Source organism: Pseudoalteromonas sp. AS71, assembly GCF_038900275.1.
In the GTDB taxonomy this organism is placed as follows: Bacteria; Pseudomonadota; Gammaproteobacteria; order Enterobacterales; family Alteromonadaceae; genus Pseudoalteromonas.
Genome location: NZ_JBBMQZ010000005.1, coordinates 57,672 through 115,342 on the forward strand (window position 1 = coordinate 57,672; position 57,671 = coordinate 115,342).

Sequence of the window (57,671 nt, forward strand, 5' to 3'; positions counted from 1 at the left end):
ATATACAAGACTTAAGCCCTTCAGTCCGTATCGCATCAAATGCAATAAAGCAGTTACTCATTCAACAAACTTTTGATCTCCGTAAAGTTAATGCTTTAAAAGGATTCTTAGATGAATTTGGATTTAGTAGTGTATTAAAAATAAAGTTAACTTCAACTATAACAGAGCAAGACCTCCTCATAATTTCCTCCGGAGATATAAAGAATCAAAAAATATCTTTAGAAGCACAATTAAAGCTTCAAACAGCAGCCTACCACTTTGAAGAAACTGATCTTTTAAATCTGCTTTCAAAACTCGAAGCTATTTATACTTCACCCGAGGTTTTATTAAGCCTTAGTAATCAATCTTTAAAGTTAATACCGTCAAGTTCTCAGCATGATATTGAATTTGACAAAAGAGAGTTATCTGATTTACTACGTTCTGGTTTAGCTGTTGTAGCAGATATTGAAACACTCAAAGATCAGCCTTTAAGAGCAAGTTACTTATCACCAAATGCCAAAGTAAGATCTTTATCAGCTCGAAGCTCAGGTGAGCAATGTCTTTTTTTACTATTTCTAGGAATTGTCGCTTCAATTGAAGATAACTCTCTAGTGTTAATTGATGAGCCAGAAATAAGTTTGCACCCTTCTTGGCAAGAACGGTTTGTAGATATTTTAAACCAATCCCTAAATACTTACTCGGGTTGTCATTTTATTATTGCTACGCACTCACCACTTATAGTTTCGAATATATCGACAACGAACTGTGAAATTTTAAATATTCAACAAAATAGTTTATTAGATGCATCAGAGCATTATTTACGCTCCTCAGACTATCAGCTTGTAAATGTTTTTGAATCACCAGGCCACAGCAATGAATATCTTCTTAAAATTTCTATGCATATTTATTCAAAAGTCAAAACATACAAATTTTTTGACGAACTCGATATTAAACAACTAGAAATGCTTAATCGTATGAAACAAAAAATAAGTAACGATGATCCTATATTGGAACTCATTGACTCTTTAAATGAGGTATTTAAAGTTTATGGTTATTGAGTTAAGAGCTGTAGAATACACTAAGGAGCAAAAAGCCCTTATAAAAGGTGTAACAGGGGCTCCAGAATTTAATCATACTGACTGGTCTAGTGATCGTTTAGAGAGCTTAAGATCAAGCATAAGAAGCCATTATCGTGAAGAGCAAAATTTCCTTTGTTGCTACTGTAAAAACTCGATAAGCTTAAGGAATGCGGCAAACTGTCAAGTTGAACACATCGCACCAAAGTCTAAATATAAACACTTTATTTTTAATCCAAAGAACCTTTGTGTGGTTTGCGTTGACTGCAATAATGCCAAACGAGATATTGATGTAGTTAAACCTTTACCATTAAAAAAAGAGAGAACTAAATACCCCCCATCATCTCAATTCTTAATTATTCATCCTCATTTTGATAATTATGATGAGCACTTAAAAAAATTTGGAGAGAGGATTTATTTTCCACTAACCGAAAAGGGAAGATCTACTTATTCTGTATGTAAATTAGATAAGGGATTAGCAGACATGGGATATTTTGACTCAGAAGAGATACTTAGCGACATAGAACTAATGGCCCAGATAATGGATGCAAAAGTCAGGAAAGATACTAAAAAGCTAACAATATTAAAAAAGTTACTGATTGAGTCTATATAATACAGCGATACTGAAATTAACTTTTTACAGTCTCCTCGACCGTATGCACATTTACAACTTGGTTCAAACTTCCCTGAATAACTACCGTGGCTGATATCTTATCTTGAATAGCTTGTCTGTTTGGATCCCAATATATCTGTAAAAACCCCAATAACCCGGTGGCAAAGCCTGCACCGTAGCCGCCGTAGCGACCAAAACAATCTAATAAACCTAATGGCTCGCCGCTTAAGGCGACAACACGGATATTACAAACCTTTTTACCCGGTGTTTGCCCGCGCCAAAGTAAGGAGAACAACGTAAAGTAAACAGCAGCCCAACCAAAACCTAAGCCTAAGTCTTGAATAATACCCTTGCTCCACTGCAAAATACTATTTGTGGTTGTTTGTGCAGGTTTTTCTTCTATTAACTGTGCAGGCTTTATTTCGTTATTTTCACTGAACACCAATAGCTGTAAAAGTACGGTAGCAAGTTGTGGGTTTTGTAGGTCGTCCATTTCTGCTAATTTAGGAACTTCCCCTATTAAATTATCAAGCGCGTTTTGTTGGCAAGGTTGATCACAGCTGTCATCGGCTGTTTGCGCTAAATAAGTGTTTACGTGTGGTTTTTCTGTGGGAGTAAGCTGAATTTCATCTTGTATTTTTACCCCCTGAACAGCCAAACTTTGATCTGCGTTATCGTCTTCTAGATAATCTATGCCAATTGAAAGCACAATAAGTGCGCTTACAAATAAAATACTTGCTGCCGTTACTTTTAAGATTCTTCTCCACACACTCGACATTTTTGGAAGGTATTGCTGAGCCGTACCTTTATAAAAAGCCATTGCAGCGACAAATGCAATTAAAGCCGCACTGAGCTTGGCTGCTAAAAATATCAGTGCAACATCAATAATAATCGCTAATGCACGTCTACTTGGTGTAGCCAAAGGCAAGCCTAGTAAAGCACTGTCAATTTTAAAGGCGTAGGGTGTAATAACTTCTCGGGTTTCAGAATTTGATAATTCTAATTGTTCTATCTCTTTGGCTTTCATTTATATTCTTGTTGTTAAAATAGGTAACCCGGTTAACTTACGCGTTTTTTATTTTTTGCTCAAGATTAACTCTGCTTTATTTTGAAGAAAATCGACCTCACAAATACTAAAAGTTACAACTGTTTACAAATATAAAGTTAACATAATTTACAAAAGTAACTATTGAACATATATTGATGCTGAAACTGCTTTCACACTAAAAATTAAATATATGGAGTATATTTTGAAGTTATTAACTAACATGTTTTTCTTGTTTTCGGTTCTTATTTTGAGTGGCTGTGCTCACCAGATAAGTTTAAATCCAGACACTGAAAAACTTCAGGTTACAGAAAATAAATCAGCATCAGTTGTAGGTTATTATATTTCTGAAGATGATATAAAAAAACAAGTAAAAACACCTGGCGGTGGTGGCGATAATGTTAGTTACAAACCTTATAAAGACACAGAAGCAGCGCTGTATACTGTGCTTTCTAATAAATTTGAAAACGTCTATAAGCTTGAATCATTAACTGATAGTACATTTTTAAAAGATAAGAAAATTGAGTATGTATTCATACCGACAATAACCACGCAATCTAGCTCAGATAGCTTATTCACATGGCCTCCTACAGAATTTACCTTCACGCTAAACTGTAAAACTTTAAATAATAATGGTGATATAGCATGGAATAGTGAAGTTAAAGGTTTTGGCAACGCTGAATTTGATGAGTTTAAAAATGATTTTTCTTTATCTGCAAAACGTGCAACGGAAGAAGCATTTAACAAACTAGTTGTAGAACTTGATCAATCAAATTTATAAATAAGGACAGAAATAAAATGAAGTATAAAAGTTCACTAGGTTTAATCGCGGCTTTATTTTTAAGTGCATGTACCATTCAAGTTCCACCTTATAGTGCAGATATCAGCAACGTTTCTAAACTAAAAGAAGAGTCTAATACACCCGTCTCAGTCGGAACAATTGAATCTGAAAAAAAATTAAATAAGATATCACTTCGAGGCTCTCCTCTTGTTTCATCTGTAGGCAACAGTTATGGAGCATATATTGAGAGCGCTTTAATACAAGAATTAAAACTGGCTAAACTTTGGTCTGGCGTTGCTAAAAAGCAAGTGACTGGCAAGGTTATTGATCAAGATATTGATGTAACAGGGTTCTCAGAGGGGAAATCATTTATAAAAGTAAATTTTGTTGTTTCAGAAGACGATGCAATTTTATTTGAGAAAGTAATTTCAGCTGAACATAATTTCGACTCTTCATTTATTGGAGCAATTGCAATCCCAAATGGTCAACGAAGCTATGTAGAGCTTGTTCAAAAATTACTTAAGAACTTGTATTCTGACGAAGAGTTTATTACTGCAATTAAGTAAGTACTCTCTGTGCAATTAAAACAAATAAGGAGCTGTATATTACAGCTCCTTATTTATATAAATTTAATTTGTAACTGGATAATCGGTATAGCCTTGCTCTGCACCACCAAACAAAGTGTCGGGGTTGTGGCTGTTAAGAGGCTTGCCTTGCTTTAAGCGTGCTGGTAAGTCTGGGTTTGATACAAATGGGCGACCAAAACCAATCATGTCGGCCCAGCCTTGGCTAAGTGCTTTGTCTGCGCGCTCTTTTGTGTACTTGCCTGCGTAAATTAATACACCGCTGTAGGCTTTACGAATGGCGTGTTTAAACTCAACACTCATTAAAGGTGCATCATCCCAATCGGCTTCAGCTATATGCATGTAACCTACACCGGCTTTATTTAATGCCTCAGAAACCGCTAAGTAAGTTTCCTCAGGGTTTTCGTCTACTGTGCCATTAAGGGTTGTTAACGGGGCAAGTCTTACGCCTACTTTGCTGCTACCAATTTCGTCGCTAACAGCATTTACCACTTCAATTAAAAAGCGTATACGGTTTTGCACGCTGCCACCATATTCATCGGTGCGTGCATTTGACTCTGAGTCTAAAAATTGGTTAATAAGGTAACCATTTGCAGCATGAAGCTCTATGCCATCAAATCCTGCATTAACTGCATTTTTAGCAGCTTGACGAAATTCGCCTATGACTTGCGTAATATCTTGTTTGCTCATTTCGCGTGGTAACTGAGTATCTACAAAACCCGGTGTGCCGTTTGTATCTACAAATACTTTTACGTCTTTTGCAGCAATGCCCGAGGCTGAAATAGGCTGCACGCCACCGGTGTTGTCACTATGAGTTACGCGGCCAACATGCCAAAGCTGAGCAAACATCACGCCACCAGCGCTATGTACTGCGCTTGTTACTTTACTCCAGCCTGCAACTTGCTCATTTGAATAAATACCCGGAGTCCAAGCGTAACCTTTACCAAGCTCACTAATTTGCGTGCCTTCGCTTACAATTAGCCCGGCACTTGCGCGCTGTGCGTAATATGTTGCCATTAAGTCGTTAGCTATATCGCCAGGCTGTGTTGAACGCGAGCGGGTCATTGGGGGCATAACAATACGGTTTTTTAATGTTTTACCTGCAAGTTCTATTGGTTCAAAAAGTAATGTCATAATGCCTCCTAAGTTTGATTGCGCTCATAATAACGTAACCAAGCACCTGCAAAAACAACAGAAACTGCAAAATAGTTTTGCTGTATCTGCAATAAAGCCACAAAGTAAAACACATTAACTTTAGGTGAACTAAATGTATTTTATTGACTCATAACAGCACTATTATGTTGAGGGTTTGATGTGAATAAAGGGAATGCATGGCCGTGGATTATCTCGTTTTGTATACACGCTATTGTGTTGTACTTTTTGTTTTCGCAATCTATTAAAGTTGCGCCGCCAAAGGAAAAGGAAAGCGCAATAATACAGGCCTATGTTACGGTTAATTTAGCTAGCCTACCTAGGCCAAGCTCAGTTGTTACAACAACCAATGCGCCCGATATAAAACCTGTAAATACTAAAACTGATGCACCAAATGCAGCGACCTCTAACACTACACCTATAAAAAAAGATTCTACAAAAGCCAAAACCACCACGTTACAAAAGGCACAAACTGAGCTTAAAAAAGACCCTGTAAAATCTCTTGAACCCCAGTCAGCTGCGCCTTCAGAGCCTCCAAAAAGAGCTTCTCAAACATTTAAAAAGCTAAATCCATATGCGCCGCTATTTGGCTCACCTGTAAATAATATGACTCATAAAAAAATGGTCTCCTTTGGTGAAGACAATGGCTCTGCAAGTGATGAGATAAACAATAAGCCGACTATTAAAACGCCAGTAAAATCTGACAACTCAGAAGTTATTAGCCAAAATACAACAGGCACACGACGATTAGAAAAATTTAACGGTAAATGCTATTTAATTGATACTTCAACCGTATTTGGTAGTAATGGCATGCCTCAAGGTAGCGGTAAACCCTGTCCTGAGGATAAAACTGATAAAGAAATTATGTTTGAAAAAATCATGAAAAAATGGAGCCGTAAAAATAATTAGCTTTAAATAAGTGAACAAATAATATGTTTATCCGTACTGATAAGCTTAAAGTATTTAGGAGTAAGCCATGATCACCAAACAACTATCATCACTTTTTGTATTTAATTTATTAGTTGCAAGTGCACAAGCGAATGCAAACCAGCGCTGGTACGTTGTTAACGACTCAGTAATGGGTGGGGTATCAAATAGCCAAGTAAACCAAACTGCTAAAAGTTTAATATTTGAAGGGAATGTATCGCTTGAAAACAACGGTGGTTTTGCATCAATACGTACCGAACTTAACGCGCAAGGTCAAAACTCTAAAGCGATAGCGCTGCGTGTTAAAGGCGATGGACAAACCTATCAGCTTAGGCTCAGAACTACCAATTACCTTGATGGCGCAGCGTACACCCACTCATTTAAAACAGTAAAAAATGAATGGGTAGATATAAACTTTGCTCCGAGTGATTTTATTTTAACGTATCGCGGTCGCGTGCTTGAGCAGCAGGTTATTATTGATCTTGACGATATAAAACAGCTAGGCTTTATGATTGCAGGCAAACAAGAAGGTAAGTTTAAACTTGAAGTGGGTAAAATTGAGTTTAAAAGCTAACCCACCAGCATGTTGGTGGCGCTAAATAGTATAGTCGTCGCCTCGCCTTTTCATTTCACTAATAACCAGCTCAACCATTTGTTGTTTTATTGCTGCTTGTTCTGACTTTAGCTCCCCTAATTGCAGCTCTAACATATCTATTTGATCTTGCTGTTGCGTGTTTTTATATTTTTTTGCACCTAGGTGCTCTGCATCTAAAGTTAAATTGGCATCACTTTTATTTAGCTCATTGGCGCTACTATCTATGGTTAAACTACGTTGAACTGGACTTTGTTTAAGTTTGTTAATTTGTTCTTGCAGCGCAATAACTCGTCCAGTGAAGTGTTTATATACTTTTTCAAGGTTTTTATATTGATTGCTAAACGTAGCGTTATCTTCACTGTATTCTTGCGCTTTGGTATCTAGAAACTTTGATAACACATACTTTGGCTCTTCCTCATTTTCTTCCTCGCTCTTTTCTTCACTCGCTTTTTCAACAGCTAGTTTATCTGATTGCGCTAAAGGTTGAGTATTTGAGCTGTGTACTTGGTATGGAATGGGAGCCGCTGAAACCTTCATTATTTTGTCCCTAAAATAGCTTTGCCTCTTTTATAGGTATCGACCTCGTATTAAAATCCTTGAGTAAATTTTATTGTTAGCTAAAAGCAAAAAGCCCCACTTTATTAAAGTAGGGCTTATACCAATTTATTAAACTAACTCGTTGCTTACTTAGTGCTTTGGTTATCTTGTGAGAGCGCAATAAGTGCAAGTGCCGCATTTAGGCGGATATTTAAATTATTATAAATAGTCATGCCAAACACACCAATAATACAAACTATTAAACCCATTTGTAAGTTAACGCTCATCTCTAGTAAAAAAACAGCTGCAACGAGTAAGCACAGCGCTAATGCATAAATAATAGATTGAAAGGTAAAGTTAATATCACCCTTGGCTATTTTAAGTAATTCGTCTTTATTCATAACTTACTTCCTTGTTATTTAATTTAATCACTCAGACTCAATTGCCAGTAACTCTACTTCAAAAATAAGTACTGAGGCAGGAGGAATACTCCCTACACGCTTTTCGCCGTACGCTAATTGGTGCGGTACATATAACGTGTATTTATCGCCCGGGCTCATAAGTTGTAAACCCTCAGTCCAGCCTTTAATAACTTGATGTAAACCAAAGCTAATCGGTGTTTTACGCTCTACTGAGCTGTCAAACACAGTACCGTCGATTAGTGTGCCGTGGTAATGCACGTTAACTATACTTGTTGGGCTCGGTGTGTTCTCACTCTCACCTTTATGCACTATTTTGTACTGTAAGCCTGATGTGGTTTCGACTACACCCTCTACCTTTGCGTTAGCGGCTAAATAGTCTGCACCTATTTGTGCATTTATGCCTGCTTGTTGTTTTGCTTTTTTACTACTTTGAAATATTAAAAAACAAAAAATGGCGATAACTACCGCCAAAATTATATTAATCATCATTAACCTTTTTCGTTGTTTAGCTTTTCATTATCTGGCTCTTCGTCTTTTTCGTCATCATCGCCGTTTACTATGTCGGCAATCTCTTTAAGACGAGCAAGCGCAATACCGTTTACTGAGTTTTCTGGATACTGGTCATCAATAATATCGCCAGCTTCTATATCCATTAATAAGTTAAGCGCTTGGTCTACGGTTTCAACTGCGTAAATATTAAATTTACCCGCATCAACCGCATTAAGTATTTCATCATCAAGCACTAAGTTAACTTGGTTTGATTTAGGAATGATAACGCCTTGCGAACCTGTTAAACCACGCATTTTACACAGTTTAAAAAAGCCTTCTATTTTTTCGTTTACGCCGCCAATGGCTTGTACATCACCATGTTGGTTAATAGAGCCTGTAAGCGCAATTGATTGGCTAATAGGTAGGCTTGTAATAGACGAAATAAGCGCACACAACTCTGCTAAAGATGCGCTATCACCATCTATGTAGCCATAGCTTTGCTCAATAGCAATATTAGCGCTAAGCGTTAAACTAAAGTGCTGCGCGTATTTATTTCCTAAATAACCGGTAAGCAACATAACGCCTTTTGAGTGAATTGCTTTACCAAGCTCAGCTTCGCGTTCAACATCTATTACGCCATCGGCGCCCGCATAAACCGTTGCGGTAATACGTGCAGGTGTACCAAACGAGGTATCGCCAATGTGCAGTACCGTTAGGCCATTCACTTTGCCAATGGCTTGACCGCTAGTAGCAATAAGTGTGTGGCCTTCTTTTATATCACTGAGCATATTTTCGCTAATTTGGCCGGTACGGTATTGTTTACCTTCAATGGCCTCGTCAATATGGTGCGCGTCAATAACGGCTAATTTGTCTTGTTTTGCGTAGTAACTGGCTTCTGCAATAAGTTCAAGCACATCAGCAAAACGCGCTGATAATTTATTTTGATGCTCAGCTTGGCGGTAACTAAATTTAAGTAAACGCACCATAGCAGCCTGCGTTGCAGTGCACTTTAATGTTTGCTCGCAATACTCGGTTACTTTAGTAATAAACTGATATTGCAATTTATCGCTACTTGGCAAGTAATAATCAAAGTCGGCCAAGACTCTAAATAGCTCTGCAAATTCTTCATCGTATTCACCTATGGTGTAGTACAACTCACGCGAACCTAATAAAATAATTTTAACGTCAAGCGGTATAAGCTGCGGGCGAAGTGTAAAGCTCGTCCCTACTGTGCTGTCTTGATACGGTAAATCGTTTTTAATTTGATGTGTTTTTAACGCAAGTTTTAAACCATCCCACACTTGTGGGTTTGCCATGATTTTTTCAGCGTCCATAATTAAATAACCGCCATTAGCACGGTGCAATGCACCGGCCTGAATTGAGCGATAACAGGTAATTAAAGAGCCTTGCGAAGTTGAGTACTCAATTTTGCCAAATATATTGCCAAATGTTGGGTTAGGCTCGTACACAACCGGTGCGGCGTCGTCCTCTTTAAACTCAACTAAAATATTAGGTGCAAAAAAGTCGGTAAGCATGCCTTTGCGATCAAAGTCTTCTTTGCTTTCTTCACTTTCATCTTCGTCATCGAGCCATTCAAGTACCGCGTCTATAATTTCAACGCGTATATCTTTTAAATAACGCAGTACGCCAATGTGAGTTGCGTATTTATGTTCTAAGTCTTTTAAAAGTGGTTTAGTGGCTTGCTCTGCAGTCGACTTTTTAAGATTGCGTTGTTTTTCTTTTGATTCTCGTTTCCAACGTGGCAGCTCTATTAACGCTTCTATTAATGCATCTTCGAGTTTTTCTATTTTTTCAAAAAATTCTTCACGCAATGTTTCTTCAAGTTCGCCAAATTCACTGTCGCTTAACTGTTTACCATCAACAAGTGGTGCAAACCCTACAGAATTTTTTTCTTCGACTAACGCAACGCTTTGTTCAAGTGCGGCAATTTCTACTGCGGTAATAGCACTGTCGTAGGCGTCATTAAACTCACGGTCGATTGATTTTTTCTTACGCTGATACGCTGGGTTATCAAATGCCGCAGGAAAGGTGTCGAGTACTTCATCTAAAAATGAATCTATGTCGTCACTAAGTTGCTTACTTTGGCCCGGTTGCATAAACAGCGCAATAGGTTCTCTGTGGTCATCGTAATTATTTACGTATAACCATTCGTTTGGCGTTGAGCGGTCTTTTGCGTGTTGTTTAAGTTTGTCTTTAACAAGCGTAAAGCGCCCGTGAGCGGCCTCGCCCATTACATAAACGTTGTAACCCGGCAGTTCCATCCCTAATGAAAAGTCTAAAGCACTTTGGGCGCGTTGTTGCCCTATAAACGTAAGTTGCTCTGGGTATGGATTGCTCATACACGTGTTTACGTGATTAGTAGAAATACTCGGTGCGAGCTTTGAAACAGATAGTGGCAGCAATTTTTTCGTCATTCTAACTTCTTTTTTTACCAGCATATTCGCTGGCCTTTGGGCGTATTAAGTGGCCCGCAGCCACTTAATACTTATATTTAAGGGTGCAGTGCCTTACGACTAAAATAGATTCCATCACACTCAATACACGGTGTAATTTGTGTAGCGTGATAAACATCGTAACTATGGGTGCAATTCTTACATACTAATGTGCCCATGGCTATCCATTCGCCTGCGTGATACACACCATTGTGCTTAAAATCTTGACTAAGAGATTGCCACTCAAGTTGAGTTTTATCTTCTATGTGCGAAAGTTCAAACCAAAGAGACTCTTTAAGCTCTTGCCATGCAAGCGAATTATAGTGTGATTCGTTTTCTTGGACATGTTCTATATCGCGCTGTAAGTAACTTTTGTATAACCCGTACTTTTCTTGTCCTAAATCTTTAAGTGCCTGCTCAGATTCAACAAACCGAGTAACTGTATCTTTTACTTCGTGATCTTTTACATCTTTTAGCCAGTTGGTTAAATCGCTGAGCCATGCTTTATAATCTGCCATTTTATACTCCTTCAAAATTGCTGTTAAATCACCCTATAACTTAGATAAGTATAGGTTAACCTGAACTGAAGGTTATAATTTATCAAAACCGCGTTTTTGACGCTGTGAATAGCACTTTATTTGGGGTATCCTAATGGCAATTTTTTATTAGTTTGCAAGAAGTCTGGAACCATAGATGCAAGAGCAATATAACCCGCAAGATATAGAGTCAAAAGTACAAAGCTACTGGGAAGAAAACCAGGTATTTAAAGTCACTGAAGATGAGAGCAAAGAAAAGTATTACTGCCTTTCTATGTTCCCTTATCCGAGTGGTCGACTGCATATGGGTCATGTGCGTAACTACACCATTGGTGATGTTGTTTCTCGTTTCCAGCGCCTGCAAGGCAAAAACGTAATGCAACCTATGGGTTGGGATGCGTTTGGTTTACCTGCAGAAAACGCTGCTATTAAAAACAAAACAGCACCAGCTAAGTGGACATACGAAAATATTGATTACATGCGTACCCAACTTAAGCAATTAGGTTTTGGTTATGACTGGGATCGCGAAATTGCGACATGTCATCCAGAATACTACAAGTGGGAGCAGTGGTTTTTCACTAAGCTTTACGAAAAAGGCCTAGTGTATAAAAAAATGTCGACAGTTAACTGGGATCCAGTAGATCAAACTGTACTCGCTAACGAGCAAGTTATTGACGGTCGCGGTTGGCGTTCAGGCGCTGTGGTTGAGCAAAAAGAAATTCCACAGTGGTTTATTAAAATTACCGACTACGCACAAGAGCTACTTGACGATTTAGACAAGTTAGAAGATTGGCCAGAGCAAGTTAAAACAATGCAGCGCAACTGGATTGGCCGCTCTGAAGGGTGTGATATTGAATTTAAACGCACCGATAACGACGAAACATTTAGCGTATACACAACACGTCCAGATACCTTTATGGGTGTTACGTATGTTGCTGTTGCTGGTGGTCACCCTATTGCGCAAGAAGCCGCTAAAAATAGCGATGCTATTGCAATGTTTGTTGAAGAATGCAAAAACACCAAAGTTGCCGAAGCAGACATGGCAACAATGGAGAAAAAAGGCATTGCAACAGGCTTTTACGCCACTCACCCATTAACGGGCGAGCAAGTACCAATTTGGGTTGCTAACTTTGTATTAATGCATTACGGCTCAGGCGCAGTAATGGCAGTACCTGCACACGACCAACGCGACTTTGAGTTTGCAACGGCGTACGGCTTAGATATAAAACAAGTTATTGCGCCTGCTGAAGGTTCAGATCTTGAAGTAAACCTAAAAGAATCAGCATTTACCGATAAAGGCGTACTTGTAAACTCGGGTGAATTTAACGGTCTAGATTTTGAAGCTGGTTTTAAAGCAATTGCCGATAAATTAGAAGCACTAGGCGTTGGTGAGCGTAAAGTAAACTTCCGCCTGCGTGACTGGGGTGTGAGCCGTCAGCGCTATTGGGGTTCTCCAATTCCAATGCTTAGCGATGAAGATGGTAAAGAACTTGCCGCAACAGAAGATATGCTACCAGTTCGCTTACCAGAAGATGTGGTAATGAACGGTGTAACGTCACCACTTAAAGCAGACCCAGAGTGGGCTAAAACAACAGTAAATGGCGCACCTGCGTTTCACGAGACTGATACGTTTGACACCTTTATGGAATCGTCTTGGTACTACGCACGCTACTGTAGCCCTCGCTACGACGAAGGCATGCTAGACCCAGCTGCTGCTAACTATTGGTTACCAGTAAACCAATACATTGGTGGTATTGAGCACGCTATTTTACATTTATTGTACTCGCGCTTTTTCCATAAATTATTACGTGACTTTGGTTTAGTAAACTCAGACGAGCCGTTTGACCGCTTACTTTGCCAAGGTATGGTACTTGCTGAAACATTTTATCGTAAAGATGAAAAAGGCGGCGACATTTGGATTTCGCCAAGCGATGTAAACACCGAAACCGACGATAAAGGCCGCGTAACTAAAGCATGGCATAAGGAAGACGGCGAGCCGGTATTCTCATCAGGCATGAGCAAAATGTCTAAGTCTAAAAATAACGGTATAGACCCACAACATGTAATTGCCCAGTATGGTGCAGATACAGTGCGTTTATTCATGATGTTTACAGCACCACCAGAGCAAACGCTTGAATGGTCAGACTCGGGTGTTGAAGGCGCGCATCGTTTCTTAAAACGTGTATGGAAATACGCGGTAGACGTTAAAACAGTAGGTTACCAAGCACTTGATAAATCAACGCTAACTAACCCGCAAAAAGTACTACGTCGCGACTTACACAAAGCCATTGCTAAAGTGACTGACGATGTTGAACGTCGTCAAACCTTTAACACCGCTATTGCCGCTATTATGGAGCTTTCTAATAAGTTATTAAAAGCACCACTGAGCGACAAGCAAGATGTAGCCATTGCCAACGAAGCACTTGAAGCATTAGTTATTATGCTTGCACCTATTACTCCGCATTTATCGCATGAGCTTTGGAAAGAGCTTGATAAAGAAGGTGAAATTTTAGATGCGCCATGGCCAAAAGTTGACGAGTCGGCTCTTGTTGAAGATGAAAAATTAATCATCGTGCAAGTAAACGGCAAGCTTCGCGCTAAGTTAACAGTGGCAGCTGATGCAACTCAAGAGCAAGTAGAAGCCCTTGCGTTTGCAGAATCTAACGTAACTAAATTTACTGATGGCTCAACCATTCGTAAAATCATTTACGTACCAGGCAAGCTACTTAACGTGGTAGCTAACTAATATGGCTGCATTTAACGCCATTAAAAATGGACTAGCCTTAGTGCTAGTCTGTTTTTTGTTATCAAGCTGTGGCTTTCATTTAAAAAAAGCCTCTAGCCTGCCTGATAACTTAAAACAGCTAACACTTGTAGGCGATGACGAAAAATCGACTTTATTCACTGAGCTTAAAAAAGAGCTTAAAGCGAGTAACGTAGAATTAGTATCGTCAGCTAAAGATAAAGCCCAATTGTATTTACGTAAAGAAAGCATTGAACGCCAAACACTTTCGCTGTTCCAAAACGGCCAGGTTGCTGAATACGAGCTCGCATATGGCGTATCGTATGTAGTTAAACGCCCAGGTGAAAAAGCGATAGAAAAACGTTTTGAGCTTTATCGTAATTACCAAGACGATCCGGATCATGCATTAGCAAAAGCAAAAGAGCTTGAATTACTTATTAGCGAAATTCGTGAGCAGGCCAGTCGTCGTATTGTTAGAGAGCTGTCGCAACTATAATGCGCTGCTACGCTAATCAACTACCGAGTGAATTAAATAAAGGGCTAAAGCCCTTTTATTTAGTATTTGGAGAAGAGCCTTTTCAAGAAGCACAGTGCGTACAACAAATTCGCGACAGTGCTAAGCAACAAGGTTTTGATGAAGTAATTAAGTTTACTTTAATGCAAGGATTCGATTGGCAAGAAATCATAGCCCAGTACCAAAGCATGTCGTTGTTTAGCGCGCGTACTATTATTGAGCTTGATTTAAACCAACAAAAGCCAGGCGTTATTGGCAGCAATACCTTTAAAAAAGTGGTTGAACTCGTTAACCCCGATACTATTTTAATTGTTAAAGGCGCTAAAGCTAGCCAAGAAGTACAACGTGGAGCATGGTTTAAAGCCCTTGATAAGCAAGGCGTATTTGTTCCTTGTTACCCGCTTACAGGCACGCATGTAAAACGATGGCTTGACGATCAATGCCAACGTTTATCGCTTAATGTACAAAACGACGCCAAGGTAAGCTTAATTAATGCCACTGAAGGCAACTTATTAGCGTGTTTCCAGGAGCTTGAAAAGCTCTCGCTACTGCACGGCAATGCATTAATTACTCAGCAATTAGTAATGCAAGGACTGTTAAATCAAGCCAAATTTGATATTTTTGATTTAAGTGATGCACTGTTAAATGGCCACGCCAAACAAGCTATAAAAGTATTAAATAAACTTGCCAGCGATAACACTGAAGTCGTGAGCATATTGTGGGCTATAACCAAAGAGCTTAATACACTTATAAGTGTGCAACTTGGTTTATTAAATGGCGAACCTATCGCTAATTTATTTAAACAAAAAGCAATTTGGAAAAACCAACAAGGTCCAGTTCAAAACGCAATTAACCGTTTAAATATGCACACGCTTGAGCAAATAAACAGTGATGTAGCGTTGTTTGATGCCAGTTACAAGCAAGGTAATTTAATTGCACCTTACCAAGCGCTTGCTCATATTTGTATTAAGTTTTGCCAGCCGCTCAACATTCCTATGCCGTGCCACGCGGTTAATTAATAAATAACTAATGGGTGTTAAATGATCGCAATTTTTGGTGGCACTTTCGACCCAGTCCATTTAGGCCATCTAAATATGGCGCAGCAATGCGTAAATGCGTTTAATTTAGATACGCTTTACTTTATGCCCTGTGCACTCCCTGCTCATAAAGCAGCTCCGGGTATTAGTACACAGCACCGAATTAATATGCTCAACGCAGCCATTGCACCTTATCCTCATTTTGAACTCGATTTAAGAGAACTTAATCGAACCGGTCCATCGTATTCGTTGCTGAGCTTACAAGAACTTCGTAAAGAGCACCCCACTACACCTATTTTATTTTTAATTGGTATGGACTCGTTTAACAACCTAGATAAGTGGTTTGAGTGGAAGGCAATAACGCAGCTTTGCCATATTGTGGTGTATCAACGCCCTGCTCAAAATTGCACTGTAAAAGGTGAGCTTAAAAGCTATATGCAACACGCAAATGCCAGCGAAGTAGCAACACTAAAACACTCACTTGCAGGTAAACTTTATTTTTTACCGGGCGAAATGCTCGATGCGGCCTCAAGTACAATTCGTAAGCAGCTGAAAAAAAGTAATAAAAAGAATGAACTATTACCCGATGCAGTGAGTCATTACATAGAAGTGCATCAGCTCTATCAAATTGATGCTTAAAAACTCCTAGCGTGTTAAAATGCGCGCCATTAAATTTTTAAATTGAGACAAAACCTTGGATTCAAAACAACTACTCGCCTTTGCTATGGACAAAATTGACGATATGAAAGCGCGTGACATCGTTCATATTGACGTAACTGGAACATCAGATATCACAGATTACATGGTAATTTGTTCTGGTACTTCTAAACGCCACGTACAGTCAATTGCCGATCATTTAGCAAAAGAAGCACGTCACGCAGATTCAGAACCATTAGGTTATGAAGGTGAAGGCGACGGCGAATGGGCACTGGTTGATTTAGGTGATGTGGTTGTACACGTGATGCAAAACGAAGCACGTAGCTATTACGATCTAGAAAAACTGTGGGGCTAAACGCTCACTCATTTTAGACAATGCTTGGAAGTAATACGTGAAAATACAAATGATTGCTGTTGGTACCAAAATGCCAGCATGGGTAGAAACGGGATTTGCAGAATATCAGCGCCGTTTTCCTAAAGATATGGCCCTAGAGTTAATTGAAATTCAAGCCGGAAAACGTGGTAAAAATGCAGATATAAAACGCATTTTACACATTGAAGGTGAAAAAACATTAGCGGCTATTCCAAAAGGCAATCGTATTGTAACGTTAGAGGTAACAGGGAAAGCGCTGGATACTCACCAACTTGCTAAAAATATGGAAAAATGGCAACTCGATGGCCGCGATGTAAGTTTACTTATTGGCGGACCTGAAGGACTTGCTCCAGAGTGCATTGCGGCTTCTGAGCAAAAATGGTCGTTGTCTAATTTAACATTGCCGCACCCTTTGGTGCGTATAATTGTTGCAGAGAGCCTTTACCGAGGCTGGAGCTTAAATAACAACCATCCTTATCATCGCGAGTAACGCCTTGCCATGCTAAAACATAGACCCACTATTCGTGACCACTCCGCAGAAGCAAACTTATTTGCTAGGCGAGCATTCGTGGGTTTTGTTTTTGTATTAGGATTAGTCGCAGTATTGCTTTCTAATCTTTATACTATTCAGGTAGAAGATCACGAAGACTACCAAACTCGCTCCAATGATAACCGCATTAAAGTTATTCCTATTGCACCCAACCGTGGTTTAATTTACGACCGTAATGGTGTACTACTTGCTGAAAACAAACCTGTTTACAACCTTGAAGTCATCCCCGAAGAGGTAGATGACCTTGACGAATCGCTTGATCAAATAAGTAAAATAATTGCGATTACAGAGCAAGATAAACAAGACTTTTTAAAAGATATAAAACACACCCGTCGTTTTAAATCACAAGTATTAAAAGCCCGCTTAGACGAAACAGAAGTAGCGAAATTTTCGGTTAATCAACATAAATTCCCTGGTTTTAGTATTGAGGCACGTCTGGCTCGTTACTACCCATTTGGCGACACGCTAACGCATGCGCTTGGATATGTTGCCAAGCTTAATAGAAAAGAGCTAAACCAATTAGAACAAGAAGATCGTGCAACCAATTACCGTGCTACATATGATATTGGCAAGCTCGGATTAGAAAAATACTATGAAGAAACATTGCACGGTAAAGTGGGTTCACAACGAGTAGAAGTTAATAACCGTGGCCGTGTAATTCGCACCCTAAGCATGACCCAACCACAACCTGGTAGCGATTTAGTACTTACCTTAGACATTGGCTTGCAACAAATTGCACAGCATGGCCTTAAAGATATGCGTGGCGCTGTTGTCGTTATGGATGCAAAAGATGGTGGCGTGCTTGCCCTTTATTCAAACCCAAGTTACGACCCAAACTTATTTGTACACGGCATTAGCAGCAAAAATTATAAAGCGTTGCTTAACCAAGACCGTCCGTTAATAAACCGTACTACGCAAGGTCGTTATGCACCAGCCTCTACGGTAAAACCTTTAATGGCAGTATTAGCGCTTGAAGAAAACATAGTAAATGAAACAACATCGATGTGGGACCCGGGCTTTTTTGAAATACGAAACGTCGAGCACAAATGGCGAGATTGGAAACGCTGGGGACATGGCCACGTTGATGTATACAAAGCAATTGAAGAATCCTGCGATACCTACTTTTACGATGCAGCTTATCGATTAGGCATTACTAAAATAAGCGACTTTATGGCGCGCTTTGGCTACGGTGATTTATCAGGAATTGATATTCACGAAGAAACTACTGCTATTCTACCTTCAAAAGAATGGAAAGAAGGACGCTTTAAAGAGTCTTGGTGGCCTGGTGACACAATTTCGGTAGGCATTGGCCAAGGTTACTGGACTGCCACACCTATTCAAATTGCAAATGCAACTAACATATTAGTTAATCGTGGTATTAATCACCCCCCTCATTTGGTGCAAGTGATAAAAAAAGATAACGACATAACGCAAATTAACAACGAAGAAAAACCCCCTATTATTTTAAAAGATCCGCGCCATTGGCAAGTATCGTTAGATGCAATGCATAATACAGTACAAAAAATATCAGGCACAGCCCACAAAGCATTTAAAGGGACTAACTACGACTCGGCTGGTAAAACCGGTACCGCGCAAGTAGTTAGTATTGCCCAAGGTGAACGCTACGATGCAGAATCTCTTAAAGAGCGCCAACGCGATAATACAATTTATGTAGGCTTTGCACCTTACAACGATCCAAAAATTGTGGTTTCTGTTGTATTAGAAAACAACCACGGCGGTATTCAAATTGCCCGCCAACTTATGGATTACTACTTTGCAGCCAATCCAGTTAATCTTGCAAGGAACGAGACACCATGACCGCTTTGCACGATAAACGCTCTATTTGGATGCGTATGCATCTAGATCTACCGCTGCTTATTGCACTACTTATAATGATGGCTGGCAGCATAATGGTTGTTTACAGCGCAAGCGGGCAAGAGTCTTCTATGATGATTAGGCACATGACCCGCATGGGCGGTGCGATTGTTGCTATGATTGTTTTAGCACAGTTTTCGCCTGCCACGTTAAAGCGGTTAGTGATCCCCCTTTATTGCGTTGGGTTATTAATGCTAGTCGGTGTACTTTTATTTGGAGTAAGCTCAAAAGGCGCGCAGCGTTGGCTCAATTTAGGGGTGACACGGTTTCAACCTGCAGAATTAATGAAGTTGGCAGTCCCGATGATGGTAGCTTGGTATATAGGTAGAAACAACTTACCGCCTCGCCCGCTACATTTAATTATTGGTTTTATGATTGTAATGCTCCCTACACTATTAATTAAAGAACAACCCGATTTAGGTACCGCTATACTTATTGCAAGCTCAGGTATATTTGTATTATTTTTGTCTGGTTTGAGTTGGCGTTTAATAGGCTTTTTAAGCTCGATTGTAGCGCTTGCTGCATGGCCATTTTGGCACTACGGTATGCACGATTATCAAAAGCAGCGTGTACTCACCTTTTTGGACCCTGAGAGCGATCCGCTTGGTTCTGGTTATCATATTATTCAATCTAAAATTGCTATTGGTTCAGGCGGTATAGAAGGTAAAGGCTGGCTACTTGGCACACAATCGCAACTAGAATTTTTGCCAGAGCGCCACACCGATTTTATATTTTCAGTTTTAAGCGAAGAATTTGGTTTATTTGGCGTATGTGTTTTACTTAGCCTGTACTTATTTATTATTGGCCGTGGTTTATATATTGCTGTTAATGCACAAGATGCATTTGGTAAATTGCTCGCAGGCGCGCTCACCCTCACCTTTTTTGTGTATGTATTTGTAAACATAGGCATGGTCTCGGGTTTATTACCTGTTGTAGGCGTACCTTTACCACTGATTAGTTATGGTGGTACATCGATGGTGACGTTAATGGCAGGATTTGGCATTATTATGTCAATCGCAACAGATAAAAGGATGCTTTTAAAATAATGCGACACACTAATCAGCTTATATTTACCACGTTATTAATTGTGCTTTTAAGTGCATGTAGTAGCGGCTCTAGTAGTCGTTATAGCATGCGCCATGATGCAGCACCACTTAGAGCACCGACTACACTTGAGATGCAAGACGCTATAGTTACCGAAGTTACTAAAAGTGCCAGCGCTAGCCGTCCGTATACAGTGCTTGGTAAAAGTTATTCGCCCATGCTTGATGAGACGGGCTTTAGCGAGGAAGGTGTTGCCTCTTGGTATGGTCGTAAGTTTCATGGTTACCACACCTCAAATGGTGAAACGTACGATATGTTTGCCATGACCGCTGCGCATAAAACGCTGCCACTACCTAGCTTTGTTAAAGTAACCAATACAGCAAATGGTAAATCGGTAATTGTGCGCGTAAACGACCGGGGCCCGTTTCATGACGATAGAGTGATTGACCTTTCGTATGCTGCCGCTTATAAGCTTGGCTATTACACCCATGGTACAGCAAAGGTTAAGCTAGAGGCCGTTACGCTTGCGGGCGCTACTGCGCGTCAAACCTATATTCAGGTAGCTGCAGGTAGTACACTTGCTAACATTGAAGCACTTGCCAGCACATTGCGAGAGCAATACAAATTACCAACAAATATCGTTCAAAAAGACGATATTTACAGATTGCATTTAGGGCCAATAAAAGACACCCCTCATGCAGACGAAGTATTAAAAAAATTAAAACAAAATCAATTTCATAACGCGTTCTTGCTTTACACTCAGTAAGGCCTTTAGAATAGCGTAACGCGAATCTTTAACTTTAACCATTAATGAGTATGATGAAATCTATTAAACAAAAAATCCTCAAAGGTGTATGCGGCCTAGTTTGTACAGCCGCCGTATTTTCAGCCAGCGCCCAAATTATTCCGGCACCACCTCAAGTTAATGCAAAAGGTTATTTTTTAGTCGACTTTACAACTGGTAAAGTCATTGCTGAAGGTGAAGCTGACACACAGCTAGCACCTGCAAGTTTAACTAAAATGATGACCAGTTATGTAATTGGTACTGAAATTAAAGCGGGTAATATTGCCACTACCGATATGGTAACGGTAAGCGAAAAAGCATGGGCTAAAAACTTCCCAGAATCTTCAAAGATGTTTATTGAAGTAGGTAAGCAAATTAGTGTTGATCAGCTTAACCACGGTATTATTATCCAATCAGGTAATGATGCATGTGTTGCAATGGCTGAGCATATTGCTGGAAGCGAAAGCGCATTTGCTGATTTAATGAATGCCCATGCTGCTAAATTAGGTATGAGCAACAGTCACTTTATCAACAGCCACGGCCTTGATACTGACGAGCACTTCACAACTCCTCGCGATATGGCGACACTCGGTGCTGCACTTATTCGTGATGTACCAGACGAATACGCACTTTATAAGCAAAAATCATTTACTTATAACGGTATTAAGCAATATAACCGTAATTCATTATTGTGGGACGAAAGCTTAGATGTTGATGGCATTAAAACTGGCCATACATCAGAAGCAGGCTACAGCCTAGTTACCTCAGCAACTAAGAACGATATGCGTTTAATTGCTGTTGTTATGGGTACTTCAAGCGAACGCGCTCGTAAAGTAGAAAGCAAAAAACTACTTAACTATGGTTTTCGCTTTTATGAAACAATTACTCCGTACAAGGCAGGCGATAGCTTTGCAGAGCAACGTATTTGGATGGGTAACAAAGAGAACGTATCTTTAGGTATTTTAGAAGATACACCAATTACTATCCCACGTGGTCAGCACAAAAACCTTAAAGCTAACTTTGAGCTAGATAACACGCTTGAAGCACCCCTTGCTAAAGGTACTAAAGTAGGTACATTATTCTTACAACTAGAGGGTGAAGATATTGCTCAATACCCACTAGTCACACTTGAAGAAGTGGAAGAAGGCAGCTTCTTTAGCAAAATTTATGATTACTTACGCTTACAGATAATGCAGTAATTTATAGCTCCCCTATTAACTAGGGTAACTAATTTAAACGTCTCCACTGTGAGGCGTTTTTTTTTGCTTGAAAAATGTTAGAATGCGCCCCATATAAGCAAGACTGCTAATTGCCTATCTGTATTAAGCTTCAAGCTTGCATAGAGTCCACACTTTTGTATGAGGAGTCACCGTCGTGGTTCAACCTGTTAAAGATACTAAATTTGATGAGTACCTAGAGTACCCTTGCCCATTTACATTCAGAATAATGGGTTTAGCTAATGTAAACTTAACTGATCAAATTTTAGCTAAGTTACAACCAATAGCACCTGGCGATTACGCCCCTAAAGTAAAACCAAGCAGCAAAGGTAATTACGAGTCAGTAAGCCTTGTAGCAACGGTTACTAGTGGCAAACACATTGAAGAAATTTACAACGTGATCAGCAATATTGATGACGTACGCCATATGCTTTAAGCCATAGTTGAGATTTGTTGTGAACGAAAACACTTTGATCGTACGCCAACTGGGTCGTCAGCGTTATATGCCAATTTGGCAAAAAATGCAGGACTTTACCGACACCCGTGATGAAAATACGCCAGATGAAATTTGGCTTGTAGAGCACGAGAGTGTATTCACCCAAGGTCAGGCTGGTAAGGACGAACACTTACTGGCTCCCGGCGACATTGAGGTGATTAAAGTTGACCGTGGCGGACAAGTAACTTATCACGGCCCTGGCCAGCAAATGATGTATGTATTATTTAATCTACGTCGTTTAAAAATTGGTGTACGTGAACTGGTTACATGGCTTGAAGAGTGCATTATTGAGTCACTCGCCGAGTATGGTATTGAAGCTTACGCTAAAGCTGATGCACCAGGTGTTTACGTTAACGACAGCAAAATTGCATCCCTTGGGTTAAGGGTTCGTCGTGGTTGCTCGTTTCATGGCTTAGCATTAAATGTTAACATGGACCTAAGTCCATTTTTACGCATTAACCCATGTGGTTATGCGGGCATGAATATGGTGCAAACTAAAGAATTAGATGGTCCTCAAAACCTAGAAAGTGCAGGTGAAGGATTGGTGAAACACATGATCAAGAAGCTTAATGCAACACAGGTTAAGCATACTGAAGGGTTTGAAAACGAATGAATAAACCAGTCAAAATGGAACCAGGTGTAAAACTACGCGACGCAGAAAAAATGGCGTTGATCCCAGTAAAAGTTTTACCTACAGAAAAAACTGAAATGTTGCGTAAGCCAGAATGGTTAAAAATTCGCTTACCTAAATCAACCGATCGCATTGACGGCATTAAAAAAGCGCTACGTAAGCATGGCTTACACTCGGTATGTGAAGAGGCTTCGTGCCCTAACCTATCTGAATGCTTTAACCACGGTACAGCCACCTTTATGATTTTAGGTGCTATTTGTACTCGTCGTTGCCCATTTTGTGATGTTGCTCATGGTCGCCCATTAAAACCTGATGCCACTGAACCTGAAAAGCTAGCACTAACTATTAAAGATATGAAGCTAAGCTACGTTGTAATCACTTCGGTTGACCGTGATGATTTACGCGATGGTGGTGCACAGCACTTTGCCGATTGTATTCGCGAAATTCGTAAGCACAATCCAACTATTACTATAGAAATTTTAGTACCTGATTTTCGTGGTCGTATGGACCGCGCACTAGAGATATTAATCGAGACGCCACCAGATGTGTTTAACCACAATCTTGAAACTGCGCCACGTTTATACAAACTAGCTCGCCCAGGTGCTGACTACAAATGGTCATTAGAATTACTTCGTCGCTTTAAAGAAGCTCACCCAGAAGTTAAAACTAAATCAGGCTTAATGGTAGGTTTAGGTGAAGAAATTAGCGAGATTGAAGAAGTACTTCGCGATTTACGTGCACACAACGTTGACATGCTAACTGTAGGCCAATATCTACAACCTTCTAAGCATCACTTACCGGTTAAACGCTACGTGCCACCAGTAGAGTTTGACGGCTTAAAAGCGTATGCAGACGAAATTGGCTTTACTCACGCGGCTTCAGGTCCGTTTGTACGCTCAAGCTACCATGCTGATCAACAAGCAGCGGGTAAAGAAGTAAAATAACTACTTTTATCAAAGAACAAAAAAAGCCGTTAATAATGCATAATTATTAACGGCTTTTTCATGCTAATTGATCAAATAGCTTACTGCGCTAACTTACCTTTAGTGATAGAAAAATCAGCAAACCTAACACGTTCTTCATCAATTCGAAGACTGTCGGTTTCAACAATTGAGCGGTATATTCCCCACTTAGGACGAGCAAAATCATCATCACTAAAGCCGCGCCACATATCTATGTTTTGCTCGCTTATATTAAATATCACTGCGTTGTCGCTTAAGCGCGTTAATGTCATATCAAGCTTACCACTTTCACTAAATGTAGCTTGTACAAACACCTCGACCCATTCATCTGTAATTAAAGACCAGTCGGTTTCAATTAAGTTTCTATCAAGACCCGTACTGTTGCCGTTTTCATCAAACCCCGCGCTATATCGAACCTGTAGTTGATTACCTGTACTATTTTTTTGTGCACCTGAGAGAGTGATAATAGGCTGATCGTCATTACCATTGGTGTTGTCGTTACTCTCGTTACGGGCTTTTATTTGAAAAAAATGGCTAAACTTACTCGTAAGCTCAAGCTCGCTACTTACTTTAAATTTCCAGCTGTATTGAAATGTCTCGCCCTCAAACGCCAGTGTTTGTTGTGGTGATTTATCGTAGGTTTTTATTTCATTACGTTGTCTGTCACTTGCACCTTTGTCTTTATCTTGGTCATCATCTCGGTGGGCTAAAAATATAAAATGGTTGCCAATTATCGTATCGGTATCTTCGATAATATGGACAACACTTTCATGATTGCCAACGTATAAGTCTGGAGATTCAATTGACCCTTCGCCGAATGCATTTTCAATAAGTGTATATGCGTCAAGTCCCGAATCTACACCATCTGATTGTAATAACACGTTCGAGATGTTCTCAAAGCCATCAGCTTGAGCTATTGGTGCACCTACAATTGTTATGATAATTTGTGCGCTAGTACCATCTACAGAGTTTACTGTTATTGTGTCTTGCAGTGTTTCACCCTCATTGAGAGATGTTATTGAAGTATTTAAATCATCAAGTGTGTATGACCAATCTCCACCAGCATTTAAGCTAAAAAAACCATAGCTTGTAGCGCTATTTTCTTGTGCTATAAAAGCAGCCTCGCTGGGTTGTTGATCAGTAATAGTTAATGAGCCTGTTATTGCATCATTACTATTACTAATAACTTCGCCTCGGCTATTGCCACCAATTATTGCAGGAGTTTGTAAAGTAATCGCTTCATTATTTTTTATCGTAGAATCAGAGCCCGAGCTGCCACAACCAACAACTAAACAATATAGAAGTGCGGTTGTAATTACATTACACAGTTTAAGATTATATTTAGGCATTGTTAGCTTTATGGTTAATAGTAAGTTAATAAAACATAAACTTACCAATTAACTATGCAAATAACCACAACTCAATTACCAATTAACATGACCAATTTGATGGCAATCTATTTAAAATTATAAAAGCTATGTTTTTTCAGTGCGATACAAACAATTATTCCTATAGAACGTTTATTTATATATGTTTTAAAATAAAATTAGGTTAAAACTGAGTTACTTGAGATAATTAGTACTGACATAATTATTTAGGTTCATTATGAAACTATTAGTTCGTAACTTGTCTCGTGCTACCACTGAGCATGAGCTTCGTACTTTATTTGCAGAGCACGGTAAAGTGACTACCTGTAACTTAGTACTTGATAAAGAAACTGGCCAATCTAAAGGCTTTGCCTTTTTAGAAATGCCAAACGACATAGAAAGTAAAAGCGCCATTAAAGCACTTAACCAATCTACTGTTGATAAAAGTAAGATCCGCGTAAAGCTTGCAGACGCATAAAGCTAACTGCAACTTATACTAAAAAACCAGCTAATGCTGGTTTTTTGCTTTTAGTGCCAAGTATTGTATTTAAGCTTTATATTTAGCTAAAAAAACTAAGCGGTTATTAAGCCGCTTTTTTTATACTTATAGTGCCCAATATTATAAAAGAAGCAGACAACACAAAAAATGTCTCCTGCTCAGCTAATATTGCAGCAGCAAAAAATGCAATGCCACTAGCTATAAATAAATACCCACTTTTTTTACATTGGCTCATTATGTGCTCCTTTAGGTTGTTCGTTATTTATACACCTTATAAAATCAATCTGCAATTGAATGAAAAGTTCTCTATAAAAATTCGACATCGCTGCGGTGCTTCCTTTATATTGAAAGCCTAATTAAATAACAATATGAAGACTATGGCATCTACTCTTTTAAAAAGCGCTAGCCTAAGCCTGCTAGTTGCACTATTTGGCTGCTCGGAGCCTGCAAGCGAACACACCCCATTAGAAAATACAGCCGGTGTAAGCCTTAGCAATATTAAACAGCATATTAAAACGCTAGCCTCTGATGACTTTCAAGGCCGAGGCCCGCTTACTCATGGTGAAGTGAAAACTGTAGGCTACTTAAGCGAGCAATATAAAGCGCTGGGTTTAACCGGCGCTTATAAAGGCAAATACTTACAGCCTGTAAAAATGGCAATGGTGACTGCTAATCAGGATATGCAGTTAAAGGTAGGTGATTTGAGCTTTGAATCAGGTAAAGACTTTACCGCACGTACCGAGCAACTTCAGCCATTAATTGATCTAAGAAGCTCTGACGTTGTATTTGCGGGCTACGGTATTAATGCGCCAGAATATAACTGGAATGACTATAAAAATATTGATGTAACTGGTAAAACAGTGGTTGTGCTAGTTAACGACCCAGGCTTTGCTACTCAAAATGATGCCCTTTTTACTGGTAATGCAATGACCTACTACGGTCGCTGGACTTATAAATATGAAGAAGCCGCCCGCCAAGGTGCAAAGGCTGTATTTATTGTTCATGAAACCGCACCTGCAGCATACCCTTGGGGCGTAGTTGAAAGTTCAAACACCGCCACCAAATACACGTTAATGGATAACAATTTAAACGCGTCTAAATTACCGGTTATGGGCTGGCTAACACTTGATGCAACTGAGAAAATGTTTAACGCCGCAAAGCTAAACTATCAAGATTTAAAACAAGCAGCATTAAATGATGACTTTATAGCGACGCCACTTAACTTAAAAGCAAACCTTGCCTTTAAAAACGAAGTATCTCATGCAAAATCGCATAACGTAGTTGCACAAATTACAGGTAGCGAATCACCTGACGAATACGTTGTTATTAGCGCGCATTGGGACCACTTTGGTACTAAACAAACTGATACTGGCCCTAAGATTTATAACGGCGCAGTAGATAACGCTTCAGGCACTGCAGCCACGCTTGAAATAGCACGCATCATGAGCAAAATGAACAAGCAAAAACCATTTAGACGCTCAATTATTTTTGCTAACTTTACAGCAGAAGAAACGGGGTTAATTGGTTCTGAAGAATTTGCATCGGGTGCGGTAGTACCTACAAAACAAATGGTCGGTCTTTTAAATATTGATGGCATGAACGTGCTTGATGGCACTGACTACATTTTACAATACGGTAAAGATTTATCGACAATGGAAAACTATTTAGCAAAGGCTGCAAAATCACAAGGCCGTGTTGTTAAAATGGATCCTCGCCCGCAAAATGGCTTGTTTTTTAGATCAGATCATTTCTCGCTTTCTAAGCAAGGCGTGCCTAGTTTATTATTTATGAGCCTGGGCGATACCGATCCTGAGTACATTGCGCATAAGTATCATAAAGAAGCAGACGACTACTCAGCTGATTGGTCGTTAGGTGGTGTTAAGCAAGATATAGATCTTATTGTTGATATAGCCACACAGCTTGCAAACAATGGCGATTGGCCAAAGTGGACGAGCGAGTCTGACTTTAAAGCCAAACGCGCGCAAGATAAGCAATAAATAACTATTAATAGTTATGTAATATAAAAATCCTCCTACTTGGAGGATTTTTGCTTTAAACGAGCCCGCATTAATAGCGTTTCGGCCTTTGCTCCTAAATAAACATAAATAGCCAGTGCAATTAAAAGCCCCACTACTGCAAGCATCATCGCTATTGCAGGCATTAAATATTCCGATTGCCCCAGCGCCGCTTTAAACATAGTTAACAGCGCCTCAATTGATATAGCAATTAACACGGTAGATATAAACCGTGTAATAGTGCGCCGCGTAGATGAGTGCCTAAAAATATCCTTATGCATAAGGATTTCTTCTTCGAGTATTGTTTTACCTAAATCGAATACTGCTAATGCTAGGGTGATGTAAATAATGATACTAAAGGGTTCAAGTGGGTCTGATGAGGTATCTACATGGGTTAATAGCGCGTATATATCACTAAAAACGATATTCAGTAAAAATAATACTAAGCAAAATAAGCACGCAACAATAATACCGTAACCCGCTTTAAAGTAAGGCGACATATTAGCGCGAGCAGTATCACCCATTACAAACTCAATAAGCTGCGTTAAGCTCACATCAACGACCAAGTAATGTTGATTATTAATTGGTTTTTTTAGTTCTTTAATCGCCGATATACATAAATGGTTAGTCGCTATAGAAATGTAGGGATCAGTAAAGCACACTCTATCACTTGTTTTAGCGTTCAAAAAATAGGGTCGCTCGCTTAAGTCTTGTTGATTACCACTTTCACCCAGTTGTTTGCTATATGCCCGTTTAAAGCAGACATTATTACCCTGTTGCAAACCTTCTGCATTTAAACAATATTGTAATTCTAGAAATGGGTACTGCTTAATTAGGTAGCGAGTATCACGCTCTTTAGTTAACCCATCCTCAATACTCATCAAGATAGATTCAAGTAAACTGTGTATTACATGCTCATATTCGTGGTAGCGCTCAACACTACTGATATAACTCATCCGTGCCATTTTAAACACTCATTAACCTAAGTTATCAATAGATTTGCAAGTTTAAAACCAACAATAAAATAACTTAATAATCATCAGCTTAATCATATTCAAACTTGAGTTTTGCACTACTTTGGTGAATAAATAATAAAATATTAAATTAAATGCACAAAAAAGCAGCTAAGTATTAATTACTTAGCTGCTTTGTGAGTATGATTAATAAGGTTTAAACCCGACTCAAATCTAGAGCCTGTTACTGAACCTTCGAAAACTCTTCTTTAGATAATTCGCCATTTCCGTCTGCATCTAATTGATCAAAAAGCTGTACTAGCTGCGAGTTGACTTGAGCTTCTGTTTTACTAATTACACCGTCGCCATCAGCATCAAAAGAATCAAAATCTACCGCAGCAAACGCTGCTGAAGAAGAAGCTAGGGCTACAAGTGCTAGAGTTTTGTGTAATGTGTTCATAATCGTTTCCTTAGGCTTTGAGCCTGATTGGAGGTAAGAAGTCCTTTTCAAAGATCCTTTAGGAGTAAAGTGTCTGTAAATTAATATTCAAAAAAATCATTTTCTGTCGGCCCACCGCTACTTTGAACATTCAGCTCATCAAATTGCTCTTTCACTTGCACCGACTCTACAGCCTGACTATCTGAGGCGTTGTCGGTTGTGTCTAGAGTTTCAAAGTTTGTGTTTGCAAATACGACTGATGAAGAAACAATCGCCATAAGTACAAGTGTTGATTGTAGCTTTTTCATAATATAATCCTTCAATAGTATGCGATGTCCTGATATAAATTTGCTCTATAGTGCTCTCTAGTCACATCCTTGTTATTCTTTTTAATAGGCTCCCTTGCCTATTTAGGTTGTCTTTGGCAACTCAGAATTTAGATTACATCACAGAGCATTAACTACTTAAGGCTCTGAAATTAGGCCTCAGAGAACTCATCTTCTGATAACTCACCATCTTGGTTTGTATCGAGTTCTTCAAATTTGCTTAAAAGCTCAGCATCTACTGATGCTTCGGCTTGGCTAATTGCGCCATTACCGTCTACGTCTAACGTATCAAAATCTGTTGCTGCAAAAGCCGCTGATGAAGAAGCTAGCGCCATTAGTACTAGTGTTGATTGAAATGTTTTCATAATAGTATTCCTTCATTGGGTTGTTGCGATTAGGCCTTTGGCTTTCATCACGTTTTGCTTAATACACTCTAGGTATTACAACTTCGGTGCCACTTTTTATTTTTTATCTAAAAACAATGAGTTAAACGATATAAAGCAAAAGATGCTTAATTTTGGGTGGTGTTATTGTTGCTATTTAGCAACAGCCATTCAACTAAAAACAATAAAACAATATAAATCAATTGGTTAAGTTTAATTAAAAAGACACACTTTTGCTAAAAAGCCAATAAGGGGGCATTTGGGTTAGCCCTCAAAATAAACTGAATATGAACATGGAAATTACATAGGATTTATTTGCGGCAATTAAAAAATTAATTCATTTATAATTAGTCAGTTACATTAATTTTGAGATTTATTATAAAAATTTTGAAGGGATACTTTGAAATTAACTGTTTTGTTGCCAAATGGCGAATTTACCTAGAAAGGTTTCAATGTTAAAGCTAAGTTGTAGCATTCAACTCATAATTTGATGCGTTGTAAAATATAGGTTCGCTTGAGTTAAGCAAACCTACATCGTGTATCAGCTATTTGCAAAAGTGCCGCTATTAGAGATAGGTAAAATTACATAGATTTAAACTACTTCCACCCTTGTAGCCACTTTTGGTTATCTTTTAAATCTCGCCAACTAATTGGATATTGATTTTTTGACATAACAGCCTCAGTAATACATTCAATTACATTACCGTCTTCATCAAATTCCACCTCAACAATAATGAAGTGTTTTTCTTTATTTATAGAAGGTGTTGCGGTCCATTTACTATTCAATAATTTTTTAGGGTTTAATTTATTCATTTAATATAGCGACTCTTACTAGTAACTTTTATAAGGCAACTATACGACCCCAACACCCACTTAGTTCAGGTTACTGAGCAACTAGCTTGCCCTTATACATTTGCATTTGGCAATGAAAGTCATACTCACCGGCTTCAAGCGCAGGTAGTTTAACTGTATTGCCATCACCCATTGCTAGAGTTTTACTTATATCAAGCTGGGGAAATACCACTGTTTCGGCGCATGGCGCGCTGTCTTTTCTATCAAAGGTAAGTAGAATCTCTTTGTTGGCTGCCACTTTAATATGTCCTGGCTTATAAACACCGTTATCAACAACTATCGTCACTTTGTTGTCTTCACTTTGTGTTTGCTCTGGTTTGTATAGCCAAAACCAATAAATAATTGCGGCTATTAACAGTGCACCACCTATATTAATCATCAACATAATGTACTCCTTAGCTTAAATTACGATTTATTTGGTTTAAAAAAACGTAAGCGATTAGCGTTACTTACCACTGTAAGCGATGAAAGTGCCATAGCTGCACCTGCAACAACAGGGTTAAGTAGTATTCCAAAAAATGGATACAACACGCCGGCTGCAATCGGAATACCCGCCACGTTATAAATAAAGGCACCAAATAGGTTTTGTTTAATATTTGAAATAGTTGCATTACTCACTGCAATTGCATCAGCAAGTCCATGTAACGAACCACGCATTAAGGTAATATCTGCACTTTCTATTGCAACATCGGTACCTGTGCCAATTGCAAACCCTACATCGGCTTGCGCAAGTGCGGGAGCATCGTTAATACCGTCACCTGTCATACCCACTATTTCACCGTTTGATTGGCGCTTTGTTACTTCGTTTACTTTGTCATCGGGCATTACTTCTGCAATAAAGTCATCAATACCAACTTGCTTAGCAACGGCTTGTGCAGTGGCTTTGTTGTCACCTGTTAGCATAACTAAGTGGATACCTTTATCTTGCAGGCGTTTAATAGCTTCAACTGAATCCTCTTTGATAGGATCTGCTACTGCAATAATAGCTTGGAGCTTATTATTACTTGCAAAATACATGGGCGTTTTAGCATCACTGGCAAGTGTTTGAGCTTGCTCGGTTGCATCATCAACGGCTACATCGTATTTATCCATTAGCGCTTTATTACCAAACAACAATGTTTGCCCGTCAACACTGCCGGCTACACCTTTACCTGTAATTGCATCAAAATCGGCTACTTTACTTAAAGTTAAGCCCTGCTTTTTAGCGTATGCAGTAATTGCTTCAGCCAGTGGATGCTCTGAGCTACTTTCAAGGCTTGCAACACGTTGCATTACTGTATTTTCATCACTGTTGTTAAAGGTAACTACATCGGTAACTTGCGGTGTGCCTTGAGTAATAGTGCCTGTTTTATCTAAAATCATGGTGGTGATTTTAGATGTCGTTTGCAGCGACTCACCATTTCGAATTAATATTCCTGACTCAGCGGCTTTACCAATACCCACCATAACCGACATAGGGGTTGCGAGTCCTAACGCACAAGGACAAGCAATAATAAGTACCGTAGTTACTGCAACAACGGCATAAGCAATTGATGGCTCAGGTCCAAAGTTTAACCATGCAAGCCCTGCAAGTACCGCAATAATCATAACTGTTGGTACAAATATTCCTGATATAACATCAGCTAAGCGCCCTATTGATGGCTTAGAGTTTTGTGCACGCTTTACCATATTGATAATATTGGCAAGTGTGGTTTCGCTACCAATGTGAGTGGCTTTAAATAATAAAGTACCACTTTTGTTAATACTTCCGGCAACAACTTTATCGCCCGTTTTTTTGCGGACGGCCATTGGCTCACCAGTAAGCATTGACTCATCAACTGTACTACTGCCTTCAATAACATCGCCATCCACAGGGATTTTTTCACCCGGGCGTACGCGTACTTCATCATTTTTTACAACATCACTAATGTCGATGTCTTGCTCTTCGCCACCACGAATTACGCGTGCAGTTTTTGGTTGCAGGCCAATTAAGCGTTTAATTGCTTGTGAGGTGCGCCCACGTGCTTTTACTTCAAAAGCGAGCCCTAAACTAATTAAACCGATGATCATCGATGATGCTTCAAAATATACGTGTCTTGCGACTTGTGGTAATAAGTTTGGCGCTATTACGACAAACATTGAGTAAAACCACGCAGTACCTGTACCAAGTGCTATTAAAGTATCCATATTGGCAGCATGGTTTTTGAATGCCTGCCATGCACCGTTGTAAAATTGTTTACCTGATATAGCCATAACCACTAGCGTGACTATACCCACTAAAAACCATGCTATTCGTTGTGTATCGGTGGTCACACTCATGTCAAAAATAAGCCCGTATATCATTAACGGCGCACCGACTCCTAACGCTAATATCATATTACGCATTAGCTTTTTGTAATGTGCCTCGTCCGACTTTGCTTTTTCATCAAGTGCATCTTGATCAGACTCGTTACTCATCGGTTTGGCTGAATAACCAATGTTTTCAACTGCTTTAATAAGCGTACTTTCGTCAGCTTTACCTTCTACGCGTACAGTACGCTCAGCAAAGTTCATTTCCACGTTTTGCGCACCTTGCACGCTATTAAGGGCTTTTTCAATTTTGGCTACACAACTGCCGCAATTAGCGCCTTCAATAATAAAGTTTTGCGCGGTGTCTTTTGTATTAGTCGTCATTACGCTGCTCCTTATTTACGGAATCGTTTATTGGATCAACAAAAGATTCTATTAAACTACACACGTCACTGGCATTTGCACCATCAGCTGATGTATCCCATTGCTCAAGGGCTGCATGCATTCTGTTTCGTAGCTTTAATGTTTCTTGAAATAGTGCTTCGGTTTCTTCTAGGCGTTTAGTAATGAGTTTGCGTGTTAAAGGACAAGGACAATTTCCCTGCTCTGACTCGCCTATAATGTGTTGAATATCTTTGAGTGAAAAACCAAGTTGACGAGAGCTAATAATAAACTTTAAACGCTGCTGGTCTTGCTTTGTATATTCTTGATAGCCATTTTCTTCACTGCGTATTGGATTAAGTAACCCAACACGCGTGTAATGACGAACAGTATCGGCAGTCACGCCCATCAACTTGGCGAGTTGTTTAACATACATAATTTGGCTCCGTCGTGTTTCAGTGGCTTCATAATAAACCTAGGTGCAACACATAGGTCAATGACTATTTTAAAGCTAATAAAATAATACCAATTCGCTTAATTAAGTGACCTGTTTGAGAGAATAAAAACGTGTTGATAACAAGGCAAAGATTTTATTATTTAGTTGTTATCACTAATTACCTCTGCTTCCATGCACTCGTATATCAAAATGATTAAGTATTATTGATCATTGGCATAATGACACAAACAGAATTAACTTAAGCTGATACCGGCGCGTATCATCAGGAGGGGTGAATTCAGGAGAGAAGCGCCTAAGTAAGACGCGTATTAATCTAAGGGCCTGTTGAACATTAGTGGTTTAACTTACAGCAGACTGTTTGGTTTTTAGCCAAGGTAGGCCTATTTATGTGGTTATTCCCCATAAGTAGGCGATAACGCAGCATAAATACCAAACATGCGCTGCCCTTTGGGTTATTTCTAGGGACGATTAACTCTTTGTTGCCTACATGGATATAGATAAGGGCCGTGAGCAGGACGCGGAAGCTTTGCTCAGTTTTTGCTTATTCTTACATGAATGTAAGCCTGTAGGGTAACGCAGGAGCAGTTACCGAGCTCACTAGGTTACAAACCTCGCGCCGCAATTTAATCTTCCTTGGATTGAATAAATTCAATCCACAAAGATCTACATGCCCTAGTTTGATTCGCTACGGCTTTGCTCTAATTCGTCGCTTAGCTGCTGCGCTAAAGTTTGTATTTTAGGCATGGCATCTTTCATTAAGCTTTGAGACATTTGCATAGACTCTTGCATTACAACAGGCATTTTTTCAAGTATTTTTTGCCCGGTATCTGTCTTATAAAATGCTAACATATCAGCAATCTCTTGCTCACTAAAATGTTTGTCGTACACGCTAATCATCATCGGCTGCATTTTGGCCCAGCTCATTTCGGTTTTTAATACCGTCGTCATGTCACCATAGTATTTATCAAAAATTGCCTGTTCAGAAGGCTTAACACCCATTTTATCAGACATACCTTTCATCATACCTTCAACCTGGCCGTACATAGAATCAACCATTGAATCTAAGTTCATTACACTAATAAGTTCATCTATTTTTTGCTGTTTTGTATTTTGCTCAGCATATAAACTGCTAGAAAAAATCAGTAATGATAAAAGTAGTACCTTACCCATAATAATATCCTTTAATATAAATAATCGTTTTATAGTCACATGATTAATTAGTATTGTAAAGGGGACAGGTAATCATTAAAAAGCCGAATAAATCGCGTTTATTCGGCCTTTTATTAGTGCGCATTTGCGTTAATCGTCCTCTACATTATCGAGACCTTTAGTGCCTTCTTTAGCTTTTAGCTTATGATGAATAGCTGATTTTATTAGCATGTAACCACTAATCGGCGCCGTAATTAGTAAAAATATAGTAATGAGTATTTCTCTAACACTGAGTCCATGGCCTGAATTTACAAAATAAACCATAGCTGCGATTAACATACTTGCCATACCTAACGTTGTTGCCTTCGTTGGTCCATGCAAACGCATAAAAAAGTCAGGCAGTTTAATTAAGCCTATCGAGCCAATTAAAATAAACGTACCACCAAATAACAATAGTATTGATACAACCCATTCGCTGATCATGTTTTCACCTTATTCAATTATATCGCCGCGTAGTAAATACTTACACACTGCAACTGTACTTATAAAACCAAGCATGGCAATAAGCAGTGCTGCTTCAAAGTAAAGCCCTGTGTCCATACTTATACTGTATAAAATAATCAGTGCAATAACATTTATGTACATTGTATCGAGCGCTAAAACACGGTCAGGCACTGACGGACCAATAATCAATCGCCATAAATTAAGCAATAACGATAAGCCAATCATCGAAAAAACAATGAGTAATACGGTGTCTAACATTGAAATATCTCCTTCAGTGGAGCTTCGTAGCGTTGTTTTATTTGTTTGATAAGTGCTTCTTCATCTTTAAGGTCGAGCACATGTATTAGTAAGTAACGTTGTGTTGGCTCTTCACCTTCAGGTAACGATTCTGCAATTGGATAAACCTCTGCGCTCACTGTACCGGGTGTAAGCGATACACTACTGGCCAATATAGTAATTGGCATATCATGAGTTAAATCAATCGGTACTTTTATAAAGGCCGGGCGTAAGTTTTTAGATGGCCCAAGTATAAGCAAAGCCACCTGTAGATTTGCAACAATAATATCGTAAAGCACTATAAGTAACTGCTTTAATGCTAGTCCAGGCCTTAAAATAAGCGGTTGAGGTTCGCGAAGTGAAAAGCTTAATAGGGGTATAAATATAGCAAAAATAGTCGCTAGTACTAAGTGTCCTACCGACACGCTATTATTTAACAACAACCATACCATAAACAAAAACAGGCTACGAAATGGTGTTGGTAACCAACGAAAACGGGCTTGTAATCTCATCACATGCCTCCTTTAAGTACAGCATTAATACCGCCGCTTATATCATGTAACTGAGTAGCAGCACCTAGCATGTAGTCACTTATTGGCCCGCCAAAAATAACGAGCAATGGCGAACAAGCAAGTAAACCTATAATTACAGTTACCTGCAACGGGTGTGCATTTGAACTATCTGTGTTTTCGCTTTTTTTACTTTTATGCTCCCAAAATAAGGTCGTGCCAGCACGCGAAAGCGCTACTAATAACGCAAAGCTTGTTACTAAATATACAGGCCAAAATAGTAAAGCTTGCTCACTATTTAATGTGGCTTTAAGTATCCAAATTTTACCTACAAAGCCTGATAGTGGCGGCATACCAACTACTGTTAAAGCCGCAACAATAAAGCACACACCTAATAAAAATGGTTGTTTAACGCAGCGACCTGCTACTAGCCTGTCGCCAACTTTACCGCGCTGGATTGAAACTAAATCTGCTAATAAAAATAGTGCGGCACTAACAAGTGTTGAATGAACTAAATAATATAAAAGTGCAGCAGTGGCATTTACATTTTGTAATGCGATTAGCGCAACCAACGTTCCCACTGATACCAATACTAAGTTAGAAGTGAGTTTACGTAAGTCTTGCGCTGCCATAACACCAATAGCACCCACTATAATCGTGGCAATTGCTAAGCCCCAAAGCCAAGGCTGCGCCATATGTTCAAGCGCCCCTGCTTGTTCGCCAAATATCACAGTGTAAACACGAAGCATAGCGTAAACGCCTACCTTGGTCATAATCGCAAATAATGCAGCAACCACAGGTTTAGCGCTTGAATATGTATTTGGAAGCCATAAATGCAGAGGTAATAATGCGCCCTTTAATGCAAATACAATGAGTAGTAATAAACCACCAGCCTTTGCTAGGTATACATCATCGCCCGTAAGCTCGGATACTTTTTGCGCCATATCTGCAATATTAAGCGTACCAAGTACACCGTACAAAATACCCAAACCGATTAAAAACACGCTTGAGCCAACTAAATTCAATATTACATATTGCAGTGCAGCACGAGTGTTTTGTTTATCACCTGCATGCATTAACAATGCATAGGATGCAATCAGTAACACTTCAAAAAATACAAATAGGTTAAATAAATCGCCCGTTAAAAACGCGCCATTTACACCCAATATTAAAAAGTGGACAAGTGGATGATAAAAGCTGCCCTTTTCATCATCGCCAGCACTACCATATAAAATAGCGCCCAAACCTAAAAGTGAAGTTAACGTAACTAATAAGGTAGATAACATATCAGCGACTAAGACTATTCCAAATGGTGCAGACCAATTACCAATAGCGTAAACATTAATACCCGTATTATTAATATGTACCAGTAAAAGCACACTAATGGCAAAAGTAGCTATTGCCATTACAATTGAAACTAAGCGGCGAATTTTGACGCTTTTACCACATGGCGGCAGCAATAAAATAACTGCCGTCAGCATAGGTAATAAAATAGGTAGCGAAGCTAAATGTTGGATCATTTTTGCTCCTTATTATCTGCAGAGGCATTAGGCACATAACCATCAACATGGTCACTACCTAAATCGGCGCGCCCACGTATTGCCAAAATAACCACAAATGCAGTCATCGCAAAGCCGATTACAATAGCGGTAAGCACTAAAGCTTGAGGTAGAGGATCTGCATAATCTGATCCTGTGCCAAGCACTACTGCTTTATTAATAGTGAGACGACCTGCTGAAAACAAAAATAAGTTAACAGCGTATGAAATCATAGTAAGCCCAAGTACTACAGGGAATGTACGAGCTCTCAGCAGTAAAAACACACCGCAACTGACCAATACTCCAACGCAAGATGCGTACAATAATTCCATTAAATATTTACCTCTTTTTTCTGGGTATCTGCTGTCATATTACCTAAGCTTGCTAAAATCATTAACGTAGCGCCTACAACTGTTAAGTAAACACCTAGGTCAAATGCAATCGCGCTGGCAAGCTCTGTTTTACCGACAAACGGAATATCAAAGTAGTCAAACCAAGTTGTTAAAAACGGCTTATCAAAGAACCAACTACCCACACCTGTAAACAAAGAAATACCAATGCCTGAAGCTATAATTTTGCGATAATTAACATCAAAACGTTCGTTAATCCATGCCGTACCATGCGCCATGTATTGCAAAATAAACGCGATTGATGTTACTAACCCAGCAATAAAACCACCACCAGGTAAGTTATGCCCACGTAAGAAAATATACGCAGAAACCAATAAGGCAAGCGGCAATAAACTTTGTGAAATACTCGCCAGTAATATTGGGTGACGCTCTTTAGCCCATGGGCGCCCTTCACTGTCACTTGCAGGCATAAATAATGGGATTCGAGAAAGTACTTTAAATATACCTAATGCGGCAATACCTAATACGGTAATTTCGCCAAGCGTATCAAAGCCCCTAAAGTCGACCAAAATAACGTTAACTACGTTAGTACCACCGCCACCAATCTTAGCGTTAGCAATAAAGAAGTCTGAAATTGAATCTAATGGACGTGTAAGTAATGCATAACAAATACTCGCTATAACTACACCTAGCGTAGAGGCTATGCCTAAGTCTCGAAGTACGCGTAACGAACTTGATTCTTTTGGCGTATGCTGCGGTAAAAAAAACAATGCCAGCATAAGTAAAATAATAGTAACAACCTCAACGGTTAGTTGTGTAAGTGCTAAATCAGGTGCAGAAAAACGTGTAAATACAACCGACACCATTAACCCTACAATTGAGAGCATTAACAACGATACCATTCGAGAGCGATGCCAAATAACGGTAGCAAGTGCACCAATAATCAACAAGCCAGCTCCAATTGCATTGTGCACATCAACCGGCGTAAGTGGCATGCTACCGGCAAGCTGTTGCATTTCAAATAATGGCCAACCCGCACACAGTAGTACTACTGCTAACATAATTACAAGATAGCGCTGTAGGGAACCATTTTCTGTACTATTTACCTTTGATTGACACCAAGCAACGATACTTAAAATTACTCGTTCAAAAGTTTTTTTAGCATTGAGAGGTGGTAGTGATGCTTGAAATTGAAATAGATATTTACGATTAATGTAAATAAATAAGCCGCCAGCAATCGCCATTGCACTCATAAGTAGAGGTAAGTTAAACCCATGCCAGATAGCTAATTCATACACTGGCATTTCTTTTCCAAGTACAGCTAAAGATGCCGCAGATAAAATACCGTCAATTGTAAAGTGCGGGAACATGCCCACCAATAAACAAATCACAACGAGTATTTCTATTGGTACACGCATATAACGTGGTGGTTCATGCGGCGTTCGAGGTAAATCAATCGGGTCGCCATTAAAAAATACGTCGTGAATAAAGCGGGCTGAGTACGCTACAGCGAAAGCACCTGCAACAGTTGCCAATACTGGAATTAACCACGACATAGAACCAAGCACTTGTTGATGCAGTGTTTCTGCAAAGAACATTTCTTTCGATAAGAAACCATTAAGTAGCGGAACGCCAGCCATTGCCGCTGCCGCGACCATTGCAAGTGTAGCTGTGTAAGGTAAGTATCGCCACATGCCATTTAATTTACGCATATCACGCGTGCCCGTTTCATGATCAATAATACCAACTGCCATAAATAACGATGCCTTAAAGGTTGCATGGTTAATTATATGGAAAATAGCAGCAACGGTCGCAAGCTCAGTATCAAGTCCTAATAGCAGCGTTATTAAACCTAAGTGGCTTATTGTTGAATAGGCTAACAATCCTTTTAAATCGTGTTTGAATAATGCTATGTATGCACCAAACAATAGCGTTGCTAAACCCGTTAACCCTACAAGTAAAAACCAAGTATCCGTGCCAGCTAAAGCAGGATGAAAACGCGCTAACAAAAATATACCGGCTTTTACCATAGTTGCAGAATGTAAATACGCACTTACTGGAGTAGGTGCTGCCATTGCATGAGGAAGCCAAAAATGAAACGGAAATTGTGCCGATTTAGTAAACGCACCTAATAGTACCAATACCAATGCTACTTCGTATAAATCGTGAGATTGAATGATTGCTTTGCTTGCTAAAATAACATCTAGGTCGTAACTACCAACAATGTCTCCTAATAACATTAAGCCAGCAAGTAGTGCTAAGCCACCCGCCCCTGTTACTGCAAGCGCCATACGTGCGCCCTTACGCGCTTCTGACTTATGCCACCAAAAACTAATTAATAAAAATGAACTTATACTCGTTAATTCCCAAAACAGCCACAATTGGATAACATTATTAGACATAACAATGCCAAGCATTGCGGTCATAAATAGCATTAAGTAACTATATAACTTAGCCATTGAATCGTTAGCACTGAGGTAGTAACGCGTGTAGAGGATAACGAGCAGGCCTATGCCTAAAATCATAAACATAAACAATAAACTAAGACCGTCTAACCGCAGAGATAAGTCGAGTCCTATTGACGGGATCCAAGCTAAAGAATAACGAATTGTTTCGCCCGCTAAAACTGCAGGTGCATGGTATAGAGTAATCCCCAAAGCAGTCAAAGGCGCAAGAGCCGTTAAACTAGTGCTTAAATTACGGGATAACTTACCTGTGCATGCAGAAATAACACTGCCAATTAAGGATAACAAGGGTATCCAGAGCAAAGTCATAATGTAGGGCCTTTTATAATCATAAGTTTATCAGGGCATCTCTTTTTTAATACTAAGTGATGCTTTTACTGCCTGTTTTTAAACGACATTAATGACTATAGTTATACTGAAAAACACTTATTTTGTCTATAAAAAGCGGTTCTATATGGACATTTTTCAAACAATAACTAACAATTTATTAAGCCTAAAAAAACAATTAATTAATAGTGATAATTGTTAGTTTAATATAGTCTTATTTGCAAATGTAAGCGCGCTAGAGTGACGATGAAACTTACCATTGGTCGTATCTAAATGTTTCAACCAAAGTTGCCTATACTGCGCTGAGAGACCTAACTGCTGATATTGCATAATGGACCAATTTTCACTGGGCTTATAAGCAATGCCTCCTTGCTGACAACTCTTTGCCTTATGCCAATCTGTTGGCGGCGGCTCACCATGAGAAATAAATAGGTTAGGCGCAACAAAACCTGTTTTTGCACACAACCATGCTTGCTTAGTTTTAGGCAAAGCGTATTCATCCTCAAAACCGTTAAAATGCATCAGCTCGTGCAAAAACACACTGTATTTTGCTTTTGAGTTTATTAGCATTGTTCCCTTCGTGACATTAGCCGTACCGTCTTTAGGCATCATCACTATAAAATCATAATTGTTAGGAAGCTGGTTATTAAGTTTAGATAATTGCCAGTCACACTTTGCTATTTTACTAGTGCTACTTTTGCACTCAAGCATACCCGCAACGTAAACTGGTTTTGAAAAGCAAAAAATATTTTCACGGGGCTCTGGCTGTTTATTATAAGTATTAATAAACTCTGTAAGTTTATATAAGCCACTACGATGATCGCTCATAGTCAGTACGTTAAACATACATTGCTTATTAGGTTTGCTTATATTTCTTAAAGATGAAAAACCAAGATTGTGGATAAACGCGGTAGATACTTTACTCTGTGGTGTTTTTAACTGAAGTTTTAGATGATTTAGCACATCCCCTGCTGGTAATTTGTTTTTACTAGCGAGTAACTCTAAATCGCTCCAACGTAATTGCTCAAGTAACTTTGTTGCTAATATTTTACGCTCTGGGATTGTTAAGTCATTTATAGCTGAGAGCCAAAATGGTTTTGCAGTATCACTCTGACTGCTTTTAATAAGCTTAAGAGAATACATATATTGCGCTGAAGAAATTTGATTGCGAGCGAGTATAGCTAAAGAGGTCTTTGGTAACTTCTCTAGGTGCTCTGAAAAGTGAACGGGTGAATTCCAATAACTTTGTAGAACATTGGCTTTTGTATTTAAAACATGCCAAAAGCCAATAGCGCCAAGGTGATTACTCGAGCCTGTAATTAACAAACAACATAGTAATACACCTATTAACTTAAAACGCTTAACTTGCGTCAACACCTTCCATCAACTCAAGTTCTAAACGCGCATACTTGTACTCAATAAACTCGTGTACATTGGTTGCTAGCGCAAGCCTAAAATAGTCTGATGCTAAATACAGCTCACCAGCTGCTTGATGCATTTTGGCTAAGTAAAAATAAGCTTCACATAAACGCTGCGCATATTCTTGCTCGGTTCTAACACCATCACTAATGCCAGATAAAAATGCATACTCAGTCATATCCCCCGTATAAAGAGAAATTAACTGATACGCCCATTGCGATTCATCAAGTGCTGTTGCATTAGTTTTAAGTGATTCAAGCGCTGCTGCTTTATCTTCTTGTGCACTGGCTAAGTAAACCCATAAAACACGGTATGGATCATTTGGAGAGCGGGCTAAAAACTCATCAAAGTCGTTTTTAGCAAGACCTGCTCTATCACCGTAATAAAGGGCTATGCCTCTATTTAAATAAGCATATTCATGCTCTTCATCAAGCTCAAGGGCTGAATCAAAAAACTCATAGGCTTTTTCGTATTGCTGCATAAGCGTATGTTGAATACCTAGAAAGTTATATACTTCAGCTAAATCAGGTTTAAGCTTTACTGCGCGGTTAAAATCAATACGCGAAAGAGTGGTCATACCTAAACTATCAAAAAGTACACCACGGTCATAATAAAGCTTAGCTTGTTGCTCTTCGCTTAAGTCAGCTCTATTCAATAACTCTGAGTAGCGTGCAATGGCAATTTCACTTCTAAAGTCAGAAGCTAAAGGTGCAGTAAATGGCACATTAACAATCGGGGTTGGTTCTGATTCGGTTGTAGTTTGGCAAGCGCTTAAAGACAAAATAGCAAAAGATGCCAAAGCTAAATGTTTGAGTATCATTAAAATCCTTAATACCAAGATATATCGCGATTAATATAAGACAGACCTTGTCCAATAAGGTTTCATTAAAGCATAAAAAAAGGGGCTAAACAGCCCCTTTTTTATCATCTAGCTAATATAACTAGATTAATAAGTTAGCAATTACGCGTCAGTTGGCGCGTCAACAGCTGGTGCTGCAGATTCCATTGCTTCTTTAATACTTAGACGTACACGGCCTTGGCGATCTACTTCTAGTACTTTAACTTTAACTTCTTGACCTTCAGAAAGGTGATCAGCCACGTTGTTAACGCGCTCAGTACTAATTTGAGAAATATGTACTAGACCATCTTTACCTGGAAGAATGTTTACAAATGCACCGAAGTCAACAATACGTACAACTTTACCTTCGTAGATAGTACCTACTTCAAGTTCAGCTGTTAATTGCTCAATACGGCTAATGGCATTAGCTGCACTTTCGCCATCTGTAGCGGCAATTTTAATTGTACCGTCGTCACCGATTTCAATCGTTGTACCAGTTTCTTCAGTAAGTTGACGAATAGTTGCGCCACCTTTACCAATAACTTCAGCGATTTTCTTCTGTGGGATTTTCATCGTGTAGATACGAGGAGCAAACATTGATAGCTCTTCAGAAGGAGCAGAAATCGCTTCGTCCATCACTTCTAGAATGTGTAAACGTGCAGCTTTAGCTTGTTTAAGCGCAATTTGCATGATTTCTTGAGTGATACCTTCAATTTTGATATCCATTTGAAGTGCAGTAATACCCGCAGCAGTACCCGCAACTTTAAAGTCCATGTCACCTAAGTGATCTTCATCACCTAAGATGTCAGAAAGAACAACGAATTTTTCGTCTTCTTTAACTAGACCCATCGCAATACCCGCAACAGATGCTTTAATTGGAACGCCAGCATTCATAAGTGCAAGTGAAGTACCACACACAGAAGCCATTGAAGATGAACCGTTTGATTCAGTAATTTCCGATACTACACGGATTGAATATGGGAATTCAGTCAGTGTTGGCATTACAGCAGCAATACCACGCTTAGCAAGGTTACCATGGCCGATTTCACGACGCTTAGGAGAACCAACAAAACCAGTTTCACCTACACAGAATGGAGGGAAGTTATAGTTAAGCATAAAGTGGTTTTTATGAGTACCAGTTAAATCGTCGATTAACTGTGAATCACGTTCTGTACCAAGTGTAGCTGTTACTAACGCTTGAGTTTCGCCACGAGTAAATATAGCAGAACCGTGAGTACGCGGTAATACGCCAGTCATTACATCTAGTGCACGAATCATATCTGGTTCACGACCATCGATACGTTTTTCGCCAGCAGCGATACGGCCACGAACGATTTTCTTCTCAAGTGAACCGAAGATTTTACCAACTTCTTGCTTGTCTAAAGACTCGCCTTCAGCAAGTTCAGCTGTTAATACTGCAACAACTTCGTCCTTCGCTTCGCCAAGTGCTTCTTTACGCGCTACTTTATCAGTGATTAAGTAAGCTGCGCCTACTTTATCAGCAGCAATTGCTGCTACTTTATCTTCTAGTGCAACGTTTTTAGCTGGTGCAGTCCAATCCCAAGTAGGCTTGCCTGCTTCTGCTTTAAATTCTTCGATTGCAGTGATGATCGCTTGAGATTGCTCATGACCATATACAACAGCGCCAAGCATTACGTCTTCTGCAAGTACGTTAGCTTCTGATTCAACCATAAGTACCGCTTTATCAGTACCGGCTACTACTAAATCAAGTTGGCTTTCTTCAAGCTCTTTCAATGTAGGGTTAAGTACGTATTCGCCGTTGATGTAACCAACGCGAGATGCACCAATTGGACCACTGAACGGGATACCTGAGATAGCAAGTGCTGCTGAAGTACCAATCATTGCAACCATATCAGGTTGGATTTCAGGGTTAACAGAAACAACAGTCGCAATAACTTGTACTTCGTTTACAAAACCGCTTGGGAAAAGTGGACGAATTGGACGGTCAATAAGACGTGCAATAAGAGTTTCGCCATCGTTAGGACGACCTTCACGCTTTAAGAAACCACCTGGGATACGACCAGCAGCGTACATACGCTCTTGGTAGTTAACTGTTAGTGGGAAAAAGTCTTGACCAGGTTGTGCTTCACGCTTACCAACAACAGTTACTAAAACTGAAGTGTCGCCAATGCTTGCAAGTACAGCGCCGTCTGCTTGACGAGCGATTGCACCAGTTTCTAGAGTCACTGTATGTTGACCTAGTTTGAATTCTTTAATAATTGCTTGCACTTAAAATATTCCTTAAATGTATTCTAATAAGTTGTCATCAAAGTACCAATTACAGTACATAATTGTATTCAGTTGGAAATCAATTAAGTACTACAATTGGCAATGATGTGAATAAGCGTAGATAAACCTTTTTATCTACGCGCATAGTATATACCAAAGCTACTTCAAAATGCGAGTCTAGGGTGTGTTGATCTTTGCGGATTGAAATTTGTTCAATCTAACGACTAGATTTCAGCTGGGCTTATTTAGCGGTTAAATACAAAAGCTCTTGGTAAGCTATGAAATGGGGGTTTTATATTGCAATTCAATAGGTTTAAGAATTTTCTTAATTTGAAAACACAAATTTTAGGCACAAAAAAAGGAGCTAAAAAGCTCCTTTTTCTATAATCTAGTTCTTAGCGACGTAGGCCAAGTTCTTTGATTAACGCAGTATAACTAGTGATGTCTTTACCTTTAAGGTAATCAAGTAGTTTACGGCGAGTGCTTACTTTACGAAGCAGACCACGACGTGAGTGGAAGTCATGCTTGTGATCAGCAAAGTGACCTTGAAGCTTGTTGATATCATAAGTAAGTAATGCTACTTGTACTTCTGATGAACCTGTATCGCCTTCTGCACGTGCAAATTTAGCAATGATATCGATTTTTTCTTGATTGCTTAGTGACATAGTAACTCCAAAAATTAAATTTAAAAGGTGTCTTAGCCGATCACTAATTCAGCCAAAACGATTAAGCGGGCGTATTCTACCAACTGTGGGAATAACTACAAGTTAATTATCCCCATCTACAACTATTAAGCCATTGTTAGGCACATTAGTTGCTTATTCCGGTTTCACGTAATCGTCTTGCTGACTAGCAAGACCACGTTTAACCTTTAAATGACCATTTGAGTTACGCTCACCGGTTCCAATAAACACACCATCAGCAACTACTTTAATAGCACCTTCAGGCAAAGGTTTTGGTAACTCAACTGCTTGTCCGTGGCTAAATACCCAGCCTTCGTCTTTTGAAATTTCAATGACAGGTAAGTCAGTTAAAGCAGTATCAATTGGTAGTAGCAGCGAGTCTAAATAAGTAGAAGGTGCAAGCTCTTCTTCTTTCGCTTTAGCAAGTAATGCTTCAATTTCATCAAGCGAGACCATTTTATCTGCCGGGTACTGACCAACAGCAGTTCTGTGAAGCATTATAACGTGTGCGCCACACCCTAGGTTTTCGCCTAAATCATCAACGATTGTACGAATGTACGTCCCTTTAGATACATGGGCCGTCATCTGTAATACGTTACTTTCTTCATCAAATTCGTCAAACGATAAGCTAAACACGTTTATTTTTCTGCACTTTCGAGGTACTTCAATACCTTCGCGTGCGTACTTATATAAAGGTCTACCTTGGTACTTAAGTGCCGAGTACATTGACGGATATTGTTCAGACTCACCAACAAAAGCAGCTATTTCTTTTGTTAGCTGTTCACGCGTTACGTTTACATCTTTAGTGCTAACAATTTCGCCATCAGAATCTGATGTTGTTGTACGCTCACCCAGTTGTGCACGAACGATATAAGTTTTATCTGTATCAAGTAGAAACTGCGTAAACTTAGTCGCCTCACCAAAGCAAATTGGCAGCATACCTGTAGCAAGTGGATCTAAAGCACCTGTATGCCCTGCTTTTTGCGCAAAATAGACGCTCTTTGCTTGCTGTAATGCTTTATTTGATGAAATGCCTTCAGGTTTGTTTAACAACAAAATACCGTCAACTGCACGGCCTTTACTGCGCTTTGCCATCTGTATCAGTGCCTTCTTCGCTATCTGTATCGTCTACGTGTTCAGTACCTTCTTCGCTATCTGAAATATCAGCAGCATCAACACTTTCTACGTCTTCATCAACATGCTTTGCGTTATCTTCGCGGATAATAGAATCCACTAAGTTAGAAATACGCATACCTTCCATTAATGAGTTATCAACGACAAACTTTAACTCAGGCATTATACGTGCACGAATACGCTTACCAAGTAACGAGCGAATATAGCCCGTTGCTTCATTAAGTACTTTTGCGCTTTGCTTTGCTGCATCTTCATCTTGCGTGTTAAACACCGTGATGAAAATCTTGGCATAAGATAAATCGCGCGATACTTCTACCGCTGACACTGTCACCATACCTAAGCGTGGATCTTTAATTTCGCGTTGTAAAATTACAGCAATCTCTTTTTGGATTTGCTGTGCAACACGATCAGTGCGAGAAAATTCTCTCATTATACTTGTCCTAAAATAATAACTTATTGAAATTAAATAATAAGTTAACTAAATAATGGATATGCAAATGGGGGCTAAGCCCCCATTTAAAATCTTAGCGTAGGGTGTGTAGAACGTTCGGGCGTTAACCTGAGCGTTCAATACTCCCTAGTAACAATTATAGAGTACGTTGTACTTCAACTGTTTCAAATACTTCGATTTGGTCACCAACACGTACGTCATTGTAGTTCTTAACGCCGATACCACATTCCATGCCGTTACGAACATCAGCAACATCGTCTTTAAAGCGACGAAGTGACTCAAGTTCACCTTCATAGATAACAACGTTTTCACGTAATACACGGATTGGAGCGCTACGTTTGATAACACCTTCAGTAACCATACAACCAGCGATTGCGCCAATTTTTGGAGACTTGAATACGTCACGAACTTGAGCAAGACCAATAATTTCTTGCTTAAACTCTGGCGCTAACATACCTGACATTGCTTGTTTAACTTCGTCAATCAAGCTGTAGATTACGCTGTAGTAACGAAGGTCTAAGTTTTCAGTCTCAATAACTTTACGAGCTGAAGCATCAGCACGAACGTTAAAGCCAACTACAATTGCGTTAGACGCTGCAGCTAGTGTTGCATCAGTTTCGGTAATACCACCAACACCTGAACCAACAATCTTCACTTTCACTTCATCAGTAGAAAGTTTAGTTAGTGAATCAGAGATTGCTTCGATAGAACCTTGAACGTCTGCTTTAAGTACCACGTTAACTTCAGAAACATCGCCTTCAGTCATGTTAGTAAACATGTTTTCAAGCTTAGCTTTTTGTTGACGTGCTAGTTTAACATCGCGGAACTTACCTTGACGGTATAAAGCAACTTCACGCGCTTTACGCTCATCTTTAACTACAGTCGCTTCGTCGCCTGCAGCTGGAATACCAGAAAGACCTAAAATCTCAACTGGAATAGATGGACCAGCTGACTTAATGTCTTTACCGTTTTCATCGCGCATTGCACGAACACGGCCATACTCAAGACCACATAATACAATGTCACCTTGGTTAAGCGTACCAGATTGAACAAGTACTGATGCTACTGGACCACGGCCTTTGTCAAGACGAGATTCAATAACAACACCCGCAGCCATACCTTCAGTAGGTGCAGAAAGTTCTAAAAGCTCAGATTGGTTCAATACTGCTTCAAGAAGGTCATCAATACCTAAGCCAGTTTTAGCTGAGATATGAACGTACTGCGTATCGCCGCCCCATTCTTCTGGAATAACGTCAAGTACAGCAAGTTCGTTTTTAACGCGATCTGGATCTGCGCCTTCTTTATCCATTTTGTTTACAGCAATGATTAAAGGAACGCCAGCTGCACGTGCGTGCTGTACCGCTTCTTTAGTTTGTGGCATTACACCATCATCTGCTGCAACCACTAGGATTACAATATCTGTCGCTTTAGCACCACGAGCACGCATTGAAGTAAATGCAGCATGTCCTGGTGTGTCTAAAAACGTGATCATGTGACCATTTACGTCTACGTGGTATGCACCAATATGCTGTGTAATACCACCAGCTTCGCCAGAAGCAACTTTCGCAGAACGAATGTAATCAAGAGTCGATGTTTTACCGTGGTCAACGTGACCCATTACAGTTACTACTGGAGCACGCGGCTCTGACTTACCATCTTCATGGCGGTCATTAAGTACTGTTTGCTCTAATTCGTTTTCTTTAACAATGATAACCTTGTGACCCATTTCTTCTGCAACTAGTTGTGCAGCTTCTTGGTCGATCACTTGGTTAATAGTAACCATGTCACCCATTTTCATCATTGTTTTAACAACTTCAGCGCCTTTAACTGCCATGCGTGATGCAAGCTCAGCTACTGTAATTGTTTCGCTAATACGCACTTCATTTTTAACATCAACAGTTGGTTTTTGGAAACCATGTTGTAATGATGCTGGTGCTTTTAACTTAGACTTGTTACGGCCTCTTGACGCTGCAAATTTATCTTTTGCTGGCGCTTTCTTCTTTTTCTTAGCACGGCGAGTACCTTGCTCATCACGAGCATCGGCAACATCTTCTGCTTCACGTGCATAAGTAGAAGTCGTAAGATGGTGATCCGCTGTTTCTTCGCGTTTCTTACGTTCTTCTTCTTCTTTCTTCCAGCGTGCCGAGTTCTCTTCAGCTAGCTTTCTTGCTTCTTCTGCTTGACGTTTCGCTTCTTCTTCAGCTTTCTTCAATGCGGCCTCTTCTGCTTCTTTTTGCAGACGCTCAGCTTCTATGCGATCTTTCTCAGACTTAGCACTTTGCTCTGGGGTCATCTGCTTTTGTTTCGCTTTACGCTCTGCATCAGCTTTGCGTTTAGCTTCTTCTTTGGCTTTACGGTCAGCTTCTTCTTTCGCTTTGCGCTCTGCCTCTTGTTTCGCCTTTAATTCTGCAGCTTCTTGGTCAGCTTTTTGCTGCTGTTCAAGACGCACTTTTTCTTCTGCAGCTAAGCGTGCTTGCTCTTGTTCTTGTTCCATTGCGCTTTTTTTCACGTATGTACGTGTTTTGCGAACTTCAACTTGAACGTCTTTAGCTTTACCCGTAGAACCCGTTACACTTAAAGTGCTTTTGCTCTTACGTTGCAAAGTCATGCGCGCTGGGCCATCTGAACCTGCGCCGCCATGATGCTTGCTTAAATGATCAAGTAACGTTGCTTTTTCAGCTTCTGTTACGTTATCAGTTGCTTGCTTAGTGATACCTGCTTGTGAAAACTGCTGTAGCAATTTATCAACAGTTGTACCTATATCGCCGGCTAGTTTTTCAACATTTACTTCTGCCATAGTGTGTAATACCTCCGTTAATAAATTACTCGTCTGCAAACCAACAAATGTTTCGTGCAGCCATAATCAGTTCACCTGCTTTTTCAGATGAAAGTTCTGTGATATCAACTAATTCGTCAATACCTTGCTCTGCCAAGTCTTCAAGTGTAACAACACCCTTGCTTGCCATAACAAATGCTAAGTGACGTTCTAAGCCTTCAAGCGCAAGTAAGTCTTCAGCTGGCTCTGCGCCATCTAAGCTTTCTTCCGTTTTAAGTGCTTTAGTTGTCAATGCATCTTTTGCGCGTGAGCGCAGTAAATCTACAGTCTCTTCATCAAGACCATCAATTTCTAAAAATTCAGACGCTGGCACATAAGCCACTTCTTCAAGTGTCGAGAAACCTTCGTTGATAAGTAATGATGCAAACTCATCATCAATTTCTAAATTTTCAGTGAATAAGTTAAGTAACTTATCAGATTCAGCTTCATTTTTAGTACGCATGTCTTCAACAGTCATTACGTTTAGTTCCCAGCCAGTTAACTGGCTTGCTAAACGAACGTTTTGACCATTACGACCAATTGCTTGTGCTAGGTTATCAGCTTCTACAGCGATATCCATTGAGTGAGTGTCTTCATCCATTACGATTGAAGCAACTTCTGCTGGCGCCATTGCGTTAATAACAAATTGTGCTGGGTTGTCATCGTAAAGTACGATATCAACACGTTCACCACCAAGTTCTGACGATACAGCCTGAACTCGTGCGCCACGCATACCAACACATGCACCAATTGGATCAATGCGTTTGTCGTTAGATTTAACAGCAATTTTAGCGCGTGAACCTGGATCACGTGCAGCGGCACGTAATTCAATCATCTCTTCGCCAATTTCTGGCACCTCAATGCGGAATAATTCCATTAGCATTTCAGGTTTAGAGCGCGTTACAAATAATTGTGCACCGCGTGCTTCTGGCTTAACTTCATATAAAAGACCACGGATACGGTCACCCGGGCGGAAGTTTTCACGTGGTAACATGTCATCACGGTAAATTACCGCTTCTGCGTTGTTACCTAAATCAAGTACGATTGCATCGCGAGTTGCTTTTTTAACAACACCCGTTACTAGCTCGCCTTCTTGATCTTTGTATGCTTCAACAACTAAAGCGCGCTCAGCTTCACGTACTTTCTGTACGATAACTTGCTTGGCCATTTGTGTTGTAATACGGTCAAATTTGATTGAGTCGATTTGCTCTTCAACATAATCACCCATTTGCAAATCAGGTTCTTCAACCTGCGCTGCTTCTAGAGTGATTTCGCTGTAAGGATTCTCTAAAGAACCGTCTTCTAATACAGCGGCAATCTGCCAACGACGGAACGTGTCGTAATCGCCGGTTTTACGGTCAATTGCTACACGCACTTCAATTTCGCCATCGTGTTTTTTCTTTGTCGCTGTCGCTAAAGCGAACTCTAGAGCTTCAAAAATCTTTTCTTTTGGAACCGCTTTCTCATTGGAAACGGCTTCAGCAACCAATAATATCTCTTTTGCCATGGGTAATGCCTCGCTTGCCCTATTCCTTCGCACTCGAATTTAAAACTTCGCGATTAAATTCGCACGTTCGATGTTACTAAGCATGATCAGATGCTCTTCACCATCGCTAGATAGTGTGATCATATCGCTGCTAACTGCTACTAAGTCGCCTTTAAAATTACGACGACCATCCTGTGGAAGTTTGGTACGCACGCGTACTTCCTCTCCTTGCGCCTGCTCGTAGTGATCTTGTTTGAATAATAGACGATCAACACCAGGAGACGATACTTCCAAATCATATTCATTTGTAATTGGGTCTTCGACGTCTAAAATCGCACTAATTTGGCGACTTGCATCCGCACAGTTATCAACTGAGATCCCATCCTCATGAGCAATATATACTCTTAAGGTAGAATGGCGACCCGCTTGCACAAATTCAAGACCATGCAACTCAAAGCCTAACATTTCTACCGCAGGCGTTAACATGGTTACTAAATCTTGTTCAAGTTTTGTCACGAAAATCCTCCATACAAACAAAAAAAGGGCTTATAGCCCTAAAATACTGAGTTTAAATTTTAATTTGATGACAATTGCCACAAATCATAAGGTGCAGATACAACAACGCCCCGAACCAAGCGGGGCGTCACACCAATAAAGCATAAAACTGTGTGGCCTAGGGCCAAGCTTGGTTGCGAGTCAGTAAACTGACCTAATTAAACTACATAGCCTAAAACGCAAAACGCGCATTACTTAGAATGCGCGATATAAATTAGTAAGGTAATACCTACTAGTAGAATTGGTTGCGGGAGCCGGATTTGAACCGACGACCTTCGGGTTATGAGCCCGACGAGCTACCAGACTGCTCCATCCCGCGCCAATAGATATCAAACCTTAAATTTAATATCGCTGTTAGCTGTTTTACAACATGCTAAACAATGGCCGTTATTATAAGGATGTGTGGGCTAATTAGCAACTATAATACGCAATTAGTTTATAAAATTTCCAATTCGTCAAGATGCTAATTTAATGTATGTGTTAGTAACATAAGTAATCAATCAGTTTTATAAAATGTTCATCGTCAAAATGCTAAATATTGCAGCTTACTATTTTTGAGTGAGAATCAAACCAACTGAACTCTTGCAACTGCATAGCCTCCTACATGCTTGCAATTTACCAGAAAATAAATTGATATAACTAAAACCCATACTTTAACACTAAAAAAACGTGCAGAATTTTAACTGCCCGCTATAATCAATTTTATGCCACTTGATAATAATAGTTATTACTCACTGCAGAGAGATAAAAAATGAATCAACAACAATCAGCATTGTTAAATAACTTAACAATTATTAAGCCAAATTTTCATGCATTCACGGCTCGATTTCACAGTAAATTAGCTGAATCTAGCATTGAGATGAATTACCCAACAGCCTTACAATTTAACGAAAAGAGTTTTACTCTTTTTTGTGTGCTAGAACGAATTGTTAAACATTTAGATAAGCCGGCATCGGTAGCTCCTTTTTTAGCACATCATTTAATGTACCTAAAAAAAAGCAGTGTTTCACAAAATGACATTGCACTATTATCTGATGCGTTTTACGAAACCCTTAAAGAGCACCTTGGTAAACACTTTAATGCTGAGAGCCAACTTGCTTGGAAAAAAGCGCTCAGATATTTTGAAAGCTTTGCAGGCAATGTTTTATTTAATGTATCTAATGTGGTTTCGTTACAACAAAAAATGCTACAAAAGCAAAGTAATAAACTTTAAATATATAAGCCTTAAAAGTGGTTAAATTACTTATTTAACCCCCTCACATCAAGCTCATTTCAACACCATCGTCCAACGCGTCTTTATTGATTTGATAATCGGTTAAGCTCTGCTGCTAACGACACAATATATTGGTTTCCTATCACCTACATTTATTTTACTAACCCGCTATTAAACGCAACTTCCTTATTACTATTAGCTTGCTCGACAAATCAGCTTTATAAGTGACTCTAAACTTAATACAGGCTCTCATTACTTTTAAATTTCCCAACTTTGGGTTTTTAGACAAGGTTGTTGACCAAACAAGAAAAACAGCTAATTCCCAGTATTAAAATCAGCACATTTTTAAAGTAAAGTATTTTGTAGCTCCCATTCACTCACCGTTAAATAGTAAAACGATCGTTTCATGAAATATGTCCGTATAAAGAAATTTGGCTTTACTATGACCAATCACAAAACACTCAGACTAATACTAGGCGATCAGTTAAACCCATCTCATTCATGGTACAAACAAAAAGACGACGACACGCTTTATCTGATCGCTGAACTAAAACAAGAAACCGACTACGTTAAACATCACATTCAAAAACTGTGTGCTTTTTTTAATGCTATGGAAAACTTCGCAACTGCATTAACCACGGCCGGTTTCAATGTTTTGCATTTAACACTTGATGATACCGATGATGACAAAGACTTAATTGAATTACTCAAACGAGTTGCCGATAAATACCAATGCGACTCTATCGAATATCAATACCCTGACGAGTTTAGGCTTAAGTCTCAATTAGCTAAGTTTAAAAGTGATAGCTCATTAAATGTAATTGCTACAGATACTGAACACTTTTTATTACCGTTCACCGATATAAAAACACGCTTTACAAAAAACAAGCATGTAACAATGGAGCACTTTTATCGTGCTATGCGTAAGCAATTTAATATATTAATTGATGATGCAAAGCCAACCGGTGGCAAATGGAATTTTGATAGTAATAATCGTAATAAATTTTCCAAAAAAGACTTAGCAGATATCCCCGAACCTAAGTTATTCAATACTGATGTTAGCAGCATTATTTCTCGTTTAAATAAACACAAAGTCGCTTATTTAGGTGAAATAAATCAACATTCACTGGAGTGGCCAACAACGCGTAAACAAGCGATTGAATCTCTTGAATACTTTTGTGAGCACTTACTTAGTCGCTTTGGTCACTTTCAAGATGCGATGACAGATCAAAGTAAAAACAATACCAGCCTGTACCATAGCCGTTTATCGTTTGCCCTAAACGCAAAAATACTCCACCCGCTGTATGTAATCAAACGTGTAATAAGCGAATACGAACAAAGGCCCAATGAAATATCCCTCTCGCAAGTAGAGGGTTTTACTAGGCAAATATTAGGCTGGAGAGAGTATGTACGTGCCATTTATTGGATTAACATGCCCGACTACGCAGTTAAAAATCAATTACAAGCCAAAAATAAACTGCCATCTTATTTTTGGAACAGCTCTACAAAAATGAATTGTCTAAGCCACTCACTCAAGCAAAGCCTTGAAACCGCTTATGCTCATCATATTCAGCGCCTAATGGTTATTGGTAACTTTTGTATGCTCACAGGAATAAACCCTGATGACGTAGATAACTGGTACCTAGGTGTTTATATAGATGCCATAGAATGGGTAGAAATGCCTAACACCCGAGGCATGAGTCAGTTTGCCGATGATGGAATAATTGCAACAAAGCCTTATGCTGCAAGCGGTAACTACATTAATAAAATGAGCGATTACTGCAAAAGCTGTCAGTACGATGTTAAACAAAAAGTAGGAGATAAAGCCTGCCCGCTAAATAGCTTGTATTGGCATTTCATGAATAGACACAGAGACAGGCTAGAGAAGAACCCACGTATTGGTATGGTATATAAAAACTGGGATAAACAAGATAAAACACTTCAAGAACAAACGCTGCAACAAGCAATCTACTACCTTAATAATTTAGAAGCGCTTTAAACAAAAAAACCGCCTCAAATGAGGCGGCTAAATAATCAGGGGAATATGTACTTTAGAAGATTATTTACCTTCTATTAGATTGCTATTACCAATTTCTATTTTACGTGGTTTAAGTGCTTCAGGAATTTCACGCTGTAACTCTATGCTCAATAAGCCGTTAGCTAAATCGGCACCAAGTACTTTTACATGGTCTCCAAGCTGAAATTTACGTTCAAAGTTACGCTCTGCTATACCTTGATGAATAAACTTACGTTCATTATTTTCATCTTTGTTAGCTTTAATACCTGCAACTTTTAACGTGTTGTTTTCTGACTCAATGGTCAATTCACTATCACTAAAACCAGCAACGGCCATAGTGATTCTGTATTTGTCTTTATCGAGTGCTTCTATATTGTAAGGAGGAAAACTCGGCTGCTTGTCTGTATTAGCTGCCGCATCCATAAGTGATGCTAAATGTTCGAAGCCGATAAATGAACGATAAAGTGGTGATAAGTCTACTGTACGCATAATAATATCCTCATATTTAAGCGATATTTTGCATGTGCTTTTCTATTGAACAAGCTCAAGCAAAGTTTAATTAATAATATAAATTTCAATTGTTTAAGTTTAATTTAGGACCCATCAGGCGTCCTACTTAACTATATATGGACGGTAAAATTGTTTTCAAGTAAATTTATTAAAAATAAATAAAAAAGGCACTGAAGAGTGCCTTTTTTGAAACCATGTAGAATGAATACTATTTAATAAATGTGCCCCGGATTGGATAGTCGTTTTCTCTTGAAAACTTAATCCCACCTAGCAGTTGTTCTAAATCAGGACGAACAAACGGACTGTTTGATATATCGACCATTTGAAGCTGATTTTTTTCATTAAGCACATAGATTCCTGGTTCAGCAAATGGATGGTCAGTTTCTGCATCACTGCGAGGCTCGCTAATATGTAGCCCTAAATCAGTCATTTGTTCGATTGTTAAACCATAGTAAATCGGGAAGTTAATATCTATCTTTTCAAGATGCTTATTAAGCTGTTCATGACTATCACCACTTACAGCAACGACTTCAACTCCTGCTTCTTTAAAATCCTTATGTACTTTAGCAAGCTCGTTGAGTTGCGCAGTACATTTAGGGCAGTGCTGGCCTCGATAAACAACAATCATTTTCCATGGGGAATCACTTATTCTGTCGACTAAATCTATCTTTTTCTCGTCAACATCACTCACTACTAGTGATGGCATAATATCCGCAGGTTTTAAACTAGTGTTACTCATTGCGATCTCCTTTTACTGTTTCAGATTAAAAATTAATTTGCTCTTACCCATAGAGCTTAGGGTAACTTTTATTAATTCAACCTGAAAAGTGTAATTAAAAATCAATTATGACTTTAAGACCATCCCTTTATTTTTCTATAAATGGTAGATGCACTTACCCCTAAATAAGCAGCAGCAAGAGGAATATTGTCTTCGCAGCTTTTAATTGCATCTTCAATCGCCCTTTTTTCAACTTGCCATAGAGGTTCTATGTCGTGAACAGACATAGGAGATAATTGAACACTCTGCTCGTTTATATTGTGAATTGACTTAAATGAGCTCGAGTGCTTTACAGCACCTAGACCAAATGAATTTGGTAACATGTCCCTTTCAATTACATCGCCATCATTAATAACGACTGTATTTTCAATTACATTTTGCAGTTCGCGTAT

General features: G+C 39.3%; 59 protein-coding genes and 1 tRNA gene (2 of these 60 cut by a window edge). 23 read left to right on the top strand and 37 right to left on the bottom strand.

Going from position 1 to position 57,671, the window contains the following annotated elements; all coding sequences use genetic code 11:
* A protein-coding gene (locus WNY98_RS05105) for an AAA family ATPase (protein ID WP_170072163.1) crosses the window boundary here: on the top strand, nucleotides 1–1,037 show its 3' portion. The gene continues 373 nt to the left of window position 1, outside the view; 1,037 of the gene's 1,410 nt are visible here — the last part of the coding sequence; its start codon lies beyond the left edge, outside the window; it ends in the stop codon at nucleotides 1,035–1,037.
* Nucleotides 1,027–1,668 carry a hypothetical protein gene (locus WNY98_RS05110; RefSeq protein ID WP_342877304.1) on the top strand — a complete coding sequence of 214 codons (642 nt, stop codon included), beginning with the start codon at nucleotides 1,027–1,029 and terminating at the stop codon, nucleotides 1,666–1,668. Before WNY98_RS05105 ends, WNY98_RS05110 begins: the two co-directional genes overlap by 11 nt.
* 16 nt (nucleotides 1,669–1,684) lie before the next feature.
* Here the strand turns inward: WNY98_RS05110 and WNY98_RS05115 are convergent, their stop codons facing one another.
* Nucleotides 1,685–2,695: an RDD family protein gene (locus tag WNY98_RS05115; protein WP_342877305.1), complete on the bottom strand. Its 1,011-nt coding sequence runs from the start codon at nucleotides 2,693–2,695 to the stop codon at nucleotides 1,685–1,687.
* A 223-nt stretch (nucleotides 2,696–2,918) separates the two neighbouring features.
* Here WNY98_RS05115 and WNY98_RS05120 point away from each other — a divergent pair, with 223 nt between their 5' ends.
* Together WNY98_RS05120 and WNY98_RS05125 are read left to right on the top strand one after the other, a co-directional pair.
* On the top strand, nucleotides 2,919–3,494 hold the full coding sequence (locus WNY98_RS05120) for a hypothetical protein (protein ID WP_342875381.1): 576 nt from the start codon (nucleotides 2,919–2,921) through the stop codon (nucleotides 3,492–3,494).
* Nucleotides 3,495–3,511: 17 nt separating this feature from the next.
* Nucleotides 3,512–4,060 carry a hypothetical protein gene (locus tag WNY98_RS05125; protein ID WP_342877306.1) on the top strand — a complete coding sequence of 183 codons (549 nt, stop codon included), beginning with the start codon at nucleotides 3,512–3,514 and terminating at the stop codon, nucleotides 4,058–4,060.
* A 63-nt stretch (nucleotides 4,061–4,123) separates the two neighbouring features.
* Here WNY98_RS05125 and WNY98_RS05130 read toward each other — a convergent pair whose 3' ends face one another.
* The gene (locus WNY98_RS05130) at nucleotides 4,124–5,212 is read right to left on the bottom strand and encodes an alkene reductase (protein WP_342877307.1); all 1,089 of its coding nucleotides are present in this window, start codon (nucleotides 5,210–5,212) and stop codon (nucleotides 4,124–4,126) included.
* A 180-nt stretch (nucleotides 5,213–5,392) separates the two neighbouring features.
* Between WNY98_RS05130 and WNY98_RS05135 the strand changes: the two genes are divergently transcribed.
* Nucleotides 5,393–6,139 (top strand): hypothetical protein, encoded by a 747-nt coding sequence (locus WNY98_RS05135; protein ID WP_342877308.1) that lies wholly within the window; start codon nucleotides 5,393–5,395, stop codon nucleotides 6,137–6,139.
* 67 nt (nucleotides 6,140–6,206) lie between these two features.
* The gene (locus tag WNY98_RS05140) at nucleotides 6,207–6,731 is read left to right on the top strand and encodes a CIA30 family protein (protein ID WP_342877309.1); all 525 of its coding nucleotides are present in this window, start codon (nucleotides 6,207–6,209) and stop codon (nucleotides 6,729–6,731) included.
* Nucleotides 6,732–6,752: 21 nt separating this feature from the next.
* Here WNY98_RS05140 and WNY98_RS05145 read toward each other — a convergent pair whose 3' ends face one another.
* The 5 genes from WNY98_RS05145 to WNY98_RS05165 form a co-directional block, all read right to left on the bottom strand.
* Nucleotides 6,753–7,289 carry a hypothetical protein gene (locus WNY98_RS05145; protein ID WP_342877310.1) on the bottom strand — a complete coding sequence of 179 codons (537 nt, stop codon included), beginning with the start codon at nucleotides 7,287–7,289 and terminating at the stop codon, nucleotides 6,753–6,755.
* A 146-nt stretch (nucleotides 7,290–7,435) separates the two neighbouring features.
* Entirely contained in the window at nucleotides 7,436–7,690 is a 255-nt protein-coding gene (locus WNY98_RS05150) for a hypothetical protein (RefSeq protein ID WP_342877311.1), read from the bottom strand.
* A 27-nt stretch (nucleotides 7,691–7,717) separates the two neighbouring features.
* Complete coding sequence (locus tag WNY98_RS05155; protein ID WP_342877361.1) at nucleotides 7,718–8,197, bottom strand: FKBP-type peptidyl-prolyl cis-trans isomerase; 480 nt, start codon at nucleotides 8,195–8,197, stop codon at nucleotides 7,718–7,720.
* A 2-nt stretch (nucleotides 8,198–8,199) separates the two neighbouring features.
* Nucleotides 8,200–10,635: an AAA family ATPase gene (locus WNY98_RS05160; RefSeq protein ID WP_342877312.1), complete on the bottom strand. Its 2,436-nt coding sequence runs from the start codon at nucleotides 10,633–10,635 to the stop codon at nucleotides 8,200–8,202.
* Between the two features lie 77 nt (nucleotides 10,636–10,712).
* Nucleotides 10,713–11,171: a hypothetical protein gene (locus WNY98_RS05165; RefSeq protein WP_024598225.1), complete on the bottom strand. Its 459-nt coding sequence runs from the start codon at nucleotides 11,169–11,171 to the stop codon at nucleotides 10,713–10,715.
* A gap of 175 nt (nucleotides 11,172–11,346) precedes the next feature.
* On the opposite strand from WNY98_RS05165, the gene leuS reads away from it, so the two are divergent.
* The 13 genes from leuS to lipA all read left to right on the top strand — a co-directional run bounded on the left by leuS (nucleotide 11,347) and on the right by lipA (nucleotide 24,054).
* Nucleotides 11,347–13,935 (top strand): leucine--tRNA ligase, encoded by a 2,589-nt coding sequence (gene leuS / locus WNY98_RS05170; protein WP_342877313.1) that lies wholly within the window; start codon nucleotides 11,347–11,349, stop codon nucleotides 13,933–13,935.
* A gap of 1 nt (nucleotide 13,936) precedes the next feature.
* Nucleotides 13,937–14,428 carry an LPS assembly lipoprotein LptE gene (gene lptE, locus WNY98_RS05175; RefSeq protein WP_010554703.1) on the top strand — a complete coding sequence of 164 codons (492 nt, stop codon included), beginning with the start codon at nucleotides 13,937–13,939 and terminating at the stop codon, nucleotides 14,426–14,428.
* Complete coding sequence (gene holA, locus WNY98_RS05180) at nucleotides 14,428–15,465, top strand: DNA polymerase III subunit delta (protein ID WP_024598223.1); 1,038 nt, start codon at nucleotides 14,428–14,430, stop codon at nucleotides 15,463–15,465. Before lptE ends, holA begins: the two co-directional genes overlap by 1 nt.
* A 21-nt stretch (nucleotides 15,466–15,486) precedes the next feature.
* Nucleotides 15,487–16,122 carry a nicotinate-nucleotide adenylyltransferase gene (gene nadD, locus WNY98_RS05185; RefSeq protein WP_197185862.1) on the top strand — a complete coding sequence of 212 codons (636 nt, stop codon included), beginning with the start codon at nucleotides 15,487–15,489 and terminating at the stop codon, nucleotides 16,120–16,122.
* 55 nt (nucleotides 16,123–16,177) lie between these two features.
* Complete coding sequence (gene rsfS, locus WNY98_RS05190; RefSeq protein WP_007585564.1) at nucleotides 16,178–16,495, top strand: ribosome silencing factor; 318 nt, start codon at nucleotides 16,178–16,180, stop codon at nucleotides 16,493–16,495.
* A 37-nt stretch (nucleotides 16,496–16,532) separates the two neighbouring features.
* A complete protein-coding gene (gene rlmH / locus WNY98_RS05195) occupies nucleotides 16,533–17,003 on the top strand; it encodes a 23S rRNA (pseudouridine(1915)-N(3))-methyltransferase RlmH (protein ID WP_007585562.1) in 471 nt (156 codons plus the stop codon).
* Between the two features lie 9 nt (nucleotides 17,004–17,012).
* Nucleotides 17,013–18,881 (top strand): penicillin-binding protein 2, encoded by a 1,869-nt coding sequence (gene mrdA / locus WNY98_RS05200; RefSeq protein WP_342877314.1) that lies wholly within the window; start codon nucleotides 17,013–17,015, stop codon nucleotides 18,879–18,881.
* Nucleotides 18,878–19,984 carry a rod shape-determining protein RodA gene (gene rodA / locus WNY98_RS05205; RefSeq protein WP_024598220.1) on the top strand — a complete coding sequence of 369 codons (1,107 nt, stop codon included), beginning with the start codon at nucleotides 18,878–18,880 and terminating at the stop codon, nucleotides 19,982–19,984. Before mrdA ends, rodA begins: the two co-directional genes overlap by 4 nt.
* Nucleotides 19,984–20,748, top strand: a complete 765-nt coding sequence (locus WNY98_RS05210; RefSeq protein ID WP_342877315.1) for a septal ring lytic transglycosylase RlpA family protein — start codon at nucleotides 19,984–19,986, stop codon at nucleotides 20,746–20,748. Before rodA ends, WNY98_RS05210 begins: the two co-directional genes overlap by 1 nt.
* A gap of 53 nt (nucleotides 20,749–20,801) precedes the next feature.
* A complete protein-coding gene (locus tag WNY98_RS05215) occupies nucleotides 20,802–21,965 on the top strand; it encodes a serine hydrolase (RefSeq protein ID WP_024598218.1) in 1,164 nt (387 codons plus the stop codon).
* Between the two features lie 175 nt (nucleotides 21,966–22,140).
* The gene (ybeD, locus tag WNY98_RS05220; protein ID WP_002958517.1) at nucleotides 22,141–22,419 is read left to right on the top strand and encodes a DUF493 family protein YbeD; all 279 of its coding nucleotides are present in this window, start codon (nucleotides 22,141–22,143) and stop codon (nucleotides 22,417–22,419) included.
* A 19-nt stretch (nucleotides 22,420–22,438) separates the two neighbouring features.
* Nucleotides 22,439–23,092 (top strand): lipoyl(octanoyl) transferase LipB, encoded by a 654-nt coding sequence (gene lipB, locus WNY98_RS05225; RefSeq protein ID WP_010554695.1) that lies wholly within the window; start codon nucleotides 22,439–22,441, stop codon nucleotides 23,090–23,092.
* The gene (lipA, locus tag WNY98_RS05230; RefSeq protein WP_002958515.1) at nucleotides 23,089–24,054 is read left to right on the top strand and encodes a lipoyl synthase; all 966 of its coding nucleotides are present in this window, start codon (nucleotides 23,089–23,091) and stop codon (nucleotides 24,052–24,054) included. The genes lipB and lipA overlap by 4 nt, the downstream gene beginning before the upstream one ends.
* 80 nt (nucleotides 24,055–24,134) lie before the next feature.
* Here lipA and WNY98_RS05235 read toward each other — a convergent pair whose 3' ends face one another.
* Complete coding sequence (locus WNY98_RS05235) at nucleotides 24,135–25,421, bottom strand: VCBS domain-containing protein (protein ID WP_342877316.1); 1,287 nt, start codon at nucleotides 25,419–25,421, stop codon at nucleotides 24,135–24,137.
* Between the two features lie 256 nt (nucleotides 25,422–25,677).
* Between WNY98_RS05235 and WNY98_RS05240 the strand changes: the two genes are divergently transcribed.
* Entirely contained in the window at nucleotides 25,678–25,917 is a 240-nt protein-coding gene (locus WNY98_RS05240; RefSeq protein WP_007585551.1) for an RNA-binding protein, read from the top strand.
* Between the two features lie 106 nt (nucleotides 25,918–26,023).
* On the opposite strand, the gene WNY98_RS05245 is transcribed toward WNY98_RS05240, so the two are convergent.
* The gene (locus tag WNY98_RS05245; RefSeq protein WP_007585545.1) at nucleotides 26,024–26,173 is read right to left on the bottom strand and encodes a hypothetical protein; all 150 of its coding nucleotides are present in this window, start codon (nucleotides 26,171–26,173) and stop codon (nucleotides 26,024–26,026) included.
* Nucleotides 26,174–26,315: 142 nt separating this feature from the next.
* Between WNY98_RS05245 and WNY98_RS05250 the strand changes: the two genes are divergently transcribed.
* Nucleotides 26,316–27,935, top strand: coding sequence for a M28 family metallopeptidase (locus WNY98_RS05250; protein ID WP_342877317.1), 1,620 nt, complete (start codon nucleotides 26,316–26,318; stop codon nucleotides 27,933–27,935).
* 35 nt (nucleotides 27,936–27,970) lie between these two features.
* On the opposite strand, the gene WNY98_RS05255 is transcribed toward WNY98_RS05250, so the two are convergent.
* The 25 genes from WNY98_RS05255 to WNY98_RS05375 form a co-directional block, all read right to left on the bottom strand.
* Nucleotides 27,971–28,918 (bottom strand): PDC sensor domain-containing protein, encoded by a 948-nt coding sequence (locus WNY98_RS05255; RefSeq protein WP_170072214.1) that lies wholly within the window; start codon nucleotides 28,916–28,918, stop codon nucleotides 27,971–27,973.
* A 232-nt stretch (nucleotides 28,919–29,150) separates the two neighbouring features.
* The gene (locus WNY98_RS05260) at nucleotides 29,151–29,366 is read right to left on the bottom strand and encodes a calmodulin (protein WP_342877318.1); all 216 of its coding nucleotides are present in this window, start codon (nucleotides 29,364–29,366) and stop codon (nucleotides 29,151–29,153) included.
* Nucleotides 29,367–29,446: 80 nt separating this feature from the next.
* Nucleotides 29,447–29,653: a hypothetical protein gene (locus WNY98_RS05265; RefSeq protein WP_024598214.1), complete on the bottom strand. Its 207-nt coding sequence runs from the start codon at nucleotides 29,651–29,653 to the stop codon at nucleotides 29,447–29,449.
* A 170-nt stretch (nucleotides 29,654–29,823) separates the two neighbouring features.
* On the bottom strand, nucleotides 29,824–30,036 hold the full coding sequence (locus WNY98_RS05270) for a calmodulin (protein WP_024605574.1): 213 nt from the start codon (nucleotides 30,034–30,036) through the stop codon (nucleotides 29,824–29,826).
* A 615-nt stretch (nucleotides 30,037–30,651) separates the two neighbouring features.
* Nucleotides 30,652–30,867, bottom strand: coding sequence for a TIGR02450 family Trp-rich protein (locus tag WNY98_RS05275; protein ID WP_007585532.1), 216 nt, complete (start codon nucleotides 30,865–30,867; stop codon nucleotides 30,652–30,654).
* Between the two features lie 70 nt (nucleotides 30,868–30,937).
* The gene (locus WNY98_RS05280; RefSeq protein WP_342877319.1) at nucleotides 30,938–31,291 is read right to left on the bottom strand and encodes a cupredoxin domain-containing protein; all 354 of its coding nucleotides are present in this window, start codon (nucleotides 31,289–31,291) and stop codon (nucleotides 30,938–30,940) included.
* A gap of 20 nt (nucleotides 31,292–31,311) precedes the next feature.
* The gene (locus WNY98_RS05285; protein WP_342877320.1) at nucleotides 31,312–33,558 is read right to left on the bottom strand and encodes a heavy metal translocating P-type ATPase; all 2,247 of its coding nucleotides are present in this window, start codon (nucleotides 33,556–33,558) and stop codon (nucleotides 31,312–31,314) included.
* On the bottom strand, nucleotides 33,548–33,991 hold the full coding sequence (locus tag WNY98_RS05290; RefSeq protein WP_076924803.1) for a MerR family transcriptional regulator: 444 nt from the start codon (nucleotides 33,989–33,991) through the stop codon (nucleotides 33,548–33,550). The genes WNY98_RS05285 and WNY98_RS05290 overlap by 11 nt, the downstream gene beginning before the upstream one ends.
* Nucleotides 33,992–34,684: 693 nt before the next feature.
* Nucleotides 34,685–35,182, bottom strand: a complete 498-nt coding sequence (locus WNY98_RS05295) for a DUF2059 domain-containing protein (protein WP_342877321.1) — start codon at nucleotides 35,180–35,182, stop codon at nucleotides 34,685–34,687.
* 129 nt (nucleotides 35,183–35,311) lie between these two features.
* Nucleotides 35,312–35,644: a Na+/H+ antiporter subunit G gene (locus WNY98_RS05300; protein WP_024598209.1), complete on the bottom strand. Its 333-nt coding sequence runs from the start codon at nucleotides 35,642–35,644 to the stop codon at nucleotides 35,312–35,314.
* A 9-nt stretch (nucleotides 35,645–35,653) separates the two neighbouring features.
* Entirely contained in the window at nucleotides 35,654–35,923 is a 270-nt protein-coding gene (locus tag WNY98_RS05305; RefSeq protein WP_007378493.1) for a K+/H+ antiporter subunit F, read from the bottom strand.
* Nucleotides 35,917–36,453, bottom strand: coding sequence for a Na+/H+ antiporter subunit E (locus WNY98_RS05310; protein WP_024598208.1), 537 nt, complete (start codon nucleotides 36,451–36,453; stop codon nucleotides 35,917–35,919). Before WNY98_RS05310 ends, WNY98_RS05305 begins: the two co-directional genes overlap by 7 nt.
* The gene (locus WNY98_RS05315) at nucleotides 36,453–37,970 is read right to left on the bottom strand and encodes a monovalent cation/H+ antiporter subunit D (RefSeq protein WP_342877322.1); all 1,518 of its coding nucleotides are present in this window, start codon (nucleotides 37,968–37,970) and stop codon (nucleotides 36,453–36,455) included. The genes WNY98_RS05310 and WNY98_RS05315 overlap by 1 nt, the downstream gene beginning before the upstream one ends.
* On the bottom strand, nucleotides 37,967–38,320 hold the full coding sequence (locus WNY98_RS05320; protein WP_076924801.1) for a Na+/H+ antiporter subunit C: 354 nt from the start codon (nucleotides 38,318–38,320) through the stop codon (nucleotides 37,967–37,969). The genes WNY98_RS05315 and WNY98_RS05320 overlap by 4 nt, the downstream gene beginning before the upstream one ends.
* Complete coding sequence (locus WNY98_RS05325) at nucleotides 38,320–41,112, bottom strand: monovalent cation/H+ antiporter subunit A (protein WP_024598205.1); 2,793 nt, start codon at nucleotides 41,110–41,112, stop codon at nucleotides 38,320–38,322. Before WNY98_RS05325 ends, WNY98_RS05320 begins: the two co-directional genes overlap by 1 nt.
* A 216-nt stretch (nucleotides 41,113–41,328) precedes the next feature.
* The gene (locus WNY98_RS05330) at nucleotides 41,329–42,504 is read right to left on the bottom strand and encodes a hypothetical protein (protein ID WP_342877323.1); all 1,176 of its coding nucleotides are present in this window, start codon (nucleotides 42,502–42,504) and stop codon (nucleotides 41,329–41,331) included.
* A complete protein-coding gene (gene nlpI / locus WNY98_RS05335) occupies nucleotides 42,491–43,369 on the bottom strand; it encodes a lipoprotein NlpI (RefSeq protein WP_024598203.1) in 879 nt (292 codons plus the stop codon). The genes WNY98_RS05330 and nlpI overlap by 14 nt, the downstream gene beginning before the upstream one ends.
* A gap of 141 nt (nucleotides 43,370–43,510) precedes the next feature.
* Entirely contained in the window at nucleotides 43,511–45,637 is a 2,127-nt protein-coding gene (gene pnp / locus WNY98_RS05340) for a polyribonucleotide nucleotidyltransferase (protein WP_024598202.1), read from the bottom strand.
* Between the two features lie 395 nt (nucleotides 45,638–46,032).
* Nucleotides 46,033–46,302, bottom strand: coding sequence for a 30S ribosomal protein S15 (gene rpsO, locus WNY98_RS05345; protein ID WP_002958490.1), 270 nt, complete (start codon nucleotides 46,300–46,302; stop codon nucleotides 46,033–46,035).
* 153 nt (nucleotides 46,303–46,455) lie between these two features.
* The gene (gene truB, locus WNY98_RS05350; RefSeq protein WP_342877324.1) at nucleotides 46,456–47,415 is read right to left on the bottom strand and encodes a tRNA pseudouridine(55) synthase TruB; all 960 of its coding nucleotides are present in this window, start codon (nucleotides 47,413–47,415) and stop codon (nucleotides 46,456–46,458) included.
* Nucleotides 47,399–47,884, bottom strand: a complete 486-nt coding sequence (gene rbfA / locus WNY98_RS05355; protein ID WP_024598200.1) for a 30S ribosome-binding factor RbfA — start codon at nucleotides 47,882–47,884, stop codon at nucleotides 47,399–47,401. The genes truB and rbfA overlap by 17 nt, the downstream gene beginning before the upstream one ends.
* A 157-nt stretch (nucleotides 47,885–48,041) precedes the next feature.
* Nucleotides 48,042–50,702 (bottom strand): translation initiation factor IF-2, encoded by a 2,661-nt coding sequence (gene infB / locus WNY98_RS05360; RefSeq protein ID WP_024598199.1) that lies wholly within the window; start codon nucleotides 50,700–50,702, stop codon nucleotides 48,042–48,044.
* A 25-nt stretch (nucleotides 50,703–50,727) separates the two neighbouring features.
* Nucleotides 50,728–52,227 carry a transcription termination factor NusA gene (nusA, locus tag WNY98_RS05365; RefSeq protein WP_007585502.1) on the bottom strand — a complete coding sequence of 500 codons (1,500 nt, stop codon included), beginning with the start codon at nucleotides 52,225–52,227 and terminating at the stop codon, nucleotides 50,728–50,730.
* 39 nt (nucleotides 52,228–52,266) lie between these two features.
* Complete coding sequence (gene rimP, locus WNY98_RS05370) at nucleotides 52,267–52,722, bottom strand: ribosome maturation factor RimP (protein WP_024598198.1); 456 nt, start codon at nucleotides 52,720–52,722, stop codon at nucleotides 52,267–52,269.
* A gap of 281 nt (nucleotides 52,723–53,003) precedes the next feature.
* Nucleotides 53,004–53,080: transfer RNA gene (locus WNY98_RS05375), tRNA-Met, on the bottom strand.
* 432 nt (nucleotides 53,081–53,512) lie between these two features.
* On the opposite strand from WNY98_RS05375, the gene WNY98_RS05380 reads away from it, so the two are divergent.
* Both WNY98_RS05380 and WNY98_RS05385 read left to right on the top strand, forming a co-directional pair.
* Complete coding sequence (locus WNY98_RS05380) at nucleotides 53,513–53,974, top strand: globin (RefSeq protein ID WP_024598197.1); 462 nt, start codon at nucleotides 53,513–53,515, stop codon at nucleotides 53,972–53,974.
* 442 nt (nucleotides 53,975–54,416) lie between these two features.
* The gene (locus WNY98_RS05385; RefSeq protein ID WP_342877325.1) at nucleotides 54,417–55,973 is read left to right on the top strand and encodes a cryptochrome/photolyase family protein; all 1,557 of its coding nucleotides are present in this window, start codon (nucleotides 54,417–54,419) and stop codon (nucleotides 55,971–55,973) included.
* A 60-nt stretch (nucleotides 55,974–56,033) separates the two neighbouring features.
* Here the strand turns inward: WNY98_RS05385 and WNY98_RS05390 are convergent, their stop codons facing one another.
* The 3 genes from WNY98_RS05390 to WNY98_RS05400 form a co-directional block, all read right to left on the bottom strand.
* Nucleotides 56,034–56,480, bottom strand: coding sequence for an Hsp20 family protein (locus tag WNY98_RS05390; protein WP_007585496.1), 447 nt, complete (start codon nucleotides 56,478–56,480; stop codon nucleotides 56,034–56,036).
* A 229-nt stretch (nucleotides 56,481–56,709) separates the two neighbouring features.
* Complete coding sequence (locus WNY98_RS05395) at nucleotides 56,710–57,240, bottom strand: redoxin domain-containing protein (RefSeq protein ID WP_024598195.1); 531 nt, start codon at nucleotides 57,238–57,240, stop codon at nucleotides 56,710–56,712.
* A 113-nt stretch (nucleotides 57,241–57,353) separates the two neighbouring features.
* Nucleotides 57,354–57,671, bottom strand: partial view of a sigma-54 dependent transcriptional regulator gene (locus WNY98_RS05400; protein ID WP_024598194.1) — the final stretch only. It continues 1,080 nt past the right edge of the window; 318 of the gene's 1,398 nt are visible here — the last part of the coding sequence; the start codon falls outside the window, past its right edge — the gene reads right to left on this strand; the stop codon is at nucleotides 57,354–57,356.

Coding starts and splice junctions, on each gene's coding strand:
- WNY98_RS05155 (WP_342877361.1), bottom strand. CDS start 8,197: ATGATTAATATAATTTTGGCGGTAGTTATCGCCATTTTTTGTTTTTTA.
- WNY98_RS05250 (WP_342877317.1), top strand. CDS start 26,316: ATGGCATCTACTCTTTTAAAAAGCGCTAGCCTAAGCCTGCTAGTTGCA.
- WNY98_RS05320 (WP_076924801.1), bottom strand. CDS start 38,320: ATGGAATTATTGTACGCATCTTGCGTTGGAGTATTGGTCAGTTGCGGT.
- WNY98_RS05305 (WP_007378493.1), bottom strand. CDS start 35,923: ATGTTAGACACCGTATTACTCATTGTTTTTTCGATGATTGGCTTATCG.
- WNY98_RS05245 (WP_007585545.1), bottom strand. CDS start 26,173: ATGAGCCAATGTAAAAAAAGTGGGTATTTATTTATAGCTAGTGGCATT.
- infB (WP_024598199.1), bottom strand. CDS start 50,702: ATGGCAGAAGTAAATGTTGAAAAACTAGCCGGCGATATAGGTACAACT.
- WNY98_RS05390 (WP_007585496.1), bottom strand. CDS start 56,480: ATGCGTACAGTAGACTTATCACCACTTTATCGTTCATTTATCGGCTTC.
- WNY98_RS05215 (WP_024598218.1), top strand. CDS start 20,802: ATGAAATCTATTAAACAAAAAATCCTCAAAGGTGTATGCGGCCTAGTT.
- nusA (WP_007585502.1), bottom strand. CDS start 52,227: ATGGCAAAAGAGATATTATTGGTTGCTGAAGCCGTTTCCAATGAGAAA.
- nadD (WP_197185862.1), top strand. CDS start 15,487: ATGATCGCAATTTTTGGTGGCACTTTCGACCCAGTCCATTTAGGCCAT.
- WNY98_RS05295 (WP_342877321.1), bottom strand. CDS start 35,182: ATGGGTAAGGTACTACTTTTATCATTACTGATTTTTTCTAGCAGTTTA.
- WNY98_RS05385 (WP_342877325.1), top strand. CDS start 54,417: ATGACCAATCACAAAACACTCAGACTAATACTAGGCGATCAGTTAAAC.
- mrdA (WP_342877314.1), top strand. CDS start 17,013: ATGCTAAAACATAGACCCACTATTCGTGACCACTCCGCAGAAGCAAAC.
- holA (WP_024598223.1), top strand. CDS start 14,428: ATGCGCTGCTACGCTAATCAACTACCGAGTGAATTAAATAAAGGGCTA.
- WNY98_RS05115 (WP_342877305.1), bottom strand. CDS start 2,695: ATGAAAGCCAAAGAGATAGAACAATTAGAATTATCAAATTCTGAAACC.
- rodA (WP_024598220.1), top strand. CDS start 18,878: ATGACCGCTTTGCACGATAAACGCTCTATTTGGATGCGTATGCATCTA.
- WNY98_RS05275 (WP_007585532.1), bottom strand. CDS start 30,867: ATGAATAAATTAAACCCTAAAAAATTATTGAATAGTAAATGGACCGCA.
- WNY98_RS05160 (WP_342877312.1), bottom strand. CDS start 10,635: ATGACGAAAAAATTGCTGCCACTATCTGTTTCAAAGCTCGCACCGAGT.
- WNY98_RS05325 (WP_024598205.1), bottom strand. CDS start 41,112: ATGACTTTGCTCTGGATACCCTTGTTATCCTTAATTGGCAGTGTTATT.
- WNY98_RS05265 (WP_024598214.1), bottom strand. CDS start 29,653: ATGAAAAAGCTACAATCAACACTTGTACTTATGGCGATTGTTTCTTCA.
- WNY98_RS05130 (WP_342877307.1), bottom strand. CDS start 5,212: ATGACATTACTTTTTGAACCAATAGAACTTGCAGGTAAAACATTAAAA.
- WNY98_RS05315 (WP_342877322.1), bottom strand. CDS start 37,970: ATGATCCAACATTTAGCTTCGCTACCTATTTTATTACCTATGCTGACG.
- WNY98_RS05125 (WP_342877306.1), top strand. CDS start 3,512: ATGAAGTATAAAAGTTCACTAGGTTTAATCGCGGCTTTATTTTTAAGT.
- WNY98_RS05310 (WP_024598208.1), bottom strand. CDS start 36,453: ATGAGATTACAAGCCCGTTTTCGTTGGTTACCAACACCATTTCGTAGC.
- WNY98_RS05380 (WP_024598197.1), top strand. CDS start 53,513: ATGAATCAACAACAATCAGCATTGTTAAATAACTTAACAATTATTAAG.
- rpsO (WP_002958490.1), bottom strand. CDS start 46,302: ATGTCACTAAGCAATCAAGAAAAAATCGATATCATTGCTAAATTTGCA.
- WNY98_RS05145 (WP_342877310.1), bottom strand. CDS start 7,289: ATGAAGGTTTCAGCGGCTCCCATTCCATACCAAGTACACAGCTCAAAT.
- WNY98_RS05150 (WP_342877311.1), bottom strand. CDS start 7,690: ATGAATAAAGACGAATTACTTAAAATAGCCAAGGGTGATATTAACTTT.
- rbfA (WP_024598200.1), bottom strand. CDS start 47,884: ATGAGAGAATTTTCTCGCACTGATCGTGTTGCACAGCAAATCCAAAAA.
- WNY98_RS05280 (WP_342877319.1), bottom strand. CDS start 31,291: ATGTTGATGATTAATATAGGTGGTGCACTGTTAATAGCCGCAATTATT.
- WNY98_RS05300 (WP_024598209.1), bottom strand. CDS start 35,644: ATGATCAGCGAATGGGTTGTATCAATACTATTGTTATTTGGTGGTACG.
- WNY98_RS05255 (WP_170072214.1), bottom strand. CDS start 28,918: ATGGCACGGATGAGTTATATCAGTAGTGTTGAGCGCTACCACGAATAT.
- WNY98_RS05240 (WP_007585551.1), top strand. CDS start 25,678: ATGAAACTATTAGTTCGTAACTTGTCTCGTGCTACCACTGAGCATGAG.
- WNY98_RS05270 (WP_024605574.1), bottom strand. CDS start 30,036: ATGAAAACATTTCAATCAACACTAGTACTAATGGCGCTAGCTTCTTCA.
- WNY98_RS05260 (WP_342877318.1), bottom strand. CDS start 29,366: ATGAACACATTACACAAAACTCTAGCACTTGTAGCCCTAGCTTCTTCT.
- leuS (WP_342877313.1), top strand. CDS start 11,347: ATGCAAGAGCAATATAACCCGCAAGATATAGAGTCAAAAGTACAAAGC.
- WNY98_RS05290 (WP_076924803.1), bottom strand. CDS start 33,991: ATGTATGTTAAACAACTCGCCAAGTTGATGGGCGTGACTGCCGATACT.
- WNY98_RS05395 (WP_024598195.1), bottom strand. CDS start 57,240: ATGAGTAACACTAGTTTAAAACCTGCGGATATTATGCCATCACTAGTA.
- lptE (WP_010554703.1), top strand. CDS start 13,937: ATGGCTGCATTTAACGCCATTAAAAATGGACTAGCCTTAGTGCTAGTC.
- WNY98_RS05235 (WP_342877316.1), bottom strand. CDS start 25,421: ATGCCTAAATATAATCTTAAACTGTGTAATGTAATTACAACCGCACTT.
- WNY98_RS05285 (WP_342877320.1), bottom strand. CDS start 33,558: ATGACGACTAATACAAAAGACACCGCGCAAAACTTTATTATTGAAGGC.
- WNY98_RS05210 (WP_342877315.1), top strand. CDS start 19,984: ATGCGACACACTAATCAGCTTATATTTACCACGTTATTAATTGTGCTT.
- truB (WP_342877324.1), bottom strand. CDS start 47,415: ATGGCAAAGCGCAGTAAAGGCCGTGCAGTTGACGGTATTTTGTTGTTA.
- lipA (WP_002958515.1), top strand. CDS start 23,089: ATGAATAAACCAGTCAAAATGGAACCAGGTGTAAAACTACGCGACGCA.
- WNY98_RS05165 (WP_024598225.1), bottom strand. CDS start 11,171: ATGGCAGATTATAAAGCATGGCTCAGCGATTTAACCAACTGGCTAAAA.
- nlpI (WP_024598203.1), bottom strand. CDS start 43,369: ATGATACTCAAACATTTAGCTTTGGCATCTTTTGCTATTTTGTCTTTA.
- WNY98_RS05110 (WP_342877304.1), top strand. CDS start 1,027: ATGGTTATTGAGTTAAGAGCTGTAGAATACACTAAGGAGCAAAAAGCC.
- WNY98_RS05140 (WP_342877309.1), top strand. CDS start 6,207: ATGATCACCAAACAACTATCATCACTTTTTGTATTTAATTTATTAGTT.